Source organism: Aquirufa ecclesiirivi (assembly GCF_011250515.1).
GTDB classification, from domain to species: domain Bacteria; phylum Bacteroidota; class Bacteroidia; order Cytophagales; family Spirosomataceae; genus Aquirufa; species Aquirufa ecclesiirivi.
Genome location: NZ_JAANOP010000002.1, coordinates 1 through 57,671 on the forward strand (window position 1 = coordinate 1; position 57,671 = coordinate 57,671).

Sequence of the window (57,671 nt, forward strand, 5' to 3'; positions counted from 1 at the left end):
GGCTTTTTTTGCTTTAATTGTTCTGCGGCTTGCTTGACAAAGGCCTCAAAATCAAATTTCTCTTTTTCCATGGATTGTGTCAATTATTAATTAAGTTAGTAATTGACACAGTTTATTAAGCAGACTCGTTTATAATTGCCCCCCTATTTTTAAATAAATTACTAGAATGAAAAATTCTACATTCTACATTCTTCATTGATTACTCCGGATGATACACACTCTTAGCTTGCTCCATTACCACTTTTTTATCCAAAGTCATGGGTTTAACTTGCTGAGCTTGGTATAAGGGTCTCTGATCAGCAAAGTGCGGACTATCTGGATTTGAGCTTGCCCCAAAGGTATTGATAGATTCTATGAAAGGAAGTCCTCCATCTTTGGGGAATCGGACAAATTGGATATAAGCGTCACCACTATTCATTCTTCTTTTTCCACCTTCTATCTCAACGGACATAACAGCGGCTAACACATCCGGCATACCACCTTGAGGCCAATTTTCTTTCCCTCTTACTAGTCTTTGAACTTCACCTAAAGCCAGGTCTGTCCGTTTGAAATGCTGCATCAAGGTTTTTTGAATATATTCAAACACTTGAACAGCTTCCAATGAAGTCAGTTTCTGATCTTGTCGACCAGCCATAATTTTAGGAATGTGGTAATAAGCCATCAAATAAATCAATGCACCCTGACTTTCAGGACAAGCCACATGGTCCCAAGCTTGTAGTTTTTCAATCAAAGGTTGAATATGTGGATATTTCGAAGCATTTATTAAAAACAAAGAGTCTGCCGCATAACCATAAGGAAACAATATTTTCTTAGGCAATTGACGGTCAAATTTTATGCGCTTTAGTTCTTGATAACTGATTTTATCCTCAACTTCCAATAATTCCTTGGCACGGGCACTTCGATTATTGTGATACAACTCATAGCCATCATTAGCATCAAAATCTTTTGGATTCAGGTTTTCTTGGTCAGCCGTAGCTAAAAAGGGAGAATGATTGGTATTGAACAAATATCCACTTGTAGGATTATGGTATTGAGGTAAAGCTGAAAAAGGTTTGAAAGAAGTCCACAAGCTTGCTTTGGTATTTCCTGCCAGGGTAGATGCCCAATTAAATTTTTTATCAGGATTGCGATAGGGCATTTTTCCATTGGAAACATAAAAAATATTACTTTCCTTATCGGCATATAGGATATTAAACATGGCCAAATGATTTTCCTCCAAAGCCTTTTTAAATTCCGAGAAGTTATTGGCCCGATTCATGTGATACCACTGTTCCAATGCTTTGGCATCCATTAAAGAGGGTAATCGCATCGAAAAATAGGCTCCTTGTGGGCCCTTGACGGTAGGGCCATAAATGGAACGATAAGCCATTTTGGAAAGGGATATCGGTAAACCTTTGATCTTTAGCTTGATTTTTCTTTTCTCTAATGGCAACCATTCCCCATCAACTTGATACATTCCTGGGTGTTTGGCATCTGTTTTTAATTGATAGACGTCTATTTTATCTTGAAAGTTAACCGTATGAGCCCAAGCTAGATTAGGACTTGTTCCATGAAAAATTAAAGGTGCACCAGGAAATAAACCACCTAACATATTCCAACCTTCCTCACTTTGAAGATGAGCCTCATAAAATGCCGTAGCGCCTTCAATGGGTTGGTGTGCATTGATTACCAACATGTTTTCTCCGCTTTCAGATTTGGAGGCATGTATGGCAAACGAATTACTTCCTTCACCCGTAAATCCAGGTAAAGTCGCTATGCTTCCATTCAAAAGTTTGGGTAATGTCCTCTCAACTCCACAAAATACAGCAACTGAAAAAACGGTGGTGGATAAATATTCCTCTACACTGATAGGAAAAACATGCTTATTCAGGACTTCTTTTGGATGGGCTTCTGCATAAGCAGTTAAACCTAAAAGATATCCTTTGATCAATAATATGAACTTAGGATCCATGGTACTTATTTGTTCTTCTACTAATTTTTTAGTTTGTAGAAGTCCAAATACATAATCCACTGGGGCACCTTTCTTCCCTAAATAGGTACCTAATTTACCTTTCCCGGTCAGAACTAAGGTTTGAATCGTCTTAAAATCATCTTCGGCATGTGCCCATGCCAAGCCATAAGCTACTTCTGGATCGGTAGGCGCAAAAATATGAGGGACTCCATAGGAATCCCTTGCAATTTGAATTTTTTCTGTTCTAATGATAGGAAATGAATAGGTTTGCGCCGATAAATGGAAGGGTGCTATCACAAATACAAAACAAACTATCCTTAAAATGCTCAATTTCATTTACTATTTGGGTTACTAATTAAATTGGCAAATAAACGATATGCACCCGGTACAGCCGCAGGTAATTCACGGAAGAACACAAGTCCTGTATAAATGAATCGGCCTTTTCCATATTTAGCTACTGCAATATTACCTTTTTCAAGTTTTTCCCCTGGATCAGTAAAACCCAATGGAAATTCGACATGTGGGTCACTGGATTCTCCCAAATAGATGCTGCGTTCTTGTACCCAACCTTGGAAATCGTCTGATGTGATTTTGTTGGGTTGATTCAATACGGCATGACTAGCTAGTAAAAATTCAGGCTGCGCATTTTCACGGGTAATCCTAGAACGACCTACTTGAAATGGATATGGTGACATTTGAGCTTTCATGGGGCCTAAGAAACTAGCTGTATTGTATTGAACCACATAATTGCCTCCATTTTCGATGTATTTCATCAATTCAGGGTGTGCATTACCCAAATAATCCTCTGTATTGTAGGCTCTAATTCCAGTTACGATGGCATCATATTTCTTTAAGGATTCAAATTTCAAGTCACTTTCTTTTAAAAAATCCACTTGATAACCCATTTGCGACAAAGCCTCAGGAACCTTATCCCCCGCTCCACGAATGTAACCAATGCGCTTACCTTTACTCACAATCGGGCTATGAATGAGATCCAATCCTACTCCTGTAAAATATCGTTGAGTAGGAATATGTGCATATTCTATTGAATGAAGCTCCAATGAATCTATCCAATTTCCTCGCTCTGTGGTGTAAGCCAAGGATAACTGATGATGGATCTTACCTGTTTCTTTTAAAGAGGATTCTTGAAATGTGACACTAAATGATCTCTTCTCCCCTTTTTTTAGACCATTTTCCAATGAAATGTTAGCCAAAATTTCGCCTAATTCATTTTTAATTTGAACGCTACCAGGACTTATTGTCGACATGGCTGTAATATTTACCGAGGTACTTTTACTAGCTTTAGAGCCAATGGGTAATAAAAGCACTTGGGAACTTAAAGAGAATACACTTTTTGGCGTAATGGCTATAGGCTGGTAAATTTCCCCTTTGACAGGATCCACAAACATTTGCTGAATTGCTTTTTCAATAGTAAAGGTTTCTCCTTCCAATTGAAAACTCAGCTGAACCTTCACAGCAGGGTCCACATCAGCCTGTCCTATTTTCATGGGATCCTCAACCACAAAATTGCCTAAATTTCTTGCTTTTTGTAACCAATAAGGTTGTGTATATGATTGATTTATAGGTACTTTAGCGTTCCATATGAGTTTTCTAGAGCTGTTAATTTTGCCAGCAAATGTCGTATCTTTTTGAAGCACTTTAACTTGTACATTTTCTAAAGTCAATGGGCTTCTTAAGATAATTTCTGTTTTGAAATTCAAAGTGTCCCCGGTGGCAATGGTACTTTGTTGGGTTGTTCCAGCTACATACAAAGCAGCTGCCTTCAGTATCCAATTTTTCACTTGGATCAATTTCTTTTCTTGATAGGTTGATTTTGGTAAAGCTTCAATGGCTTTTTTCAAAGCAATCATTGCCTTTACACTGGCATAAGGCTTTTCCCATTGATACGAACGAATAATCTCTTTCAATTGAGTTTCTACGGATTCTGATCCTGGAATTCTAGACCAAGATGTAGAAACACCATCCCAAAGCTGTTGCTTGGGAGCCTCTCCTGCCAAGGTTTCAAAATATTCGGTAGTCAATCCTCTATCTGCTGCAAATCCAAAGCCCTGGCATTTATGTTGGCTTCTACTTAAGGCCGCTAGTTCTCCAGTACTTACACCCAAAGCAGGTAAAAAATTACCTATTTGAATTTTAAATTGGTTTTCATTGATGGTATTGTTGGCAGAACCAGGAAAACGAAATGTATTCCATAATAAGCGCTTGGCTTGCCAGGTCTGCACACCCCGACTTAATTGTTCTGGAAAGCGTTTAGGATCAGCCGCAGCCGCATACGCCTCAATGGCTAATGCAGCTGAGGCCGAATGATGTCCATGTCCTGCTCGAGCATCCGGAGGAAATCTTGTGAAAATAATATCAGGTTGTAATTTCCGTATGACCCAAACTAAGTTGGAAAGTACTAATTCATGATTCCATGTACTTAAAGCTTCATCAGTTGATTTAGAGAAACCAAAATCAAGGGCTTGGGAAAAGTATTGATGTGCACCATCAATTTTTCGAGCCGCTAATAGTTCTTGCGTTCTCAATAATCCCAAGGGAACTCCTTGTTCATCTCCGATTAAGTTTTGTCCTCCATCACCACGAGTACAGGAGAAATAATTAGCTTCCCAATGCTGTTCTTGGGCAAACCATGTCAACATGTGCGTACTCTCATCGTCGGGATGAGCTGCCACGTGCAAGACTGTTCCTAATACTTGAATGGATTGTAAATCCTCATATAATTGAGCATTGTTGCTTTGCTGAGCAAAACTAGAAAAACTACTACAGGCTAATACGTAAAGAAATATTTTTTTCATGAATTTAAGGTAGGCTATGGTAAATGGGTTTAGTTATCCCAATGGTCGGTTCTAAAAAGATTAACGGGCAATCCTTCTCGACTGAATAAATTAGGTAGGGCATCATTGCTAAAAGAGTAACGAACGGCAACAGGATTGGGAACTTCAGGAGAAGAAACCAACAGGGTATTACCATCGATTTTGCCTTGTGCTGGATAGAATTTTTGATCTTCTCCGGCGATCATTAAATGGGAAGGATCACCATCTTTAGCGACTAATTTGCCGTTTAATTCTCTAAAATAGATACGGATTTTACCTTTTTCTACCCGATGTCTGTCGTATTTAGGATAAAAGATAGGACCAGCCTCTTGACCATAGTTTTTGACTAATGCCAAACTGGCAAAACGATGCGCTACTTCTATTTTTTTGGTTGGGTGGATGTTGCTTACATCAGGTACCAAATCACTTAAAACCACCATGCCTGTCTTCTCAATGGCTAAATTCATGGTTTGAGCTTCTCGTAATTTAGCTCCAAAATTATTGTCGCCATATTTGGAATACGGGGCTATTTGAGCAAAATAGAAAGAAAAATTATTCTTAAAAGCTGTTCTCCATGAGCCAATCATCGTTTCCATCAGTTCGGCATAGGTTTTGTATTGACCCACATTGCTTTCTCCTTGATACCATAATGCCCCAGCAATGGTATAGGAAGTAATAGGCGCAATCATGGCATTGTAATTTAAGCCCGGATAAACGGACCAAAAGGCATTCGGTCTCAATTGTTTAGCCGCTTCCCACAAATTGCTTTTTTTAGCTAGAACATCTTCTGGAGTCCAAACTTCAGCGGGTGTTCCTCCCCAGTTGGAATTAATTAATCCCATGGGGACCCCCAATTTTTGGTTTAATTCTTTTCCAAAAAAGTAACCAATGGCTGAAAAGGATTTCATAGCTTCTGGATTACATACCACCCAATGCGCTCTTACATCCTCTTGAGGATAAGATGAGGTAGCTTTTGGGATATAAAAAAAGCGAATTTGATTATTGTTGGCATTAGGCATTTCATCCAAGGTTTCTTGAAGATTTTGATCGCCACTCCATTCCATATTACTCTGACCAGAGAAAATCCAAACCTCTCCAAATACTACATCAGAGACTTTTATGGAGTTTTTGTTTCCTTGAAATTCAATCTGATGGCTTCCTCCTGCCGCTGGCGTAGGAATTTGAATACTCCATTTACCTAAAACAGCTTTTGTTTTAAAATGTGTCGTATCCCAATCCACATTGATTTTGACAGTTTCCGTAGGGCTGGTTGTCCAACCCCATAAAGTCACCTTACTTTTTTGTTGCAAGACCATGTGGTCTCCTATGATAGCGGGTAATTGTACGTCTGCACGGGCAATAAATCCTGCGCAAAGTAAAACCAGCGAATAAAATATTCTTTTCATGTAAGTAAAATTATGATTTTAACATGTTTCTATTCCATGGTCCACGATAAGGTCTTGCTAATAAAGCAGTAGCCTGTGGATCATTGACAATGATTTTGGCACTTGGATCATAGATTAAGGGTCTACCTCCTAAGTCCATGGAAACATTGGCTAATAGGCAACTAGCTGTAGAAATATGCCCCTCACTGATGTCGGCAATTGGTTTCGATTTTTTATCTATGGCAGCTAAGAAATCCAACATGTGTAAACGGGTTGCTGGTGCTGCATTTAATTCAATACGCTCTTCCTTCAGATCTTCTGGATATTTTTCTTTCTCATATACGACATCCATGTGTAGACTTTTTTGCTTTGAATCTGTAGGAGTGAAATCATATTTCATGGTGCTAGCACGTAAGGTACCTTTTTCTCCGTAAATGGTTAATCCCCAAGGATATTCGGGATCATTCGGTGTCCCCCAAGTACGATGCTGCCAAACGCAGTTTAATCCATCGTATTCAAATACTGCCGACTGAGTATCTGAAATATTGGATTTACCTTCTTTTTGAACATAAATACCTCCTTGAGAACTGATGCGTTTTGGCCAGCCTAAATCCAACATCCAACGAGCCGTATCAAACATGTGGATACACATATCGCCCATGATTCCATTTCCATATTCCTTGAATGTTCTCCACCAACGGATATGTGGACTTCCATCGTATGGTCTCATAGGCGCAGGTCCTGTCCACATTTCATAATCAAAATAGTCTGGAACCGCCTGAACAGGAGGATTACCATTATTTCTCATGTGATAATAACAGTACATTTCCACATGCGCTACTTTTCCTAAAAGGCCTTTATCAATGATTTCTTTTTTGGCATGAATGAGGTGCGGCGTACTTTTTCTTTGCGTACCCACTTGTACCACTTTACCATATTTTCGGGCAGCAGCTACCATGGCCTCTCCTTCTAACACATCCACCGAAATAGGTTTTTGAACATAGACATTAGCTCCTGCTTTTACAGCTTCAATCATTTGTAATGGATGCCAGTGATCAGGACTACCAATTAATACAATATCCAATTCATTTTCTTTCAAAAGCTGACGATAATCGCCATAAAGACGAGGCACCTTACCCGATTTTTGTCGTTCACTAACCAATTTACCAGCTTGGTTTAATTGGTTTTTATCGACATCACAAAGGGCAATCACCTCGACGGGTACTACTTGGATGAGTCGGAATAGATCACTTTTTCCATACCATCCCGTTCCAATTAAGGCTACACGCAATGGTTTGTCTGGATGTATCAAATCAAGGCCATAAGCACCGAATTGAGACAGGGCTAAACTAGCAGTGGCACCTTTTAAAAAATGTCTTCGATTAATGTTGAATGTTTTCATAGCTTGAATAAAAAAGTTGAAACAGATGAGCCTGGTATGTCCAGTTCAATGGTTTTATGTAGATATTGAATAGGTAATTTTTGTTTTTCAAGACCTTCATTCTGAACCAATAAACAAATTTGGTTATCGGGTCTAAGAAAGGCTACCATGGGTAAATGGGCTGTAGAGTTTAATTTAATACGTTTAGAATCCGCTGGAATAAAGGAGGATGCTTGTGCAATGATGTAATAAGCTACATTTCGCTGTATTCCTTGGCTCAAGGTAATGGCTCCCAAGCATTCGGTACATCCACCTGGACTATGGGGACCTAGGTTTTGATCATTCGCTAGATTCCATTCCAAAGCCGTTTTAGCACCTTGGTTCATGGAACCTATGATGACATTTTTTATATGCCACATAAAATCTCCATAAAAATCGCCCTTCACTCCTGTCCATTGTTCCGTGAAATAGAGATTTTTATCTGGATGCTTTGTCCTTACTTGTGCTAATGCGCTGATGTTTCCTTGATATAAATGAAATGCGGAACCATCGACAAACTTTCTCGCTTCTGGATCATTTAAAATAGTAATGGGGTATTCAGGTTTATCACAATTATGGTCGTAGCAAATGATTTTTGTGGAAATTCGATTTTTTCGAAACTGCGGACCTAAATAATCACGTATAAATACCAATTGTTCTTCCGCTGACATGGATAAACTGGGGTTATTACCCGGATGCAAAGGTTCATTTTGTGGAGTTATGGCATGTATCTTAATCCCCAATTTCTTCATTTCTTGGATATACCGAATGAAATATCGGGCATAAACTTCATAATACTTGGGTAGTAATTTCCCTCCTTTGGTTTCCTGATTATCTTTCATCCAAGTAGGTGGACTCCATGGAGTAGCAAATAATTTAATCCGAGGATTAATCCTCAAAATTTCTTTTACAAGTGGAATTAAAGCTTTTTTGTCTTCATGCATGCTAAAGCTTTGAAGCCTAAGATCTTCCTTTTCCTTGGGTATGTCGTTATACGAAAATACTTTTTCATCCATATCGGATGCCCCTATGCTTATTCTCAATACCGAAATCCCTAATTGATTCGGCTTATTCCCAAACAGTTCTTGTAAAAGAGCTAGTTTTGTTCGAGCATCCAAGGCTTGAATTAAATAGGCACTTCCACCTGTTAAGGTATATCCAAATCCATCAATAGTTTGGTCTAAAGATGTCGGGTTAATGAAGATGTTATTAGATAGAAGCTTACTTTTATCACTGTTCCAGGCAAGATTGGGCATTTTTTGAAACATCTGCTTGTTCTTTGGATAGGAAATCCAGTTTTCAATGGATTGTCCAAATATGCCCAAAGGAATCAACAGCATAAAAAGCATCCAAATCGACTTTGGATTAGCTTTTACTTCATTCATAAACTAGGTATTAGATTGCAAGCTTAAAGATATTCATATTTTGAAATTGTTCAATTCTATCTTACTATTTTTCAATAAAAAAAGCGAACCCTTTTAGGGTTCGCTTGCAAACACGGATTGTTTTGGGTTTTGTTAAAAATAGCGGTTGGAGAATTCCGTATGTGTTTTGGAATTTGGACCCATGAAAATACGGGCGTATATACGCATGATGGAGAGTCCGTCTAATATAAAGCTTAAAGAAACTACCGCCGCTAAAGCAAATTGATCCTCATGAATGTGGGAGAAAATGACATCTTCCCCAATAAATGTAGGTGTGATAGGAAATCCTGTCAAACCTAAACAAGCCAATAGAAAGACTAAAGCAATTTTTGGATGCTCGGCAGAGAGACCATGGAAACGGTTCAACTGTATTTTGCCTTCTAAATGGAATAGTCGCATGATACTCGCATAACCAATTAGTCCAGCCACAAGAATTCCACTTAAATAAATCCATGTTTCTTTAAGTTCGTAATTTTCATTGAAAGAAATGGCTAAAGCGATGGTGATGTGGTTGATGATAACCAAAATCCAGCTTAAACGCAGACTTCTTCTTTGCGTAAATGATTTCAAAACAAAAATTAATCCGATCGATCCAAGAATAAGAGGCATATATAGCGTCCAATCATTGTTAAAGTAGTTTCCCTCTTTCATGATGAAAATACCTACTAATATTGGAACAAAAATGCCAATTAACCTTTTGACAGTCAAGAAATTAAGTTTGTTTCCTGCCCATTTCAATGGGTTCCAAAGATATTGATACATGATGGAGTCTAGGTTCCATTCCTTCAAACAAAGTAGATACAAGGTGTTTTGAATTTTATTTGGGAAGGAATCTTCTACAGTCTTGTCTTTTGGTTCGAAATGATAAAACTGCTCTCGAATTAAATAGCTCACGACCGATGGAGAAACGAGTAATTGGTAGGTTCTCAAAAAGGCATTACCTGCAAAATGAAACAAAGCTAATTTTTCGAATCCCATGGATATTTCAATGAAAATCAGGCCAATTTGTGCGATGGAGGAATATGCAATTTGGCTTTTCACGGAAGATTGCACTCGAGCTATACCAGTAGTAATGATTGCCGTAATCAGTCCCATAGCTGCAATGAGGATACGAATGGATATTTGATGTTCCCAAAATGGAAATGTTCTCAACATTAAAAATACACCAATATGCACCGACAAAGACCCATAAAAAATGGCACTTGATGGTGTTGGACCTTCCATGGCTCTTGGCAGCCAGGAAGAAAAGGGCAATTGGGCTGATTTGGCACTAGCAGAAAGAAGTATCATTAAGGAAATAAATACCCCCATGAAGCTATGTGATTGTAAGTGTTCATGTACTAATTCTGCATTATTCAATTGAGAAAAAGTAATGTTTTGATGCCATAAATGATGGCTGGCCCACATCGCTAAAATGATACCTACATCTCCAATTCGATAGATCGAAAACACTTTTACTGCATTTTTAACTGGTAAATACCGTTCGCGATAAAAGGAGATTAATAAAAAGGATGAAATCCCTAGCATCTCCCAACCTATAAACAGCGTTTCCATATTTCCTGCCAAAATGGTGATACTATATCCCAGATAGAAGAAAAGAGTCGTATTGAAAAAGCGCTTATAACCGGGTTCTCGATGTAAATAATAGCGGGAATACAGAGTAACCAAAAAGGTTAATATAGCTCCAACTAACAGGTACACACTAGTGATATAATCAAATAAAAAATCAAGTTGGAAGACATAATCACTGTTTTTAAACAGGATCCAACTGTTCATTTGCCAATCTGGAGCGCCTAGGCTTATCCAATAGACAACAAATAACACAGCCAGGAGCAATTGAACCCCCAGGGTTCCAAAGGCCGTAAACGATATTTTCCTTTCATCGTTTTTTGCTAAGACTAAGCTTATCAAAAAACCTGCCAGAGGAATTAAAATAAATATGGGAAGGTAATTTTGCATGGTATTAGTCTTGTTGGATTAAATACACGGGAAAATTCTCTTGATTGCTTTCTAAAAGGCTTTCAATTTCACGGACATGTTCCAATGGTTTATTGATTGGACTGTAAGGAGAGAATTCCCCTTTTTCAAATAGTTGAACCTCTCGTGTTTCTGGATGAACAGACACTAAGATCACCCAATCGTTCATGAACCATTCATAGGTTTCAGGTGATTTTTGAATGGTTTTTAACACAACTTCAGGGAAGTGTTCCACTACAAGAAGTAAACGTATCGGATCATGTACCTCCGTCATTTGAGAAGGTAAACCAGGACGTAAATCACCATCGATACCGTTTGCAACTCCGAATAGTCCCATGACATTATGCGGTAATTTGGTTCCCGCACCTAATTTTTCACCATCTACTCGGGAGAAGTAATATTCCAAATTAATACCTCCACATACTGGAGCGGCCGCTTTTAGGATGTTCAATAAATATTCACCCGTTGGATCTACCCGATAATCAAAAGAGTTCAAGAATGACCTTCTATCCAAGAAAATACCTTTAGAAAGCTCTCGACGGCCCACTAAACATAAGGCATTGGTAGCATGGTTTAATTCTGGACGAGGCTCAAAAAGCGATACTGAACGCAAGCGGATTTTTTCATGAATCTCCTTCGGACTTAGTTCGGTATTAATGGATTCAAAACGTCTAGAGCGCTCTTTGGCATTTAAATCTAATGCACGTTCAAAAACTAGAACATGTTCAGCATGTAGCGTCAAATAATGGTTGTCCTTGATTTCATCGGTATAAAAAACGACCTCATCACGTGTGGTATCATGCAAAGCCCCGACAAAAATGGTAGAATCTGGGATTTCAATGCCCCTTTCTCTTAAAATGGCTCTAACCTCCGATTTATTGGCCATTTTGCTCACGACACGGGCATTGACAGAACCTGCTCTACCCGAACAGGCTCCACAGTCATAAGCCGCATAATGCGGATTATTGACCGAACTAGCACCGTGACCAACCACATAAACAATCGGGGCAAAATCTTTGACTAAGCCTATGCTTTTTAGCATGCTTTCTACCCGATTGGCCATTTCATCAATTTTAAAACCAATTTGCAAGCCATTTTCTTGTTGAATCAAGGCATCGTAATCCACTTGCAGTTGGGAGAACTTATCCATATGACGCAAAGAGGAAGCCGTAGCCGGGCTCATACTGGGTTTGAAAATATTGCCAAATAGTTTGAGAGCCGACCAAAACCCTAAGGTTTGGGAAATAATCCAACCTGTATAAAAATTGTGGCTATGTTTGGAGAAATAGAAGTCTTTTTCCCTTTTCTTCTCATCTCCTATTTCTTTAATTAAGAACTTGGGCGTTACAGGTGCAGGACAAAGCTTGGAATAAAACTTACCTCCTATGGGTTGATAAAAGAATTCTACACTGAAGAAACCTGGGGTTCCGTAGGTATCACATTGAGGATCAACGGATTCTAAATATCTTCTAAATGAACATTCCCGATCATCGATACAAAATAATCCTTGAAAGCTTTTAGGACCACCAAAAATAGGATTTCTAGAACTTTGCTGAATACCCGCCAAAACTTGATCGTAATAGGTCCATTCGAATGCTTCTTGCCAAATGGATAAAATATCCATGACCTCTGAATACTCAATAGGGTCTAATAAGGAAGGAAGAGGCTTTTCTAGTGTATTTCCCAATCCAGTCCATCCGTTGGATAGTAGGTAATCAATGGTATCTATTTCCAATAAGCATTCCAACATGATTAAATCATGCAGACTGATTTGCCTACGATCTAGCAGGGTTTGTGGTAAGTCCTCTACGGTAGAGACCATGCCAGACCAACCCTGATGAGCAAATTGCTGATCAAAAAGGTATTGCTCAAACAAATGGGGATGTGAACCTACTAGTATATTTAATACATCTTCCAATGTAGTATGTTCATTGAGCAACAGATTTTTGGCTCTTTTGCCTTTGAACAAACTAATCCAACTCTTTTTTTCGAGCTCTTTGATCGCTTCTAAAAAGCTTTTATTCTCAATAGGAAAATGCCAAATGGAAATTCCTTGATCTAAATAACTGGATATTAATCGGAATAAATTGGGATGCACCATGGAATCCAAATCAATGTTGTACACCTTTTTCCATTGACCACGAAGTGCTCCAATTCTAGGACTAGGAACGTTTTCTACATCTTGATGTAAAAGTTTGTATTTCCACTCAGCGGTTTTTTTCGCGCCTTTTTTCTTTTCAATGACCTGATTTAATATAGTGTCATTGATACGTTTAGTTTGGTATAGCTCTCGAAATTGATCTAAACTTAGGTAAACTTGATACCCCAGACTTGTTTGTGCTTTCCTAAGTGCCTCGTGAAATGGTAAATGTTGAAAAGCATGCAAGGTATTATGATGTACAAAATCCATTAGCGGAGCCTGTGCAGGTAAATAATGTTTCAGTTCATGCAGAACATGCTCTACATGAAACCCTTTATGTGTTGTAGTCATCTTCCTTAGTTTTTTATTCCCATGATAAAAAAATCTATCATGGGAACGTATGAAAAATGTTGGCAGGATGAGATTTGACTCTCAAAATGATTTAAGAAACGATCTATTTCTTTTTTCTAGCTGCCAATTTGTGTTTTGAAAGTAAAATATGTTCGTCAAAGCCAATGATGGTAAAAGTACCTCCAGCGGCATGGTAATCAGCCTCAAAATGGTGCAAATTCTCCATCACGGAGTGATCTACCAAGTGGGTATTACTAAAATCCATGGTAACGTGCATCCCTTGAGGAATCGCGTCCAATTTTGCTTTTAATCCCATATAATTTGTAAATACCGCCGCCTTATTCACTTCAACTAAATATTGATCATCATGAAATGAAACCGTTACATTGGATTTAAAGAAACTGGATATTGGAGCTCCATTAACTATATGAATCAGTATTTTAACTAACATTCCTGCCGCAATACCAATTAATAAATCTTCATACAAGGTAAAGAAAATGGTAACAAGAAAGATGGCTAATTGACCTTTTCCAATCTGGAATATATGTATGAATTCCTTAGGATGGGCTAATTTGATTCCTACAGATACCAACATAGCTGCTAAGGCGGCATTCGGTATCAGTTCAATAACAGGTGCAGCAAATACCACAAACACTAAAATAAAGAAACCGTGGAAGAAGTTTGCCCAACGTGTTTTAGCTCCGTTGTTGACATTCGCCGAACTACGTGCCACTTCTGAAATCATGGGTAAACCACCCAATATTCCAGCCAAAGTATTTCCAATACCTACGGCAATTAAATCTTTATTGGGATTGGATTTGCGCTTATATGGATCTTGCATGTCAATGGCCTTAACAGTCAGTAATGACTCCAATGAACCAACTAAGGCAAACATGACTACATATTTGATAAATACCATTTTTTGGGCAAATCCCCTAAAGTCAACATTAACATGGATATTATCGATCAAGCTTCCAATTTTCACTAAAGCAGACGCAGGTTCTGTGTGCTTAAAATCTAAAAATATCTCCGCAGGAATGGCAATGCACAAAACGATTAAAGCTGCTGGAATTTTACGCAAAAAATTGACAGGAATCTTCTGCCAAGTCATCATGATGATAAAACTTAGCATTCCTACTATGGCTCCATTCCGATCTAAGTTCATCACAAATTGAGGAATCGAAGCTGCTAATTCAAAAGGACTTTTTCCTTTTGCTAATATGGGGTTAACATTCAATAAAACAGGTATTTGCTTGAATATAATGATTAAACCAATGGCAGCTAACATTCCATGAACGGCTGATAAAGGGAAGAAATCAACTAATTTTCCGAGTTTGAAAACTCCAAAAAGTATCTGAACAATACCGGCGGCGACGATAGCCCCTAGGGCATAATGCCAGCCCTGTTCTCCCCCTCCAAAATCAGCTACGGCACCTACAATGATAACAATAAGACCAGCTGCTGGCCCCTTAATAGTCAATTGTGAACCTGAAAATAAACTGACAATAATACCACCAATAATGGCAGTTAATAATCCCATCAAAGGCGGGAATTCAGAAGCTTTGGCAATACCTAAGCTCAAAGGCAAGGCTAATAAAAATACAATAAAACCAGAAACAGCATCGGCACTAAAATTCTCTTTTAAACCAGCTATTCCATCTTTTGGGATTTGAGGCGTTACATTTTTCATATTCATTTTTTCATGTGCGCGTTTATTCCTCTTTTATAGCAAAATTGAGAGCAATTTTTAAAGAAAAATCAACGAGCGGTGGTAAAATTTGGATAGAATCCAATGAGGCGAATTGAATAAAGGATAATCTTTGAGATTAGTCCTACAGCCTGATATTCCTGAAAAGTATGAAAAATGGTGTGGAAGAAGAGCTATTAGCCACCAATGATGGAATAGCTACAGATTTTAATGCCCCAGCATAGGGGTTATTGAATGAAAAATGACTAGGTAAATCATAGAGGGAGATATAAAAATGATGGCTTTCTGCTTCATCCTCCTCTTCAGTATTATCTCGGTCTTCTTCAATCAAAAGGTTAAAAAAACTAAGCTCTTTTTGCTCCGTTTTTTTAACCTTACTATTGTTTTCAATGCTACTTCCTTGACTTAATCCAATCACTTGCTTCATCGAGGCCGTGACCAAGAAGAAGAAAATACTGATGAACAATAAGAAAGGACGATTGAATTTCATATGGACCTATAACGTCACAAATGTATCGTTAATTTTTTAAAGATGATAAAAATTCTACGACATCTCTAATTTCCCTCTTCGACATCAAGCTACCCATTGGTGGCATACTGGAAGGATAATTCTCTCTTGACTTAATCCGAGATATGGCAATTTTCAATGGTTCAGCATCAGAAGTTTTTAGCTGAATCATGCTTTCTGTCTCAGAAATAACGGTTCCACTTACCTCTTGTCCATCGGTTAATTTCAAACTAATGGTACCATACCCTGGGGCAATTCGTGCGCTTGGCTCTATTAAAGCTTGTAAAATTTGCTCTCTGCTTAAGCGAGAACCAATCCCTTTTAAGGATGGTCCTACTATCCCTCCTTCTCCCCCTACATTATGGCAACGAACACATTGAACCGTTTGGTTTCTATTAAAAATGAAATTTCCAGCCTGAATACTTCCTCCAAACAAAGCATCCTTAAATTCATCGGTCAAAGTTCCCTTGGTTTTTAAGGCATCTAATTTGGCGATCAATTTTTGCGAATTGGTCGCTTCTACTGCTTCCACTAAATCCAATCGGATATCATTGGATAATTTATTTCCTATCATTCGTTGGATTAAATCATCCAAAACATCGTCCGTTTTGTCTACAGGCATTTTACCGATACTTTGCAATAATTGTTGCTGTTCAATCACACTACCTTTTTCCATGATGAGGTTCACCACGCTTGGTAATTGCGTTTTCGACATATCTACCTTATCTAAAAATCCTAAAGCAGCCCCACGAACGCTTCGATCCACATCATTCATCCCCTTTTGGACAATCAAGGATAAATGGGCATCCTTTAAAGCCACCAATGAACCCAAATGTGCCGCTCTCACTTTGGCATTAGCATGGTTTAAAAATAGCTGAGTTTGCTCACTCTTAAAATCTGTGATTTTTAATTCAGATAATAATTTGGCTGTGGCTACTAAAACTTCTGGATTATTACTTCTTAAAAAGTTGGCAATCTTAGGATAAATTCGACCCACCACATCAGCTGGATTTCTTTGTAATACACCTCTATGACGGCCATCCACACGATCTAAAACGGATGGATTAGCCCATGAACCTAATGTAGCAATGGCTTCTGCACGAATGACATCAGAAATGTCATTTCGTTCACTGAACTGAATCAAAGCATCAATTTCTTTGTTCGTTCCAACACGTAAAGAAGCGTTGATGGCACGACGAAGCAAAGGCTCCCCTTTCCATGCTTTATTATTCAAAGCGGCTGCTAATGCTGGCAAAGCTGCCGGAATAGACTCATCATCATTGATAGCTCTGGCTGCTTCTGTCGCAATGTATTCATCGGAATCTTGTAAAAATAAAGCAACTTTTGGACTAGATAAACGACGTAATACTAATACTGCTGCTGTTTTTAAGGCAGTATTTGATGAACTTGCCAAGGCCACCAAAGGTTCTTCTTTTCCAATTCTAGCTAATGCTAAAACTGCCGCATGGCGGATATAATGATCTTCGTCGTTATTTTTTTCAATGAGTTTCAATAAGCCTGGAATAGCATTTTCTGATTTTATTCTACCTAAGGCCTGACAAGCAAAGAAACTAATTCGCGGATTTTTGGAATCAATTAATTGAATCAATCGACCTTCATGATCCTTATTAAAAATATCTCCCAATACTTTTGCTGCTTGAGCTACGATCTCCTCATCTTGATCTTGCAATTGTTCACCAATCATAGCGCCTACTTTAGCATCCGTAGCCCCAAGCTGTCCCATTCCCCAAATTGCATGAATACGAGCCAATTGATTGTCTTTTTGTTGAATGGCTTTTTGAAACAAATCCACCGATGCATTCCCTCTTTTAGCCAACTCAAATTGAGCTTTCATGCGAACGCGTAAATCTGTGTAAAATAGTAAATCATACAAACTGTTGGCATTTTGTTTCTCATAATCCAGTTGAATCAATCGTTTCGTTTCAGCTCTTTCTTGTTCTAAATCATTATTTGTAGCATCTACATCAATCTTCCAAACTCGGCCATAATGTTTTACATCCCAACCATTGACCCAGTCAGCAGCATATAAGGCTCCATCTGGACCAAAGCGCATGCCGGTAGGTAAAATTCCACTTACCACATCTTCTTCCGATTTGAAATCAAAGCTGGCACCTTTAGGTTTTAAGTCAAAAGACCAAATGTGCGAAGCATTGGGATTACCCACAAACTCCACTAAAAAGAATTTATTGGTCCATTTCTTTCCTAAAGCAGTTCCTGGGTTAAACAACATACCTGTAGGACCATTGTGGTAGTTTCTGATGGGAGGTATAATGTAAGCTGCTTGTCCTTTCCAACGAGGCACATACAATTTTTCGTCCATCCATACTTTGTACAAATTATTGCCTGGGTCTGTATATTTTCCGTACTGCCAATTGGATCTCCAACCCGCATCAGATCCTTCTACAATATGTACCAAACGCTCGCTTTCGCCTGGATGATCCCCATCATTGTCAGAGCTTATCAAATTCCCATATTGGTCAAAAACAAATTCGTGCGTGTTGCGTAATCCAGAAGCAAAAACCTCAAAATTACTTCCATCCGGATTCGAACGGACAATTACACCTGAGTTTGGGTATTTGTATTGCTTACCATCCAAAGCCGTGATATTGGCTCCAATGTCTCCAATTTGCCAATAAATTTTACCGTCTGGACCTTCTATGACCCCCGACATACCATGTCCACCAAAACCAATGTGAACCGCATAGCCCGTTGAAATGGATACCGGCTCTGTTAAAAGCCCGTTTTTCTTCGTGTTTTTTAAACGCCATAAATCAGGGCCAACGGCTATAAAAGCATCTTTTTTACGTACCAAAATACCTCCAGCTACGTCCGTAAATTCCTCGTGAAATCCGTTGTACACGCGAGTAGCTTGGTCGGCTAAACCATCTCCATTTTTATCTTCAATTTTCCAGATTTCTTCTTTTTCAACTTTTAGGTCATTGACATCATGAATTCCATCTTGATTCAAATCAGGTAACCATTCATTTTTAGCTGAATTTTCTGGAGCAAAAGTTTTATGTAAAAAGGCCTTTCTGTCAGCTACCGACTGAAATCCAATGGACTCTGTCATCCAATCACGATGCCCACGAATATCGAATTCCGAATACTTTCCTCGGTTAGTGCGGGTAATGTACACAGCACCCTGATCGTCCATGTCCATAGATACCGGATCTGGAGCCAATGAATCTGACGCAAAACGAGTAATTTGTAATCCTGGGGCAATTTTGATGGGTAATTTCTCTTTGGCCAATTTAGCCTTTTCAGCTAAATTATCTTGATCTTCCAATATCACTCGATAGGTATCTTTTTCTAAGGAATGACTACAAGAATAGGAAAGTGCGGAAACAAGCCCAAGAGCGTAAAGGAATTTATATTTCATCGTAAAAATGGTTTTTCAAAAGCAAATTTTTCAATCAGAACTACAAACATAAAAAGACAATACCATATAATTTATACCCAGCTAATTTTAAATAATGGAATCTAAATTTGGAATTATTTATCCACCCAGAATTTATAAGCCTGCTAATGAAAAAAATGTATTTTTGTTTTCATCTACATCAACACTATGAAATCTCGCTTCATCTTACCTGCTCTTTGTCTCGTATTCACCTTATTCCTGCTACATCCCTCTCTTGCCAATAGCCCCATTCAAATTAAAGCGTGGAAAGCCCAATCCAAACGGGTAAACATCATTCGAGATGAATATGGAGTTCCACACATTTACGGAAAATCAGATGCAGATGCGGTATTTGGTTTATTATATGCCCAATGTGAGGATGATTTTATGCGGGTAGAAATGAATTACATCGAAAAGCTAGGTCGTAAGGCAGAGGTATTTGGTCCAATGGAATTAGCCAACGATTTATATCTCCGTTTAATTATCAGTCAAGAAGAAGCCAAGCAAGAATATAAAACGAGCCCCCTTTGGCTTAAGAAATTATTACATGCCTATGCTGACGGAATTAATTACTATTTGTACAAACATCCAGAAATTAAACCTGCTTTATTAACGCATTTTGAACCTTGGTACCCCCTATTATGGACAGATGGAAGCATTGGCGCCATTTCTACAGGAAGCGTTAATCAATCCGAAGTAGCCAAATTTTATGGTCTATTGGGAAATAAATTAAGTTATATCAAAAAGAATCCCTTGGATCCTGAGGCTGATTTATCGGGTTCTAATGGATTTGCTGTTGGCCCTACAAAATCAAAATCAGGCAATTCGCTTTTTTACATCAATCCTCATGTGACCTTTTATTTTAGGCCAGAAGTACATGTGAATAGTGAAGAAGGATTGAATGCCTATGGTGCAGTTACTTGGGGCCAAATCTTTGTTTATCAAGGATTTAATCCATTCGGAGGATGGATGCATACTTCCAGTCAAGTCGATGTAGCTGATAATTACGCCGAAACGATTCGAGATGGACAAAAGGGAAAAGAGTATTTATTAGATGGCAAATGGCTTCCAATCAAAGAACAATACATCACCTTACGTGCAAAAGGGCAAGCGCCACAAATTGTCCATGTTTATTCCAATCACCGTGGACCCATCATGGCCGAAAGAGACGGCAAGTGGATTTCTGTGAAATCCTATAATCGCTCCATCAAAAGTTTAATTCAAAGTTGGGCTAGAACCAAAACCAGAAGTTTTGAAGAATTTCAAAAGGTCATGGACATGCGCGCAAATACGTCTAATAATACGGTTTATGCTGGTCAACATGGTCGAATTGCCTATTGGCATGGGAATTTTGTTCCTAAGCGACAACCCGAAATAGATTGGTCTTTGGTACAAGATGGGACTAAATCATCTTTGGACTGGAAAGGCTTACATCCTTTGAAAGATATTGTCCAATCCATAGATCCTGCCAGTGCTTGGATACAGAATTGCAATTCAACACCATTTACCGTTTCAGGTATTTCGAGTCCTAAAAGAGCTCAATATCCTGTCTATATGGCTCCAGATGCAGAAAATTTCCGTGATAAAAATGCGTTTCGCTTATTTTCTGAATCGGGTAAATTGGATTTAGATGACCTAATTCGAATCGGATATGACCGTAAATTAATTGCTTTTGAATACTTGATTCCTGCATTAGTGAAGGCTGGAGAGAAAAAAAATGCAGGATCGAATGCTTCATTTAGATTAGCCATAGATACCTTGAAAAAATGGGATTATCATGCCAGAATAAGTTCGGTGGCTCAAACCTTAGCTGTACAATGGGGACAAAAAATGCTTATGAAAATTCCTAGAAAGCACCTGTTTGGAGGTGAAATAGACCTCATTCAGAGTGTTGAAGCCTATCTTGCTTCTGGTAAGGAGGAAGAAATGTGTCAGGTCTTGGAGCTTGTTTTACAAGATTTGGACAAATATTGGGGAACATGGCAAGTGGCTTGGGGAGAGTTAAATCGTTTACAACGTATTGGAAATCAAACAGAATTTTCTTTTGACGATGCACAACCCAGCTTTTCAGTACCATTTGCGTCTTCTACCTGGGGCATGTTACCTTCTTACAACAGCAAAGAATTTCCGAATACTAAAAAATGGTATGGTGTCAATGGGAATAGTTTCATTTGTGCGGTAGAATTTGGCCCAAAAATTAAAGCTAAATCCCTTCTTGCTGGTGGACAAAGTGGAGATATACGTTCACCACATTTTTTTGATCAAGCAAAGAACTATGCCGAAGGAAAATTCAAAGAGGTTCATTTTTATGTTGAGGATGTTTTAAAGCATCAGAAATCAGCTTATCATCCCTAAATGCATTGTTTAAGCAGTCAATTTTTGTAAATTAGAAGGATTAATACCGTTGATATGTCCCTACCTTTAGTTTCCAGATTTCAATACGAAGCCATTTTTAATGAGGCGGCGATTGGCATCTTGGTGACGGATTCTTCGAGTAATGTCATCTTGACAAATAATTTTGCGGATCGACTATTTGGGTATGAAACCAATGAATTAAAAGGTAAAAATATTGATATTTTGATTCCCAATCATTTGCGATCAAGGCACCATGGACATCAGGCAAAATACGCTGAACATCCACAAGATCGCCCTATGGGGGTTGGCTTAGATTTAAAGGCCAAAAGAAAGGATGAATCTTTATTTCCGGTAGAAATCAGTTTGAGCCATTTTAAAGAAAATGACCAGATGTTTTACATTGCTTTCATTAGTGATGTAACCCTGAAACGAAAGGTAGAAATGGAACTGATTTTGAAAAATCAGGAAATTAATCAATTGAATGAAACCCTAGAAGAAGAGGTCAAGGCAAGGACTCAAGCATTGCAGAATACATTAGAGAAGTTAGAAGCCAATACCCAAGAATTGGAAAATGCCTTACAAAAGGAGAAGGAATTGGGGGATTTGAAAACCCGTTTCGTGTCCATGGCTTCTCATGAGTTTAGGACTCCCCTCACCTCTATTTTAAGTTCAGCTACCTTATTGGAAAAGTACCAAAAAGCAGAGGAGCAAGAAAAAAGAGAACAGCATATTCGACGTATAAAGGCTTCCGTGAATCATTTGACCATGATTTTAGAGGAATTTTTATCCGTTGGAAAACTCGAGTCGGGCCATGTCGAGATTCATGCTTCCACCATTGAATTAGAATCATTATTTTTAGAAATTAAGGCGGATTTAATTCCATACAAGAAAGTCAATCAAAAAATCATATTGGATTTTAATGCTTCTGAAACTTGGGTTAGTGATGAATCTGTTTTGAGAAAAATTTTGTTGAATGCCTTGTCGAATGCCTTAAAGTTTTCAAATGAGCATGTTGATTTAATTGTGAAGGAAGAAAACAATATCTTAAAAATTACGATAAGAGATAGGGGTATTGGTATTAGCGATGATGATAAAAAGCATTTATTTGAACGATTTTTTAGGGGTAGCAATGCCACTGTCATACCCGGAACAGGTTTGGGATTGCATTTGATTGACAGATACTTAGAACTAATCAAGGGGCAGCTGAAATTAGAATCGACTTTGAACCAAGGAACCATACTGACTATAGAAATACCGAGATTAAACCATGATGAATAAAATATTACTGATAGAAGATAGTGATGATATCCGTGAAAATACGGCTGAGTTGTTGGAATTATCTGGTTACGTTGTAGAAACAGCAGCAGATGGCATAGAAGGTGTTCGTATGGCTCAGAACAACCTCCCCGATTTAGTGATTTGTGATATCATGATGCCCCATTTAGATGGTTTTGGTGTCTTACAGGTATTTTCCAAACATGAACAATTGTCTCAAGTTCCATTTATTTTCTTAACGGCAAAGACAGATCGGTCAGATATGCGTAAAGGTATGGAAATGGGTGCAGATGATTTTTTAACTAAACCATTCCAAGAGGTAGAATTATTGCGTTCCATTGAAACTCGTTTAAAAAAGAAATCAATGCAACGGACTGAAGGTCAGTTAGATGCGGAATTGCAATCTGAAGTATCTTTGGCTCAAAAAGCACTTGATTTCCTTGATTTTACGCATTTTGATGGAGAAAAAAGAACCCATCATTTGCAGAAAAAACAAAGTATTTATTCTGAAGGAGATAGCCCCTCTCGATTGTATTTCTTAGAAAAAGGTAAAATTAAAACCTTTCACACGAACCGAGAAGGAAAATACTTTATTACGTCCTTTATCAAAGAGGGCGAGTTTTTTGGCTATGTGGACATTTTAGAAAACCAGATATACCGAGAAACTGCTGAAGCCCTAGAGGAGTCCGTCGTTTGGAGTATTTCTTCTAATGAGTTCAAAGACTTACTCAAACAAAATATTCATTTAGAAATCTATTTTAGAAAAGCCTTAACCAGCTACCTCATGAAAAATGAGAAGATATTGGTTTCTATGGCCTATCAATCTTTACGTTTACGTGTGTCAATGGCCTTGGTCGAATTAGCTAAAACCTATGGAAATGATATCAGTGGACCAGTGGTAATCCGACTTTCTCGAGAGGATTTAGCGTCACGAGTTGGAACAGCTACCGAAACAGTTATTAGAACCTTAAGTGATTTTAAAAAGGAAGGTTTATTGGAAATTAGAGGTAGTGAAATGACCCTCTTGGATGTCAATAAACTGGCTAATTTGCGCTATTAGAACTAAATGGGTGACAAATGATGGGGCTGAGTGGAGAGTTTTTCAAATAATTGGAATGGCTCATGCCTATTCCCCAAGCGCCACGGAATAGGAGTAAAAATGCGACGCCCCAACTTATATATTTGACATAGTACATCAAATTACCTTGTTTTTTCTCCAACCACCTAAAACCCAATATGGCTGTTGTGATTGCAGGTAAAGTACTTAGTCCAAAAATAAACATGGTCCAGGCTCCCAGCCAAGGACTGGGTTGAATCAAAGCCAAACTTAATCCACCAATCACCAAGCCACAAGGCAGTAATCCATTACCCATACCCAACAAGAAATGTCCTAAGAGGCCCATTCCCCTCCCCGATTGTTGCAAGGGTTTTCCAAACCAACGATATAAAAAATCAAAGGTACTATCTTTCAATTTTCCTGTGGATAAGAAAAGTAAGACGATGCCAGCAAATAAGTAGTAAAAATGCCACCACGTAGGAAAAATCCAGATGGAGCCCATGCTGGCAACGATTAACCCCAGAATGGAATAGGTTAAAATTCGGCCAATTTGATAAACGAAGGTACTGATATTAGCATGCTGGTTCTTTTGCCTTACATGAAGCATAATGGGGCCACACATGGCTATACAATGCCAACTGCCGGCTAAACCTATTAAAAAGCTGAGATACCAGGTTTGCATTATGGAACTAAAATACGCTGATCATTCAAATAGGTTTTATCGGCTATCATCCATTCTATATTAACTTTCCAAGGACCTTTTGACAAGAATTCACCTGAAATGCTCCATGTGCTATCACTTGGATTTTTTAGAGTAAAAGACTTATCTAGAGCCGCAGAAGATGGACGAAAGAAATTCACTTTGACATCATGCGAACCCGCTGGAATATGCAATTTTACTTCTTTACTTTTAGAATCAAACTGAAGCTCAACCTTTTCTGCCAGTAAGGCGGTTTCTTTTCTTTGATCTATTTTCTTTTGAAATTTCTGCCCATCCTCATAATAATGGTCACCCACTAATTCGATGGTTTCATGTGTCATGTTGACATAAAAATAAGCCATAAATGCGCCAAAAAGTATAAATACTCCAATGATGGCATGACCCCAATTCAACGATTTTTTTACTGTATTACTCATCAGGCTGTATAAATCTAGTTTTGATTGTTTCTATTTCTCCTTCTTTATTCTGGATATGAATTTCTATTTTGTCCTTACTTTTCCATGCACCCATGGGAGCTTTAATGAAAAATTCGGACTTAACCATTTTTCCTGGTTCAATACCCTGCGGCGGTGTTCCTACCCATTGAATACGCATGGGAGCTTCAATTTGGAACTGCAAATTTTGTAAATCCAGTGATTTGTTCAAAATCTCAATGGAATACAAATTACTCACTTCCTTATTTTTCTCGTCCAATTGGAAAGTCATTCCTGGAGTCCTTAATAAGGTGGTTTCCCAAGGACTTCTCGTTAACAAAAGAAAGGCAATAGCACCAATTAACAATAATAAAACGCCGCTATAAGCCCCAATTCTTACATTGAACTTTAATTTCTTTTGTTCATTGATACCATTCACGGAATCATATCGAATCAGGTTTTTAGGCTTATTGACTTTTTCCATTACCTCATCACATGCATCAATACAGGAAGTACAACCGATACATTCCAATTGATTACTTCCATTTCGTATATCAATTCCGGTAGGACAAACTCGTACACACCAATGGCAATCAATGCAATCTCCCTGCTGACTTTGATCTACCCCTTTTTGAATTTTCCCTCTTGGCTCACCTCGTTTGTGATCATAAGAGACAAGAATGGAATTGTTGTCTAACAATACCCCTTGAAGTCGTCCATAGGGACAAACAACGATACAAACCAATTCCCTAAATCGGGCGAAAACAAAGTAAAATGTACCCGTGAATAATAATATAGCAAATAAGCCAGTCAAGTGATCCAATGGAGGTTCTGTGACTAATTTGATCCATTCCTTTTTACCCATGATGTACATCAAAAAAGTATTGGAAATGGCAAAAGACAAAATAATGAAAAGACTATGTTTACTTACTCGTTTGATTATTTTTTGGCTATCCCAAGGTGCGGCATCCAATCTTTTCTGTGCTTTATCATCTCCATCAATCCAATACTCAATCTTACGGAAAAGCATTTCCATAAAGATGGTTTGAGGACATGCCCAACCACACCATACCCGACCAAACAGTACGGTAAATAAGCTGATGAAAATTAAGGAAGCGACTAAGCCTAAAGCTACTAAATGGAAATCTTGAGGGAAAAAAGGTACTCCAAAGAAGATGAATTTTCTTTCAATGACATTGAACAAGAAAACAGGCTCACCTTTTCTTTCTATCCAAGGAAGGCCAAAAAGTAATAACATTAATAAGTAAGAGAAATAGGTTCTAAAGCGATATAATCGACCTATAATTCTACCGGGGTAAATCCAAATACGTTTACCGTCTTTTGTTTGATTATATAGATGATTCCGATAATCATCATTTTCTAAACTAATATTTGACATAAAAAAGAAGGTCCGTTTCCGGACCTTTTTAAATTAAAATGGAGCCTTTTCTCTACAAGTACTTATACCAAATGGTTTATACAAGGGACAAAAACGAACAATGCCGGTTAAGGCAATAATGCCTGCAACTACATAGACTACAATAGATAAATTTTCTGGAATAATACCAGCATAAGTCAGGATGGCTAGTGCTACCGCAGCAGCTAAGCGAGCTATCCGATCTGTGCGTCCTACATTCTGTTTCATATTAGGTGAGTTTAGATGACTATTTTTGCTCTGTTCCTTGTGGTTCTTTCGCCCCTGGAGGATTACTACCTTGTAAGGTTAAAATGTAGGAAGAAACTTGTTGAATCTGAATGGGATTCAACGTTTTATTCCATGCAATCATCCCTTTTTCTGGAACACCATTGGTGATCGTATGAAATAAATCCTTAATTGAGCCTCCATGTATCCAATACACGTCTGTTAAATTTGGACCTACTCCTCCTTGACCTTTATCACCATGACAAGCTACGCAATTTGTCGTATAAATAGTTGATCCCTCTGTTAAATCTTTTGCAGCTGTCATGGCCGTTACATTGTCCTCATTCACCGAATTAGCGAATTTTTTCATGTACTCTTCTCTGGCTTTTTCAGCTACAGCTACTTCTGTCTTGTATTCTGCTTCTTGGATATTGCCATCTTGTGCTACGTGATAATAGAATAAATACACGACACCAAATAAAATGGTTATGTAAAAAAGATACATGAACCAAGGAGGAGTAGGATTATCTAATTCCACAATGCCATCGTACTGATGCTCCATGGCTAGATCTTTTTCCTGTTCTATTGGCTTTAATCCAGTAAATTTCTGCCACCAACTTAAAGAAGCTTCCTCCTCCTGTTTAGTAGGATCTAAGGTTAATTTTTTAAGTGCAGATGAAAGCTGCATGGTTACGATTAATACCAAAATGCTTGTTAAAAGAATCAAGCTGATTAACCAAATTTCTGTGAATGAATTAAACATATTGTTATGAATAAATGTTGTCAATAATCTTTTAGACCTATTCTAGAGGCATTTTTCTCATTTTATCTAGATGTTTTTTATCCATCCAGAATAAATAGACTCCTACCAAAACAAAGAATACTAGGAAGATCAATAAGGAGAATATCATGTAGGAATCTGCTCCTGGTATTGTGGAAATAAATTGCTTAAACATGGTCTTATTTTTTAGAAATGTCGGTACCTAATCTTTGTAAATAAGCGATCAAAGCAATAATTTCTTTGTCAGCACCTACTTTAATTTTCTCTTCAGCTAAACGCGCCTGAATTTCTTTGGATTGAGCTTCCAAGTCCTTCACGGCATTTTTGATTTGAGCATCATCGTATGGAACCCCCAAAGTCTTCATGGCTTGTAATTTAGCTTGAGTTTGAGACGTATTTAAACTTTGATCATACAACCAATCATAAGCTGGCATAATTGATCCTGGAGACATAGAACTTGGTTCACGCATGTGGTGGTAGTGCCATGAATCTGGATATTTTCCTCCCTCGCGATGCAAATCCGGACCAGTTCTTTTAGATCCCCATAAGAAAGGGTGGTCATACACAAATTCCCCTGACTTAGAGAATTCACCATAACGTTCTGTTTCACTACGGAAAGGACGAACCAATTGAGAGTGACAGTTAACGCAACCTTCACGGATGTAAATATCTCGTCCTTCCAATTCCAATGAAGTATAAGGTTGAACTGCTGCTATGGTAGGGACATTGGATTTCACCATGAATGTTGGGATTAATTCGACCAATGAACCGATTAGAATCATAATTAATGATCCTACCAATAATTGAATGGGTCTTCTTTCAATCCAGCTATGCCAGTGCAATCCTTTTACTTCTTTTTCAGAAACAATGACCTCTAATGGTGCAGCTTCAGCAGGTTCATTCGCTAAAAGTGTACCTTGAGCCATGGTCTTAAATAAGTTATATGCCATTAAAATAGCACCCACTAAGTACAAGGTTCCTCCTAAAGCACGCATTTGGTGCATGGGAATAATTTGTAAAGTAGTATCTAAGAAGTTTCCGTATTGTAATGTTCCTTCTGGAGTAAACTGTTTCCACATCATACCTTGCGTGAAACCAGAGATATACATCGGTATAGCATAAAAGGCAATACCTAATGTACCAATCCAGAAGTGCGTTTTAACTAATTTTTCAGAGAATAAAGTTGTTTGGAAAATACGAGGAACCATCCAATACAATATCGCAAATGTCAAGAAACCGTTCCATCCTAATGCTCCCACGTGAACGTGTGCTACGATCCAGTCGGTAAAGTGGGCAATCGCATTCACGTTCTTTAAACTTAACATAGGGCCCTCAAAAGTAGCCATACCATAGGTCGTGATACCTACTACCATGAATTTCAAAATGGTATTCTCACGTACTTGATCCCAAGCACCACGCAAGGTTAATAATCCATTGATCATACCACCCCAAGATGGAGCAATCAACATAATGGAGAAAACAACACCTAAGGATTGTGCCCAGTCTGGTAAACTAGAATAAAGTAAATGGTGTGGACCAGCCCAGATATAGATAAATATCAAAGCCCAGAAGTGTAAAATGGATAAACGATACGAATACACAGGGCGGTTCGCCATTTTAGGCAAGAAATAATACATCAAACCCAAGAATGGAGTCGTTAAGAAAAATGCAACTGCATTATGTCCATACCACCACTGAATCAAAGCATCTTGTACCCCAGCATAAACATAATAACTTTTTAGGAAGGAAATAGGTAACTGAACGGAGTTGGTTAAATGTAATACCGCTACTGTTACGAACGTAGCAATGTAAAACCATATCGCCACATACAGGTGACGCTCTCTACGTTTAATGATAGTACCAAACATATTGATACCAAATGCTACCCATACCAACGTGATAGCAATATCAATTGGCCACTCCAATTCCGCATATTCATGGGAAGTCGTAATACCTAATGGTAACGTAATGGCAGCAGCTACAATGATTAATTGCCAACCCCAAAAGTGGAACGACGAAAGAAAATCACTAAACATACGTGCTTTTAAAAGCCTTTGTAAGGAATAATACACACCAGCAAAGATGGCATTACCCACAAAAGCAAAAATCACTGCGTTGGTGTGCAGCGGACGTATACGACCAAATGTTCCGTATTGAGTGACGTTCATTGCAGGTTCGAATAACTGTGAGGCTATTATAACCCCAACGAGCATTCCAACAATACCCCAGATAATGGTTGCAATGGCGAAATTCCGAACGGTTTTATTATCGTACGAGAATTGATCCAAAGTAGTCGTTTGTGACTTCATAAGCGTTTAAATTGAGATTAATTGATTGTCTTTTTGTCTTCATTAAGTATGCGCATACCTGGAGTAATGAGGTCATCTTGTTGCCCTGAGCGTACAAACCAAATAAACGCAAAGAGAAATCCGATGGCCATAAGTAAACTCAAGAAAATCATTAAGTACATTATTTCCATGGTATTTAATATTTAGAGAACAAGGATTGCAGAAAGAGCTATACTACTCAATACTACGTTGTAAAGTTCTTTTTATATCTGTGTTTAAAATATGATTTTTCTCAGCTATAGGTGAGCTACTATATGATTTCAATTGGTTTTTAAAGTTCTACCATACATATTCATACCCCAAGTTGCGATAATCAGCATACTGATTGAATTAACTGGCATTAAGATCGCTGCGATTAAAGGAGATAAATTACCTTGAACTGCAAAACTTAACCCAATGGCATTGTACACCAAGGATAATAAGAAACTCATTTTGATCAAGGTAATTGCCTTTTTGGAAAATTGCAAATATTCAGGTAAACGTCTAAGAGAACGGCCTTGCAAAATGGCATCACTGGCTGGGGTAAAATGTAGATGGTCATCAGAAACGGCTATGCCTACATGAGCCTGTTGTAATGCGCCTGCATCATTTAATCCATCTCCTACCATCATGACTTTCTTTCCTTGAGATTGTAATTCACGAATAAATTCCATTTTCTCCATTGGGCTGCATTCAAACCTCATGTGGTCCTCTTCTGTAAACCAATCTTTTAAACTTGTAGCATGGCTGGCTTTATCTCCAGAAACCAAGTACACATCGTACTGATGCTGTAATTTTCTTAGCATGAATTCTACCCCTTCTCGATTTTCCCATGGGAAGTCCCAATAACCTAGCGTCTCCTCTCCTATTTGTATAAATAATTGAGATTCAGAAGAATAGAAATCTTGAGGAGAATGATAAGCAATACCTAAAAATTTGGCTGAGCCTAATTTTATAGTCAAATCGCCCCATCTCGCCTCCAATCCTTTACCCGGAATTTCCTTGAATGATGAAATAGGTAACAAATGTCTTGTTCCCAAGCTTTGGGTATAGGAACAAAGTCGACGAGAAAGTGGATGTGTCGACTGAACAGACAAAGAATACAAAAGATCTAATTCTTCGTCGCTGACACTCCGATGTAAATAACTTTTGGGAACTTCAGATTTAGCTAAAGTTAAAGTACCTGTTTTATCAAATACCAAGGTATCTACTTGTGCCATGCGTTCTAAGGCTTGTATATCTTTTACATATAACTGGAATTTGGACAACCACCTAACTCCATGCCCTAGGGCAAATGGATAAGAAATAGCTAAAGCACAAGGACAAGCAATGACCAAAATGCTGACAACCGAATTTTGCCATTTACTGGGGTCAACTTGAATCCAGTAAGCAGCTACAATGGTAGCTAAACTAATTAAACCTATCGTAAAATAAACCCCAACTTGATTGGCAAAATTCTCCCAGTTTTCCATTTTAAAACTAGGGTCCTTGAATGCTTGTTGCTCCCACAATTGGGTCAAATGACTCTGCTGGAGGTCTTTTTTGACTTCTATCTCGATCATTTCCCCATGATGTTTCCCTCCAGCATAGATTAAATTTCCAGATTGTATAGGAACCCATTCGCTTTCTCCCGTTACAAAACTATAATCCATGTTACTTTGACCTTTCATCAAAATCGAGTCAGCAGGAATGATTTCTTCATTCCTTATGCGCAAACGGTCACCTACTTTGATGTCACTTAATGGAGCCGTTTCTTCACTACCATGAATGATTTTAGTAATTACCAATGGGAAATAGGAAGTGTATTTTCTTTCAAAGGATAGAAAATCAAAGGATTTTTGTTGAAACCATTTACCCACCAATAAGAAAAACAAAAGACCGGACACAGAATCCATATACCCTGCTCCTGTATGACTCAATATTTCATAAACACTTCGGGAATAACCGACCATAACACCTAAAAGTATAGGCATTTCGATCGTGATTTTTTTCAATTTTAAGTGAGCCCAAATGTTTTTGAAATAATCTGAACCCGAATAAAATAAGGCCACAGAGCCCAGCACTAAGTTTAAATAGCCAAAAAGGTTTTTTAAACTACCATCCTCAATACCTAAATATTCAGGAAAACTAAATAGCATGATGTTGCCGGCGCAAAAGCCAGCAACACCTAGTTTGATGAAGAGTTGTGTTTGTTGTGTATGTCTTTTTTTCTTTTCTTTTCCCTCAGATTCATCTGATAACAAGGGTTCATATCCAATTTTTGCCAACAAGGAGGCTAATTCCCCTAAGCTAATTTCTTTTTCTTTGAACCAAATACTCAAATCTTTTTTACCAAAATTCAATTGAGTTTTAACGATTCCAGCATGTAGTTTATGTAGATTTTCTAATAAATATAAACATGACCTACAGTGAATACTAGGTAAGTTAAAACTGACTTTAGAAATTTCTTGATTGGAGAATTGTATTAATTTATCTCGAAAAGCGGGTTTATTTAAATAATCAAAGTTTTGATGACTAGGTGAAATACCTGGATTAACATCACAGGTATAATAAGTGCCTAATTCATGGTCATTTAACAGCTCATAAACGTTTTTACATCCTTGGCAGCAAAATTCCTTTTCCTGAAATTGAATGACTTCATCAACAAAAGGCTCACCGCAGTGAAAGCAGCTAGTTTTTGTTAGGGTGGTATGGACTGTTTGTTCCATCATAAACTCAATCTTTTCTCAAAGTTCCCATGAAATAGTTGCCCTGATAATGATAAAAAGCAGGACAAAACATGAGCATTGTCATGAAATTAATTCAGGAGTAAATCTACTTTCGTAAACAAATTTTTTAATAAGTATGGATCAGATGATCGAGACAGAACGTAAAGTACTAGCTAGCGGGATAGAAATCAACTATTTAGCTAACGAATTTTTGTTCCGTCAAGGTCAAAAAGCGGAGTTTGTATTTTATTTTCAAGGAGGTGAAATTGCTTTAAAGTCATTCAATACCCCAGAAGGTATCATCTATCAGGCCAATCCAATTTTTTTAGGTATTAGTGAAGTGCTAGAAGGGAAAAAACATACCTTTTCTGCTGAAACTCTTCAGACTTCTAAGTTTTTGGTTTTTGAGAAAAACTATTTTTTGATGCTCATGCAAGAGTTTGATTTTGCAGCGTCCTATTTTGAACAAAAAAGTAAGGAATTTGATGCCGTATTTACGGAATTAGTTCCGCATTAATGGTGATTTTAATTAAGAGGTTAGCCTCTAAAAAAAATAGAGTGGTAAGTTAAAAGGGTTGTACTGCCCTGCTTGACAATGTCGGGCAGGGCTTTTAAATTTTAGAATGTAGAATGTAGAATTAAAATGTAAAATGTAGAATCACTGGTTATTTCAACGCCTATTAATTGATAATTCTAAAGCTATTAATTGATAATTCTACATTGTACATTCTTCATTATTTCAACGGGCTATCCTTCTCCTTTTTCAAGGTATTATACACCAGCCTATCCATGAAACCGTTCAGCCATTTGTTTAAAAAGACGGTCAATTTTCCCTGAAAGGTCAAAACCAAGGTTTTTTTCTTTTGTTCAAAGGCTTGATATATGCGCTGAGCTACTTCCTCAGCCGACATCATTTTTTCTTCATCTCGCATGGTATCTCCGGTAATTTTACCTTCGGAATTCAAGGACGCATTCCTTATGTTGGATGCCGTAAATCCTGGACAAGCCGTCAAGACATGTACGCCTGTTTCCAATAGTTCTGTTCTCAATGCCTCTAAAAAACCATTCATCGCAAATTTAGATGCAGAATACCCTGTTCGTACGGGTAATCCTCTATATCCTGCGATGGATGAAATGCCAATAATGCCCCCTTTACTCTCTTTTAAATAAGGCAAAGCGGCATGTGTGGCATAAACTGTTCCCCAAAAATTGATGTCCATGACTTGCTTCAAAACTTTCAAATCTACATTTTCAAACATAGAACGCATGGAAATTCCTGCATTGTTGATCAGTAAGTCGATCCCCCCATATTCTTGAACTACCTGAGCAATCATGGCTCTTGTTTGTTCTTCAGAACTACTATCACAAACAATGGCTTGGCAAGTAATATTGGCAGCGACTAATTCTGTCTTCGCTTCTTCAAGTTTTGCTTCATTTCTTCCCGTAATAATTACTTGAGCTCCATGCTTACCATATTCCAATGCCAAGGCTTTACCGATTCCGGAAGATGCCCCTGTGATAATGACGACTTTGTTTTTCATATGTAAAATTTGATCTCAAAGTTAAGCTTTTATCCCATAATTGATTGACTAGCCAAATGAAAGCCCTATTTTTGTGCTAGAATTTACCTTATGAACGCCAGAAAATACAAAATCCCCCAAGTGTTAGAACAAATTTCCATCCTTGATTTCGCAGCGGAAGCAAAGTGCATAGCGAAGGTAAATGATGAAGTGATATTTGTTCAAGGTACAGTAGCCCCTGGTGATATTGCTGATTTGCGCATTCTTAAGTCTAAAAAGAAATTCAAACAAGCTCAGGCGATCAACATTCAAGCTCTCTCTCCTTTTAGAACAGAAGCTCCTTGTGATCATTTCGGGGTTTGTGGTGGATGTAAATGGCAGCACGTTTCCTATGAGGCTCAATTGGCGTTTAAACAGCGACAGGTGAAAGACAATTTAGAGCGAATTGCCAAAATTAAATTACCTGAATTTCAACCCATTTTAGGTTCTGATGAAGCCTATTATTACCGTAATAAATTGGAATTCACCTTTTCTTCTGCTCGCTGGTTGACCAACGAAGAGATTGGAAAAGAAGATCTAGGTTCCATGAACGCCTTAGGTTTTCACGTACCAGGTCGTTTCGATAAAATATTACCTGTCGATCATTGTTATTTACAACCTGATCCTTCGAATGCAATTCGAAATGGAGTTCGTGATTTTGCCGAAGCAAACGGAATTTCTTTCTATGAATTGAAAAATCAAAAAGAAGGCGCTTTACGTAATTTGATCATACGAAATGCAAGTTCAGGTGAATGGATGGTGGTGGTTCAGTTTGCCTATGCTACAGAGGAAGAAATTAGCTTGGTCATGAATTACCTCCAAAGCAATTTTCCGATGATTAGCTCATTAAATTATGTGGTCAATCAAAAAGGGAATGATACTTTCCACGATTTGGAAGTTATATGTTTTCATGGTAAGCCATTTATCGAAGAACAAATGGAAGATTTGCGTTTCCAGATTGGTCCCAAATCCTTTTTCCAAACCAATGCCAAGCAAGCTTTGCGATTATATCAATTAGTAAGAGAATATGCTGATTTACAGGGAGATGAGTTGGTGTATGATTTATACACAGGCACAGGAACTATCGCTTTATTTTTGGCGAAATATGCGGCCAAAGTAGTTGGGCTAGAATATGTTGAAATGGCAGTAGAAGATGCTAAAATGAATGCGATTCATAATAACATTGACACGGCATCTTTCTTTGCCGGAGACATGAAAAAGCTTTTAACAGAAGAATTTATAGCCCTTCATGGAAAGCCTCAAGTGGTCATTACAGATCCACCTAGAGCGGGCATGGATGAGGATGTGGTTCGACAATTATTGCAAGTTCGTCCAGAAAAAATAGTCTATGTAAGTTGTAATCCAGCTACCCAAGCTCGTGATTTAGCTTGGTTAGATGAGGCATATCAGGTAGATGTAGTTCATCCAGTAGATATGTTTCCACAAACGCATCACGTGGAAAATATCGTTCGCTTACGACTAAGAAAAAACTAGAAAGGTTCGTTCAATGGATCAAAATCCGCAGGAGGTAAATTCATTTTACTTCCTTTAAAGACAGAGTCGCTGTTTCCTTGCTCAAATTGAGATGCTGTATCTCCTAATTCACTGAGGTTAAAAACGCCGTTTCCATTCCCATCCGCAAAAGGTTGGAAATCCAAATCACAATATTTGGTGAATTTACCGATGAACTTCAGCCATACATTTTCTAAGGATCCAGAACGGTTTTTGGCCATGATAATCTCTCCCATTCCTGCAATGGAATTACCTTGTTCGTCCGTGGTAATGCCATAGTATTCAGGGCGATAGATGAACATAACTTGGTCAGCATCTTGCTCAATGGCTCCCGATTCACGAAGGTCAGAAAGTTGAGGTTTTTTATTTCCCCCACGAGTTTCCGTCGAACGATTTAATTGAGAAAGTGCAATCACAGGTACATCCAGTTCTTTCGCCAGTTGCTTTAATGCACGGGATATTTGAGCAATTTCTTGTTCACGGTTTCCACTCGCTCCTTTTCCAGATGTATCCCCAGTCATTAATTGCAAGTAGTCAATAACAATCAGCTCAATGTTCTTTTGAGCCTTCAAACGACGACATTTTGCCCTTAATTCCAAAATGGATAATGCGGGTGTATCGTCAATGTAGATGGGGGCTTGGAATAATTTATCAATCTTGGTGTGTAATTGTTGCCATTCGTGTGGCTCCAATTTCCCTTTTCGTATTTTTTCAGCCTCAATTTCTGCTTCTGCAGAAACAATACGATTCACCAATTGAATGGAACTCATTTCTAGGGAAAATAAGGCTACCGCATGACCAAAGTCTAAGGCGGCATTTCGACAAGCAGAAACAACAAAGGCCGTTTTACCCATACCCGGACGAGCGGCAATGATGATTAATTCTTGTTTTTGCCAGCCAGAAGTATGGCGATCTAATTCGGTAAAGCCAGAAGGAATACCCGTAAGGCCACTTTTTTGCTTTTGTTTCTTCTCTAATTCATCAATAGCCTTTTTCAAAATGTCCGACATACTTTCGTAATTCTTTCGGATGTTTGATTCTGCAATGGAAAACAATTCTTGTTCCATCCGATCCAAAATTTGAAATACGTCGGTCGTATCTTCATATGCCAAACGCTGAATTTCAGAAGAAACATGAATCAACTGGCGCTTGATGAATTGCTCAATGATAATCCTAGCGTGAAACTCCACGTTTGAAGTCGAACTTACCCTTGAAGTTAATTGAGCTAAATAACTCGTCCCTCCTGCTTTTTCTAAATCCCCATTAACTTTTAAGTAATTGTTTACCGTTAATAAGTCGACAGGTTGAGAGGCTTGGAACAATCCCTGAATGGCTAGAAAGATCTTCTGATGTGCTTCTTTGTAAAAAGTCTCAGGCTTCAGTAATTCAATGACATTGGCTAAAGGTTCCTTTTCCAACATCAAAGCCCCCAATAATGCTTCTTCTAACTCAGGAGCCTGTGGAGGAAGCTTTCCTAAGCCTAAATCACTTAATCGTGTAGGTTGATTGGAACGATTATAGCTAGAATTTGCTTTTTTAGAAATTGATGAGGGATTGTTTGATTCCATAGACTACAATTTTACAATATTTTGATAAAAATATCATTCTAATCATCCGATTAAATTTCAATTATTCTCTATTTTAGTAAATATTTTTCACCTTAACTTTTTCATACTTGTTAGAAAAAATTATTGCCTTAACAGATGTGTCTCTGGTTGATTTTCTCGGAGTCTCAAATTCCAACTTAACTCTATTGACGGAAGCTTTTCCTCAGACCAAAATCATTGCTCGTGGTGATCAAATTACAGTTCGAGGTTCCGATGATCAAATTTCTTTGGTGGAAGCCATCGTCAATCAATGTATCAAGCATTTAGAAAAACATAGTTCTTTGTCGGCCAACCACATGAAAGCCTACATCGATTTGATCTTAAACCCAACAGGAGAAGAAAATGAAACTCCTTGGGTGGAAGATAAGGACGTTTTACTTTTTGGAACCAAGGGTTTGGTGATCAAAGTGAAAACACCCAATCAACGAAAATTAGTGGAAGCAGCTAGTAAAAACGATATCGTTTTTGCCATTGGGCCCGCTGGTACTGGCAAGACTTATACGGCGGTAGCTTTAGCCGTTAAAGCACTTAAAAATAAGGAAGTCAAAAAGATTATTATCACACGACCTGCTGTAGAGGCAGGGGAAAACTTGGGTTTTTTACCTGGTGATTTAAAAGAGAAAATAGATCCTTACTTACGTCCTATTTATGATGCTTTGGAAGATATGATTCCAGCGGAAAAATTGAAATTCTACCTCGAAAATAGAACCATCGAAATTGCTCCTTTGGCCTACATGCGCGGTCGTACATTAAATAAGGCATTTATTTTATTGGATGAAGCCCAAAATACCACTTCCATGCAAATGAAGATGTTTTTGACGCGTATGGGTATTCAGTCTAAAACCATTATCACGGGTGATAAGTCTCAAGTAGATTTACCTAAAAATCAAGTATCTGGATTAGGAGAAGCGGCTCATATACTGAAAGGTATCACAGGCATTGCTTTTGTGGAATTGGATGGCTCCGATGTGGTTCGTCACCGCCTTGTTCGTGAAATCATTGAAGCTTACGGAAAACAAGAGAAATAAGATGGTCAAAATCATTCAAGCCAAATCGCTGGAAGAAATTCATGAGGTTTTTGAGATTAGAATCGAGGTATTTGTCGTAGAACAAGCTTGCTTGCCCTCAGAAGAGTTTGATGAATTAGATGCGCAAGCGAAGCATTATTTATTATTGGAAGATGGAAAGCCGGTGGCAACTGGTCGTTATCGCAAAACAGATAAAGGAATTAAGATTGAGCGAATTGCGACACTAGCTTCAGCCAGAGGAAAGGGATATGCCAGTCAGATTGTTCAACATATCATTCAAGAAGCTCGGACAGCTTATCCAGATGCTACTTACTTCTACTTACATTCTCAGCAAACAGTCATGCCACTCTATGCCAGTTTAGGATTTATTCCTTTTGGTGAAACTTTTATTGAGGCAGATATTGTTCATCAAGCAATGTCACTCATAATTAGTGATTAGTTATTTGTGATGAGTGTTGGTGATTTCGGAGATTTACTCCATTAACAATTGATGATTATGACAAAGAAAGTCGAGTTAGTATATCCTCCTGGTGAGGTACATTTTGTTGGAGATGGGTTTAGAGTACATAATTTTATTCCTAGTCGATATGGTTTAGACATGCAACGCATGAGTCCATTTATTATGTTGGATTATGGTTCAAAGCATTACTTTTCCCCTTCTACACATGCCAGAGGTGTAGGTGTTCACCCTCACCGGGGCTTTGAGACGGTTACCATTGCTTATAAAGGTCGAGTGGCACATCATGATAGTAGTGGTGGTGGTGGAATTATTGGTGAGGGAGATGTACAATGGATGACGGCTGCCTCAGGGGTTTTACATAAAGAATACCATGAAGAATCTTTCAGTGCAGAAGGGGGTGATTTTCAAATGGTTCAATTGTGGGTTAATTTGCCTGCTAAGGATAAAATGTCGACACCTAAGTATCAAGCCATATCAAACCAACAAATCACTCAAGTTGATCTTGGAGATTCAGGTTTTATAGAAGTGATTGCAGGAGAATATCAAGGACAAAAAGGCCCTGCTTCTACTTTCACTCCCGTGAATATGCTGAATGCCAAATTGAAAAGCGGAGCAAAAGCTAGTTTTTCCTTTCCTGCATCTTATAATACCTGTTTATTGGTTATTGAAGGAAGTGTAATAGTGAACGGAACAGAAGATGTAGCCTTAGACAATTTAGCTTTGCTGGAAAACGAAGGAGAGGAATTTTCAATAGAGGCTAAAGAAGATAGCGTGGTATTAATTCTGAGTGGTGAGCCAATAAATGAGCCCATTGCGGCACATGGTCCCTTTGTGATGAATACCCGTCAAGAAATCATGCAAGCTTTTGAAGATTTTAATGCTGGGAAATTCGGGTATCTTTCCTAGAGCCCTTTCATGGCACGAAGAGTCCTTGCAAGGCAAGGGCCTAGAACCACAGAATCTCAAAAAAAAGCCCTTGCATTGCAAGGGCTTTTTTTTGGACTCATACATTATCCTTAAAAGGGAAGATCATCACCCGATTCAGCTTCTAACGGAGGGAACTGATATCCACCACCTGCTGAAGGAGCTACATTCGGAGGAACAGATGGCGCTGCACCTGAACGATCTAATCGATATGCTCTAATTTCGGTATACCAGCGATCATTATATTCCCTTGATTCGACATTGAATTGTACTTTTACTATTTCACCTTCTTGTACAGGAGCTAAATCTTGAGTCTTGTCACCCCAGACCGACATACACACTTTTTTAGGGTATTGGTCTTGAGTTTCAATCACAAATTCTTGCTTGATCCAATTGGTCCCATTACGTCCGGTACCGGTTACTTCAGGAAGTTTTTTTACTAATTTTCCGCTGATTTCTAAAGCCATTCTGTTTATTCAGATTTGATGAAAACTTGATTTCCTTGCAAGTAAGCAAATATTTGGTAATTTTGCTAACCATATTGGCGATGTGGTGAAATTGGTAGACACGCTACCTTGAGGTGGTAGTGCCGTTTTAGGTATGGGAGTTCGAATCTCCCCATCGTCACTTATTTTTTATTATTAATCTGTAAATCATGTTGAAGATGAAACCTTACAGTGTGTTGCTTTACTATAACTACACCCCTGTGCCAGATCCCGAGGCTTATCGGGAAAAACACCACCTTTTTTGTATTGAAAACAATATCTTGGGGCGCATCATTGTGGCGTCAGAAGGATTGAATGGGGCCGTTTCTGGACTCAAAGAAGATTGCGATAAATACATGCATTGGTTGGAAAGTGATCCCATATTTCAGGGAACTGACTTTGACTTTAAAATTGAAGAATTTGACAAACACACTTTCAATAAATTGCATGTGCGTGTTAAAAATGAAATAGTCCATTCCGACTTACCTGTGAATCCTTTGGAGCGAACAGGTAAGCATTTGAAGCCTAAAGAATTTAAAGAATTATTGAAAAATGATCCAGACGTAGTCTTGGTAGATATGCGTTCTAATTATGAACATGAATTAGGACGTTTTAAAGGGGCATATACCTTCGACATGGAAAATTTACGGGATTTACCAGACCATGTGCACGAAATTGACCATTTGAAAAATAAAAAAGTTATCACCTACTGCACAGGTGGTATCAAATGTGAAAAGGCTTCTGCTTATTTACTTGAGAAGGGTTTTACGGATGTGTATCAATTGCATGGTGGTATCATCAAATACGGATTGGAAGAAGGAGGAGAAGATTTTGACGGATCTTGTTATGTGTTTGATAGTCGTGTAGCAACGCCCGTTAATAGCGTAAACCCGGTCGTTGTTTCAAAATGCCATGTTTGCCAAGAGCCATCAGACCACATGGTCAATTGTGCTAATCCGGAATGTAACGAGCATTTGGCTATTTGTCCAAGCTGTTTAAAAGAAATGGATGGCGCTTGTTCTCCTGCTTGTAAAGATCATCCGAGAAAGCGCCCATACAATGAAAAAGGATATTATTCCAAACAATCCGTGGGCTACTCTCCTATTTTAGGATTTAAGTCCTTTAGCAGAAATGCGAAGATTGAAGAAAAACAAAAAAAGGCTCATTGAGCCTTTTTTATTTCAATTAAATGGAATTCTTGAATCAGGGCTGGATTTTCTGGGCTTAAAGTAAAGCTTACTTCTAAATCGCCTTTTTCTCCCTCTATGCTAAATTTACCACGTAATTGATTTTCTGGAATCATGTCATGTACCTTTTTGATAGCCCCAACTTTCGAGAATAAGGATTCTGCCTCGCTCTTCAATACAGGTGTAAAATATTCGGAGAAAAAATTGATGGCAAAAATCCCACTGCTCTCTGCTTGGTTCCAATGTGGTAATATCTTCATCAATTCGCTTTGTCTTTGTTTCAGAATGTCAGAAACAGCTAAAGTACGTTTAGGTAAAGCTGTAGTATGTAGCAAGGAATCAATGACCAACATATTGATGCTCCCCATATTGGCATAGGTTAAATTACTAAAAGATATAATTCCGATATTATAATCTGGAAATATCCGCCAATTACTCCCAAATCCTGGTAAACCTCCTGAATGTGAAATGGAAGTTCTGTTGGCATAATCTTTCTTAAAACTCAATCCATAAGCATAAGCGTTAAAACTTTGCCCCACCTGGCCATTGGGATATTTTTGTTTAGGATTCACATCAATGAAATTCCATGGGAATTGCATTTCTCTGACAGAAGCGCGTTTTATCGGACCAGATTCTGGATCATCTCTTTCTGGCCAAGCGGATAAATGAAAAGCGACATAATGACTGAAATCCTCCATGGTAGTTATTAAACCACCCATAGCACCATAAGCTCCATCATGTTCCAAGGGCTGCTCCACCCAATTTTGATTGATCCAGCGGTAGCCTAGGGCTAATTGGTTTTTGGGAACATCCATATATTCCCAATAGGTATGGGTCATACCTAAGGGTTTTAAAATTTTCTCTGTAATGTAAGCTTGATAAGACTGTCCACTTACTTTTTTGATAATGCTTCCCAAAAGCGCAAACCCCATATTACTATATTCAAAGCTTACGCCAGGGTTGTTAGAAAATGAAATACCCTTATTTAACATCTCTGAGAAGGCCTTTTCCGAAATACCCAGTTGTCGATCCCCCCAAGGATTATCTTCTGGAAAACCTGCCGCATGGGTCATTAAATGCCTAATGGTAATCTCAGGAGCATCTTTCGTCACATATCGTTGATTTTTTAATTCTGGAATATAATGGTGAGCGGGTTCATCCAATTGCAATTTCCCCTCATCGCGCAATTTTAAAATGGTCATAGTGGTGAAACTTTTGGTCATGGAAGCTATGCGATAATCCACTTGCGAACTGGCAGGAATTTGTTGTTTGATATTTGCCAAACCAATGGATTGTGTGTGTACCAATTTTCCTTGATAGACCAATCCATAGACAACACTAGGTAGTTTTTCTTTCTCAACAAACTGTTTAAAAAGTTGATCTATTTGCGGTATAAATGCCTTGATTTTCTCTTCAGCACTTTGGCCAAATGCCGATTGCACACATATTACAATCAAGAGTAGATGTACTATTTTTTTCATTTTTTTCGATTAATAAATGCCCTGTATATGAATTTTTTGATCTCTCAAAAGGATGAACTCGCCTACTTTCTTTCCTAAAAACAAGCTTCCAATGGGTGATTCAGGTGAAATAGCAAAATAGTCTTTTTGATCTAAGCTGATTTTTCCTAGGCCTACCAACATATAATACATTCCTTTGTCTGTTATGATAAGGGCCCCTTTTTCGACGCTCTCATAGGTTCTATGGATGGGTACGTGCTGGATGATTTGCAAGGAATGCTTGTTTTGATCCATCAAAGCAGAGCATTTATCCATTTCTCTTTGCATCATTTCTCGGCCTGTTTCGTATTTATCCCCTGCGGAGCTCTTGGTGTCTGAATCTCTTGATTCTTTCGCCTGAACATATGCTATTTGTGCCTCTTGGATGTTTTGCTCCAAGCGCTGTAAAATTTCCTGATAAATTTGAGATTTAATATGGGGCCAATCGCTCATGTCCGACAAGTTCAAATGATTCTTTTGGGAAATTATCAATAAATTTGTTCATGACCTATTTCTCACCGACCGACTTGATTATAAACCCTGATGGAAGTTCCTATCATTTGAACATTCGTCCTGAGCAATTATGTGATACTATTTTCATGGTTGGTGACCCTGAACGTGTCGAAAAAGTTTCCTGCCATTTTGACCGTATTTATTACAAAATCCATAAAAGGGAGTTTGTAAGCCATTTTGGAGAACTGGCAGGAAAGCCTATTGGAGTGCTTTCTAGTGGCATTGGGGCCGATAATGTTGAAATTGTCATGAATGAATTGGATGCGCTAGCCAATATTGATTTTGAAACAAGAATAGAAAAAAGTCAAAAGCGTTCCTTGAATCTCATACGAATGGGTACCTCTGGCTCCATTCAAGAAGATATTCTTGTTGATTCAATTCTGATATCTGAGGCTGCCATAGGTTTTGATAATTTGGCTCAATTTTATGATTTTTCTTCGGATAAAAGCCTTCCTCAAAAGGATTTGGATCAATTTTGCGAACAAATCGGCTACCCATTACCTATCTATGGTGCTAAAGCTTCTAATCAATTAGTTCGTCTGTTCTCACAAGATGCCCATTTTCAGGATGCTTTTTTGGGAACAACGTTAACAGCACCTGGCTTTTATGCTCCTCAAGGTCGGACCGTGAGAATGAATTCGGTCTTACCCGATTTTTTAAAAGACTGTTCGGCCACTCTCGTGGGAAAATCAAAAATTACCAATATTGAGATGGAAACCTCTGCTTATTATGCTTTTTCTGGAGTTTTAGGCCACGAAATGATTTCATTGAATGCCATTTTGGCTAATCGGAAAACCCTTCAGTTTTCGACGAATCCAGAGAAACAAATTAGTCAATTGATCCAGAAGGCTATAGCTCTCTTTTCATGATGTAATCATTCATGTAGTAACCCTCTCCCACATGTAAATCCAGTTCTTGGTCGATTTGAAACCCTCTTTTTAAATAAAACTGAACAGCAGAATTATGTCGGTTGACATTTAAAAAGATGGCTTTTTGTCCATTTTCTTGAGCAAATTTTGCAACATACTCCAATAAAAATGTTCCTGCACCTTGGCTCTTTTGTAGTGGTCTCAAATAGATTTTATGGAGCTTTCCTTGCATGTCATCCATCGCTTCGTAGGCAGCAAAACCAATGGCCCCTTCCTCTGATTCCAACATGAAAAAGTACACATTTTCATCGAATTGCTTCTTTAATACATCAGTTCGATACATTATGTCCAACATGTAGACACATTGCTCCTCACTCAGGATTTCACCATAGGTAGGACGCCAAGCTTGCTCAGCTATCGCTTGTATGGTAGGAATATCATTTATTTCAGCTTTTCGGATTTGCATCTTGCAAAATTAAGTAAGCAAATTTGTAATTTCGTTAAAATTAAGAAAATATGAGTCAAGAGAAACCGCTTATTCTTATTGCTAATGACGATTCCATTCATTCCAAAGGAATTAGAGTATTAACTGAGATCATGTCAGAAATTGGAGAGGTCGTAGTAGTGGCCCCAGATAGCCACCAATCGGGTATGGGACATGCCATCACCATGGGGACTCCTATTCGTGTGACTAAAACGGAAACTTTCGGACCCAATATTCAATCTTATAAATGTTCAGGTACTCCTGCCGACTGTGTTAAATTTGGCAAACACTATATTTTAAAAGGTCGCAAGATTGATTTGATGGTATCAGGGATCAATCACGGATCTAATGCATCCATTTCAGTTTTGTATTCAGGTACGATGTCTGCCGCTATCGAGGCTGCCATGGAAGGAATACCAGCCATAGGGTTTTCCTTATGTGACTATGCCAATGATGCCGATTTTAGTCATTGCCATGATTTAATCATTAAAATAGCCCAACAAGTATTAGAGCATGGTTTGCATGAAGGATTAACACTCAATGTGAATTTTCCTGCTAAATCAGAAGCTCCTATTCAAGGTATTCGGGTAGCCCGACAAGCCAAAGCGGTTTATCGAGAGTTTTTTGAAGAAAGAAAAGACCCTTACGGACAACCCTATTTTTGGATGGATGGTTTTTTACATAATGAAGACCTAAACAATGGGACAGATTTGGATTGGTTAACAGAAAATTACGCCACAGTAGTTCCGGTAAAATACGACTTAACGGATTATCAAGCTTTGGAAGAAATGAAGCATTGGGATTTTACGATATAAGAGATTTGACCTTTAAAATGGTCAATAAACTTAAAGCATCTTGTATTTCCCCATTTTCTGCCATGTTGAACACTTCTTGTATGGGTATTTTCCTGACTACCAAAGACTCTGTTTCTTCAGGAGCAGCGATTCCTTGTTGAAGGTTTTTGGCCAAAAACATATGAGCTTTTTCATCGGTCACAGAATTGGACAAATAACAAGTTCCTAGGCTAATCCATTCTTGGGCTTGTAAACCCGTTTCTTCTTTCAATTCTCTTTTAGCTGCTTCCAAAGGGCTTTCCTGATCTTGAATCAAGCATCCTCCTTCAGGTAATTCCCAGGAATAAGCATCCAAGGTATATCGATGCTGTCCCACTAAATAAGTATTTCCTTCTTCGTCCAGAGGAAAAATGGAAACAGCTGTATTTTTAAAGTGAACCAAACCATAAATACCTTCATTCTGATTCGGATTAATGACCTCATGATGCTCAATGCGTATCCAAGGATTTTCATATACCGTATTTTTGGATAACGTTATCCAAGGCTTATCTTGTTCTTTCATCCCATAAAAATAAAAGGAATTGATGTATCTTTGTGCATAAATTTTTCCCATGAAACAGCGTCTGCTGCTTGTTACTTTCTTGGTCAGTGTCTTGATTTTAAATGGGAAATTTTATGCCTATTACTTAAGCGGTTCTACCACTTTATTGACTGATGCCCTAGAATCCATCATCAACGTGGTGGCTGGCGCATTTGCCTTTTATTCAGTGTATTTGGCTTCATTACCCAAAGATTTGAATCACCCTTATGGGCATGGGAAAATTGAGTTTTTCGCTTCTGGTTTAGAAGGAGTTTTGATTTTGTTGGCAGCTGCCTACATCTTTTTACATGCTTCTCAGCATTTGTGGACCAATCAAGAACTCAAGAGTTTGGATATGGGTATGGCCATTTCTTTGGGATCCTCCGCATTGAATGGTATCATGGGGTATTTATTGATTCAAATGGGTAAAAAGGAGCACTCTCCAACCATGGTGGCAGATGGGAAACACTTACGTTTAGACGCCTATAATAGTTTATTGGTCGTATTGGCCTTAGCAATCACCTATTTTACCAATTGGTTATGGGTTGACTCTGCCGCATCTCTCCTATTTGCTTTTTTTATGTTTTGGCAAGGTATTCGTCTAATTCGTACTTCGGTGGCAGCTCTAATGGATGAAACCAATCCTAAAGTTTTTCGAATGGTCATTGAATGGATTACCAAAAACCAAAGAGATGAATGGATTGATTTACATAATTTACGGGTTCAACAATATGGGGGTGATTTACATATCGACTGCCATTTAACACTTCCTCGCTATTGGGATTTAAACCATGTTCATGAGGAAATTCACGACTTTGAAGGTACTTTATCTCAAGTTTTACCTACCCACATTGAGATATTTGTTCATGCAGACCCTTGTTTGGATGAATGCTGTGCCCATTGTCAAGTGGCCAACTGCCCTATCCGTTCACAAGCATTTGTCGATAAAATTGAATGGAATAACGTGAATTTAGCTTTAAACCAAAAGCACTTTCTGGAACAATTAAACCGTTCTTAGACTTCCAATTCCTCCATCTACTCCAATCACTTGTCCCGTTATCCATGAATTTTCAGGCTTCAGTAAGAAGGCGGCTAAATTGGCTACGTCTTCAGCTTGTCCCACACGTCCTAGTGGATGACGCTTTCCTCCAGCTTCTACTTTTTCAGGAGTGCTTAATAGATTTTGCGCTAAAGGTGTTTGAGTTAAGGAAGGAGCAATAGCATTTACTCGAATTTTGAAACTACTCAATTCAGCCGCTAATGATCGGGTTAAACCTTCAATGGCACCTTTGGAACTAGCTATAGATGCATGGAATCCCATGCCTGTTTGTACTGCTACGGTGCTAAATAGGACAATGGATGAACTATTGGATTGTTTTAAGGAAGCTAATAAAGCTTGAATCACGCGAACCGCTCCCAAAACATTGATTTTAAAATCTAGTTCAAAATCAGTGGTAGTTAACCGATGAAATGGTTTTAATACGATGCTGCCTGGGCAATAAGCAATACCATCTACAGAACCTTGAATGGATGAAAATATGCTATCTTCCTCTTGAAGGGCATCCCAGGTATAGTTTTCAATACCCGCCAAATCAGCTGCTTTTCTTGAAAAATTTAAAACACGATGTCCAGCGGCTATTAATTGCTCAGCTATGGAGTAGCCAATCCCTTGGCTAGCTCCAACAATCACATATACTCCCATTAAACCGACTGAATACCGCCTAAAAATTCTTTTTTAGTTGCTTCTTCTTGGAATTTACCTCCATAAAAGGAAGTAATAGTGGATGTAGCATCATCTTTAACCCCACGAGAGGAAACACACAAATGTTTGGCATCGATATAAATAGCCACATGTTCTGTTTCAAGTACTCGCTGTAAATGTTTGGCAATTTGCATCGTCAAACGTTCCTGAACCTGAGGTCTTTTGGCATAATACTGTACAATTCGGTTCAATTTCGATAAACCAATTACTTTACCTGAAGAAATGTAAGCAATATGCGTTTTACCGACGATGGGTACAAAATGATGCTCGCAATTGGAGTAAAAACTGATATTTTTCTCAATTAGCATTTCATTATAGCCAAATTTATTTTCAAATAAGGCTACCTGAGGCTCATTTTTTGGATTTAATCCACTAAATATCTCTTCAATGTACATTTTGGCTACACGTTTTGGCGTACCCTTTAGTGAATCATCTGTCAAGTCTAACCCTAGAGTTAACATGATTTCTCTAAAATGCCCCTCGATTTTTTTGATTTTATCTGCATCAGAAAGATCGAATGCATCTGAACGCATAGGCGTTTCTATCGAAGTCGCTATGTGATTATCTCCAATCTCATCATCCGTGAAATGGAAATTTTCCGTATCAATGAGCAGGGAATTCAACAAAATTTCTTTCTGTTTCATATAATCTAATTTTTAAATCAAGGTTGGTGGCAAGTGCTGCTCTAATTTTTTGATAAATAACCAAGGCAATGTTTTCAGCCGTCGGATTCAATTGAGCAAATTCGGGCACATCTAAATTTAGATTTTTATGATCGAATTTTTTAATGATTTCCTTTTGAATCAGTTGGGAAACTTCCTTCATATCTATCACATAACCCGTTTCTGGATTAATTGTTCCAGTAATTTGCACAATTAATTCATAATTGTGACCATGGAAATTGGGATTATTGCATAATCCAAACACTTCTTGGTTCTTTTCATCTGACCAATTGGCATTATACAATCGATGAGCAGCATTAAAATGCTCTTTCCTAAATACACTTACACGGGGAAGCTCTATCATTTTTTTAAATTGGATATAAATTTACAGCCATAATTTGATTAAATTTCAATTTCATTATCTAAAACCAGTTTAACTATTTATGAAAAGGCGAAACTTTATTTCAAAATCGCTGCTATATACGTCGTCTGCTGCTCTATTTCCGACTATTTTAAAAGGCATAACTCCAGAACAAACAAAAGTGCGTTTAGGTTTCATTGGTGTTGGACTTCGTGGAAGAAATCACCTGGAAATGGCGATGTATCGTCCCGATGTAGAAATTGTAGCAATTTGTGATATTGATCCAAAAGCTATTCAGATTTCTCAAAAAATGATTCGAGATAAAGGCCGTAAAGAAGCGGTGGTATATCAAAATGGGGATCATGACTTTGAAAACTTAGTTAAACGAAACGACATTGATGGCGTGATTATCGCTACCCCTTGGGAATGGCATGTGCCTATGGCCTTGGCTTCCATGAAAGAAGGAAAATATACCGGTGTAGAAGTCTCTGCTACCGTGACATTGAAAGAATCATGGGATTTGGTGAATATGTATGAAAAAACAGGTTCACATTGCATGATTTTGGAAAATGTCTGCTACCGTCGTGATGTCTTGGCTGTATTAAACATGGTTCGTCAAGGTATGTTTGGCTCATTAACGCATGTGCAATGTGGGTACCAACATGATTTACGCGAAGTGAAATTCAATGATGGGGTTAAGCCATATGGTGGAGGAGTAGAATTTGGTGCCAAAGGATTTTCTGAGGCAAAATGGAGAACACAACACTCCATAGACCGTAATGGAGATATTTATCCAACCCATGGTTTAGGCCCTGTGGCTGAAATGCTCAATATCAACCGTGGAAATCAGTTTTTATATGTAACATCCATGGCTAGTCCAGCCCTGGGTTTGCAAAAATACATCGTAGATAAAGGGGGAAAAGATCATCCCAATGCCAAAACCAAGTTTAAATTGGGCGATGTCGTAACTACCTTAATCAAATGTGCCAATGGGGAAACCATCATGGTTTCTCATGATACCAACTCTCCTAGGCCATATTCCTTAGGTTTCCGAGTGCAAGGAACCAATGGTTTATGGATGGATGATAATAAATCCATTTATTTGGAGGGTGTCTCTCCCAAAGCCCATAGCTGGGAGCCGTTCAAACCTTACCAAGAGAAATACGATCATCCACTATGGAAAGCGCATGCTCAGGATGCTGAAAATGCTGGCCATGGGGGAATTGATTATTTTGTATTAAGAGCCTTTATTGAATCTATTAAAAATAAAGTAGCCCCTCCTATTGATGTATATGATGCAGCAGCGTGGTCAGCTATTTCACCACTATCAGAAGAATCCATTGCTAAAGGATCTGCTCCTATTAAAATTCCAGATTTCACTCGAGGAAAATGGAAAACGAATCAACCTATTTTTGCTTTACATGATAACTATTAAACCTTTATGACAACTACAAACAAACCTACCAACACCTCAGCTGCTCTGTTAATTATCGGAATACTCTTCTTTGTATTTGGATTTGTGACTTGGGTAAACTCCGTATTAATTGCTTTTTTCAAAGCAGCCTTTGCGTTAAATAATTTTGAATCTCTATTAGTAACCTCTGCTTTCTTTATTTCTTACTTTGTCATGGCTATTCCATCTTCTTGGGTCTTAGCGAAAACAGGATTCAAAAACGGAATGTCTCTTGGTCTAATGGTCATGGCCGTAGGAACTGTATTATTTGTACCTGCTGCTCAAATGTCTAATTACCCCATGTTCCTTTTAGGATTATTCGTCATCGGAACAGGATTAGCCCTTTTACAAACAGCTTCTAATCCTTATGTAACCATCTTGGGTTCACCAGATTCAGCAGCTAAGCGCATCTCTGTCATGGGAATTTGCAATAAAGTGGCTGGTATTTTAAGTCAGTTTATTTTTGGCGGCTTATTATTGTCTTCCACCACGGATGCTAAAGATTTAAGCATTGTCGTTAACCCTTATTTAATCATGACTGGGGTTTTAGTGGGATTGGCTTTATTGGTTCGTTTCTCAACTTTACCAGAAGTGGAAGCAGAAGAAAGTGCAGAATCGGCAGCAGAACAACGTTCTAGTGTATGGGCTTATCCGAATTTAGTGTTAGGGCTCGTTGCATTCTTTTTATACGTAGGTGTAGAAGTAATGGCGGGTGATACGATCATTAATTATGGCGTATCTCAAGGTATTGATATGGAAGTAGCCAAAACCTTTACGACTTATACATTGTATGGCATGTTGGCGGGATATGTCGTGGGTATATTATTCATCCCGAAGATTTTATCTCAACAAAAAGCCTTGAATTATTCCGCAATATTAGGGGTAGTATTTTCTCTTGGAACAGTCCTTTTAGACGGATATTATTCAGTGATGTGCTTAGCCTTGTTAGGTCTAGCCAATGCGCTTATGTGGCCAGCTTTATGGCCATTAGCAATCAGTGGTCTAGGTAAATACACGAAATTGGGTTCCGCATTAATTATTATGATGATTTCTGGAGGCGCTTTAATTCCCTTATTGTACGGGGATATTGCCGATCGAATTCAAGATACGCAAATAGCTTATGTCATTATGGTTCCCTGCTATTTGTTTATTTTATTTTACGCAACAATCGGACACAAAAAGAGTTCTTGGTAGTAGCATCATGCAAAAAGAGCCTCATCTTATTTCCATGAGATGAGGCTTTTTGTTTGTATTTCGTACATTTGAATTAAATTTTATACCTATGTCAAGTCTTCAACAATCGTCTTCAGCTCATTTGATCAGCGATGGGAATATGTATGCTCCTACCTTGTTCGGCTATCAGCGGAGAGAAACGATTCCTGTTTCCATTGGCGATTTGATGTTGGGTTCAGATTTTCCCATTCGAATACAATCCATGACAACCGTGGATACCATGGATACTGCAGGATCCATAGAACAGTCCATTCGCATGATTGACGCAGGCTGCGAATTGGTACGGATTACTGCTCCTTCCGTTAAAGAAGCTCAAAATTTAGAAAATATTCGTAAAGGATTACGCGCTAAGGGCTATAAAACACCTTTGGTTGCTGATATACATTTTACCCCCAATGCTGCTGAATTAGCCGCTCGGATAGTGGAAAAAGTACGTATTAATCCAGGAAATTACGCAGACAAAAAGCGTTTTGAAACGATAGAATACAGCGAGAGCTCTTATCAAGCTGAATTAGAGCGTATTCGTGATAAGTTCTTGCCTTTGGTGAAGATTTGCAAAGAATACGGCACAGCGATGCGTATTGGAACTAACCACGGTTCATTATCCGATCGAATTTTAAGTCGATATGGTGATACCCCTTTAGGCATGGTAGAATCTGCTTTGGAGTTTCTTCGAATTTGTGAAGATGAAAAATACTTCAATATTGTACTCTCTATGAAAGCTTCCAATACTCTAGTCATGGTGGAAGCCTACCGTTTATTGAGTAAAAAACTGGCAGATGGCCAATTTAAAGCTTATCCCTTACATTTAGGGGTTACCGAAGCGGGTGAAGGTGAAGATGGTCGAATTAAATCGGCTGTAGGAATCGGTACTTTATTGGAAGATGGATTAGGAGATACGGTACGGGTATCTTTAACCGAAGATCCTGAATTTGAAATTCCAGTAGCCAAAGATTTGGTGAATCGTTATGTAGGTCGAAATCGTCCAAATGCACCCATTCCAAGCCTAAGTAATTTATCTGCGGGATTCGACTCCCCCATCAATCCATTTGCGCATACCAGAAGAAAAAGTGCCGAATTGATGAATTTTGGTGGGCATCAAGTACCCCGTGTTATCGCTGACTATTCACATTTGAAAAGCATCAGCATGGAGGATCTGAAATCCATTGGTCATTTTTATTTGCCAGAACCCGATAAATGGGCCATGAATGATTTGGGGGCTGATTATTTGTTTACCGGGACTTCAGATTTAGATTTCATGCTTCCCAATGGATTGAAACAAATACAATCAGCTACAACTTGGCTGCAATCCAGTCCTTCTGAGCATCAATTTCCATTATTTGAAGTGGAAGATTGGTTAAAGGCAAGCAAGAAACATGCCCAACTTAATTTTGTTCAGGCGGATGCCGAGGAGATTTGGTCTAATGACTTATTCGTCAATGCCCTTAAATTGGCCCAGAATGAGGTATTGGTACTTTCTTCGAGCTTTTCTAATCGAATGGCAGCCATTCGACGAGCCTTTTTTGAATTGGAAATACAAGGAATTCATATTCCTGTAGTAATACGTTTGAACTATCAGGATATTCATGCGGACCAATTTCAACTATTTGCACCAACAGAAGCAGGTGCTTTATTTATTGATGGATTTGGTGATGGATTAATGCTTTCTTTAGCAGGTTTACCTGTTCAATCCTCGCTGGAGAATTCTACCAATTTCGGGATTTTACAGGCCTGTCGAGTACGTATTTCTAAAACAGAGTATATATCTTGCCCATCTTGCGGAAGAACCTTATTTGATCTTCAAGAAACAACTGCCAGAATCCGACAAGTAACAGATCATTTAAAAGGGGTGAAAATAGGAATCATGGGATGCATCGTGAATGGCCCAGGAGAAATGGCCGATGCTGATTATGGTTATGTAGGTATAGGTAAGGACAAAATTGCCTTGTACCGTGGTCAGGAAGTCGTGAAAAAGTCGGTACCAGCAGATTCTGCTGTAGATGAGTTAATACAATTAATCAAGGAAGACGGAATCTGGAAAGATCCGCAAGAAACGAATAACTAAGATGAGCAGACTAAAAGAACAATTCAGAATTGGTGAAGTATTTACTTACTTTATTCGTGTATTTCAAAAGCCAAAACCAGGTGCACCGACGAACTTTAACATTCGTACGATGCACATGATCAATAAAATATCGATTGTGATGTTTTTGTTTTGTGTGGCTGTGATGATTTATCGCGCACTTTTTCGCTAGAATTATTTCATTCCAAATTTACACCAATGTGTTTTGGCATAGGCTAATGCCTTTTTGTCCTTCGTTTTACCATTGACATAATCACACAAGTATTGGTATTCCTTAGGGCCTGGAGCATTGGGAAGTACTGCCAATAATTTTTCAATCACTTGAATGGCCTGAGTAGCTTTCTTTTGTTTAAACAATAAAGAACTTTCAACCATCCACATTCTTCTTTGAATAGAGCCTGGGTCTAAACCAGCTTTAGCCATTTGGGCTTTAATCTTTTGAATATCAGCTACGCTTAATTTATTTGCTTGAGAGCTTGTCAAGACGATTTGAAAGATATTTTCATAACTCATCCTGACAGGATTAGCTTCATAAATTCTTTCATAAGCGGGAATGTGGTTGATGAAATAATCAAAAAGTACATTGTTATTATTCATCATCACCATTTGAATGGCATTGAAGGTACTTTGTGAGGTATATTGGCTAGGATTTATGGTCTTAGCAAACACATTGAAAGCGGCAATATTGGAAGTTGTATCACCCACTATTCGAGCATACTCAGCATAGTTTAATAAGAACTGCGGGTTTTTATCTCCTGCTTTCAATCGTTTGGCATAATTCTGCGCATGTTCAGCTGGATTAATTGCTTTTTGAGCTATTGAATTCACATTAATGACAGAATTATCTCTTTCCCCAAATATCTTAGCCCCAACGATTTGTAAACTAGTGGGATCCATGAATATAAAGGTAGGTGTGGCATTAATCGTGATTTTCAGCTTTTTTAAGAGCTTTTGATTCTCAGGATTACGAATGTCCAACTGGAAATTGATAAATTTAGCATTGTACAAAGCCCCCACTTGGGGTTGAGCAAAAGTTCCTTTAAAAGCATTACAAATATGACAATCTGGTGCATATACTTCCATAAACAAAAGTTTATTTTGTTGTTTAGCAGTTGCCACAGCCGTATTAAAATTGCCCGTTTTAATGAAGTTGATGCCCTTTTGTGCCAAACTAGGCACAGAAATAAGCAGTATGATGGCGATGAATAAATGGGATACTTTCATGTATATTTTGCTTATTGACCCTTTTCAGCCGCGATGATTTCTTTCTTTAAATGACTCGATAAAGTCATACAAACTTGTTCGATTTCCTGAGAAAAGTAACTATCACCAGTAGCTTGCAAGGAAGCTTCCGAAACTGTTCCTAAAATTTCAATAAAAAAGCGTTTCATATCCAAAACCTCCATGTCTTTCGTCCATAAGGGTAAAGTCAAAGTACCTTTGTGGTAAGGATCCCAGGTTGCAACTAATATCGCTTTTGTTTCCTCTATTCCTTCATTGGGATTATCTGTGGCGGACCAAGAAATTTGTTCAGGAATGTTATTTTCGTCTAAACTTATTTTGAAATTTATCTCTGATTGTTTCATTGCTTAATTTGAATTGTTTTTCGATTCAGGGATTAAATTCTATCCCAAATAAATCGTATTTTCGTACAAAAGTAAGAAAACTTAATGGTTCGAGCAGAAATTATTACAATTGGGGATGAGATTCTTTATGGGCAAATATTGGATACCAATACCCAGTGGATTAGCCTGGAATTAGACAAAATAGGAATTAAAACCATCAGAAAGTCGTCCGTAGGCGACCAGGAAAGTGAAATTTTAAACATACTTGAAGAAGCTCAACACCGGGCTGATATCGTATTTATAACAGGTGGATTAGGTCCAACCAAAGACGATTTAACGAAAAAAGTTCTAGCGAATTTCTTTGGTTGCGATATGGCATATCATCCGCAAGCATTAGAAGACGTGCGTGTGTTCTTTGAAAAAAGAGGGCGTGAATTAAGTGATTTGAACCGTGATCAAGCCTTATTGCCTACTAAAGCACAATATGTTCAAAATAAGCAAGGAACAGCGCCTGGGATGTGGTTTGAGGAAAAAGAAACGGTGTGGGTTTCCATGGCCGGAGTACCTTTTGAAATGAAAGCCATGATGGAAGATTTGGTTTTACCACGCGTAGCCCAACATTTCAAAACACCCACCATTGTTCATAAAATTGTTAAAGTAGTAGGTATCGGTGAATCTTATTTGTCGGATATGATTCAGGATTGGGAATTGTCTTTGCCCAAACATATTAAATTAGCCTATTTACCTTCTTTGGGAATCGTTAAATTGCGTTTGACGGGCTTTGGAGACAGTGTTACTCAATTGAATCAAGATATTCAACATGAAATTACTCGGGTCATGCCCCTCATTAAACCTTATGTGTTTGGATATGAACAGGATGAATTAGCCCAAGTGATTGGTCAATTATTGGTTGAAAAAGGCGCTAGTATTTCAGTGGCAGAAAGTTGTACGGGTGGGTATTTATCTCATTTATTTACAGAAATTGCAGGAAGTTCCGCCTATTTTAAAGGAGGCGTTATTTCCTATGCAAATGAAGTGAAAATAAATAGTTTGGGTGTTTCTCCTACCCTTTTGGAACATGAAGGTGCAGTCAGTGAAGCATGTATCATTTCCATGGCCAATGGAGTAAGAGAGAAACTACATAGTACTTTATCTTTAGCCACTTCTGGTATTGCAGGTCCCGATGGAGGTACGGAGGAGAAGCCTGTTGGTACAGTTTGGATTGCTTTATCTCATGAAGGTGGTGTTATAACTCGCAAATTGCAATTAGCTGGAACTAGGAAGCAAATAATACACATGACGGCCCTGAACTGTCTGAATTTAGTTAGGAAATTTTTGTTAAACGAATTGACTCAATAGTTATGGCCATCATGGAAGTCATTATGCCTAAAATGGGTGAAAGCATCATGGAAGCAACCGTATTAAACTGGTTGAAAAATCCTGGTGATTATGTGGAAGCTGATGAATTTATTTTAGAAGTTGCTACTGATAAGATCGATACCGAAGTACCGAGTCCAGTTTCAGGATATTTACAAAAGATCATCGTTCCTGTTGGGGAAATTGCTACCATTGGTAAGGCTATATGTGTGATTGATTCCATAGAAAACTCAGCTGATACGACTCCAAGCGCATCCGTAGCCAATATGTTTCCAGAGCACGAAGCATTAGCTTTATTGACAGACGTTAGTTTAGGGATTTTAGGTCAAAATGAAGAAAAATCAAATCCTTGGATTTCTCCTTTGATCAAACAAATTTGCCTGCAAGAAAATGTAACACAACGAGAACTTAGTACCATTAAGGGTTCGGGTTTGGACCAGCGAGTTACTAAGAAAGATGTATTGAATTATATCGCTGTCCGTAATTCCAAACGGATGATAGCTTCAGGTACGCTAAGTCAAGGCCCAGGCTTACGCTTACCGGGTGATGTGGTAATCGAAATGGACCGTATGCGTAAGATGATTTCTGAGCGTATGGTGGATTCTAAGCGTATTGCCCCTCACGTTACGTCGTTTCTAGAAGCGGATATGACAGCCATGGTAACGTGGCGTGAAACGGAAAAAGCCAACTTTTTAGCCAAATACAAAGAGCCAATAACCTACACACCATTATTGATCATGGCTACGGCCAAAGCACTTAAGGATTTTCCCGGCATGAATATTTCTGTTGAAGGAAATTACCTAGTACAGCATGAGCAAATCAATATAGGCATGGCGGTAGCCTTACCCAATGGTAATTTAATCGTTCCGGTTATTCATGAAGTGGATAAATTATCTTTATTGGAATTAACTAAAAAAGTTAATGATTTGTCGAACCGGGCTAGGTTGAATAAATTGACTCCCTCTGATTTAGAAGGAGGCACTTATTCCATCTCCAATATTGGTTCTTTTGGTAATTTAATGGGTACTCCCATCATTGTCCAGCCTCAGGTCGGAATATTGGCATTTGGAGTCATTGAGAAGAAACCTGCGGTCATATCTGGTCCTCAAGGAGACCAGATTGCCATTCGTCAAAAGATGTTCATTTCCCATTCCTATGATCACCGTGTGATTGATGGTTCTTTGGGCGGAGGTTTCTTGAAACGAGTTTCGGATTATTTAGAGAAATTCAATATTTCAGATCACGAATTGTAGTCAGATCTTTATTTTACATGAGGCTC

General features: G+C 38.3%; 49 protein-coding genes and 1 tRNA gene. 19 read left to right on the plus strand and 31 right to left on the minus strand.

The features are described 5' to 3' along the window. Positions 1 to 199: 199 nt before the first annotated feature. The 10 genes from G9H65_RS03305 to G9H65_RS03350 form a co-directional block, all read right to left on the minus strand. Entirely contained in the window at positions 200 to 2,287 is a 2,088-nt protein-coding gene (locus tag G9H65_RS03305; protein ID WP_166373934.1) for a penicillin acylase family protein, read from the minus strand. Next, positions 2,284 to 4,767, minus strand: a complete 2,484-nt coding sequence (locus G9H65_RS03310; RefSeq protein ID WP_166373935.1) for a PIG-L family deacetylase — start codon at positions 4,765 to 4,767, stop codon at positions 2,284 to 2,286. The genes G9H65_RS03305 and G9H65_RS03310 overlap by 4 nt, the downstream gene beginning before the upstream one ends. Positions 4,768 to 4,796: 29 nt before the next feature. Then, entirely contained in the window at positions 4,797 to 6,191 is a 1,395-nt protein-coding gene (locus G9H65_RS03315; RefSeq protein WP_166373936.1) for a sialate O-acetylesterase, read from the minus strand. A 10-nt stretch (positions 6,192 to 6,201) separates the two neighbouring features. Continuing rightward, positions 6,202 to 7,572: a Gfo/Idh/MocA family protein gene (locus G9H65_RS03320; protein WP_166373937.1), complete on the minus strand. Its 1,371-nt coding sequence runs from the start codon at positions 7,570 to 7,572 to the stop codon at positions 6,202 to 6,204. After that, complete coding sequence (locus G9H65_RS03325) at positions 7,569 to 8,975, minus strand: glycoside hydrolase family 30 protein (RefSeq protein ID WP_166373938.1); 1,407 nt, start codon at positions 8,973 to 8,975, stop codon at positions 7,569 to 7,571. The genes G9H65_RS03320 and G9H65_RS03325 overlap by 4 nt, the downstream gene beginning before the upstream one ends. A 132-nt stretch (positions 8,976 to 9,107) precedes the next feature. Then, complete coding sequence (locus tag G9H65_RS03330; protein ID WP_166373939.1) at positions 9,108 to 10,973, minus strand: proton-conducting transporter transmembrane domain-containing protein; 1,866 nt, start codon at positions 10,971 to 10,973, stop codon at positions 9,108 to 9,110. 4 nt (positions 10,974 to 10,977) lie between these two features. After that, the gene (locus G9H65_RS03335) at positions 10,978 to 13,482 is read right to left on the minus strand and encodes a YbcC family protein (protein ID WP_166373940.1); all 2,505 of its coding nucleotides are present in this window, start codon (positions 13,480 to 13,482) and stop codon (positions 10,978 to 10,980) included. A gap of 103 nt (positions 13,483 to 13,585) precedes the next feature. After that, positions 13,586 to 15,172, minus strand: a complete 1,587-nt coding sequence (locus tag G9H65_RS03340) for a SulP family inorganic anion transporter (RefSeq protein ID WP_166373941.1) — start codon at positions 15,170 to 15,172, stop codon at positions 13,586 to 13,588. Positions 15,173 to 15,314: 142 nt separating this feature from the next. Continuing rightward, the gene (locus tag G9H65_RS03345) at positions 15,315 to 15,680 is read right to left on the minus strand and encodes a hypothetical protein (protein ID WP_166373942.1); all 366 of its coding nucleotides are present in this window, start codon (positions 15,678 to 15,680) and stop codon (positions 15,315 to 15,317) included. A gap of 28 nt (positions 15,681 to 15,708) precedes the next feature. After that, complete coding sequence (locus G9H65_RS03350) at positions 15,709 to 19,098, minus strand: HEAT repeat domain-containing protein (protein ID WP_166373943.1); 3,390 nt, start codon at positions 19,096 to 19,098, stop codon at positions 15,709 to 15,711. Positions 19,099 to 19,284: 186 nt separating this feature from the next. Between G9H65_RS03350 and G9H65_RS03355 the strand changes: the two genes are divergently transcribed. Genes G9H65_RS03355 through G9H65_RS03365 form a run of 3 tightly spaced genes read left to right on the plus strand, consistent with a single transcriptional unit; the run spans position 19,285 to position 23,806 of the window. After that, the gene (locus G9H65_RS03355) at positions 19,285 to 21,471 is read left to right on the plus strand and encodes a penicillin acylase family protein (protein WP_166373944.1); all 2,187 of its coding nucleotides are present in this window, start codon (positions 19,285 to 19,287) and stop codon (positions 21,469 to 21,471) included. Positions 21,472 to 21,525: 54 nt separating this feature from the next. Beyond that, a complete protein-coding gene (locus tag G9H65_RS03360; RefSeq protein ID WP_166373945.1) occupies positions 21,526 to 22,749 on the plus strand; it encodes a PAS domain-containing sensor histidine kinase in 1,224 nt (407 codons plus the stop codon). Next, the gene (locus G9H65_RS03365) at positions 22,739 to 23,806 is read left to right on the plus strand and encodes a response regulator (protein ID WP_235927461.1); all 1,068 of its coding nucleotides are present in this window, start codon (positions 22,739 to 22,741) and stop codon (positions 23,804 to 23,806) included. Before G9H65_RS03360 ends, G9H65_RS03365 begins: the two co-directional genes overlap by 11 nt. Here G9H65_RS03365 and G9H65_RS03370 read toward each other — a convergent pair. The 9 genes from G9H65_RS03370 to G9H65_RS03410 all read right to left on the minus strand — a co-directional run bounded on the left by G9H65_RS03370 (position 23,790) and on the right by G9H65_RS03410 (position 32,398). Beyond that, positions 23,790 to 24,485 carry a sulfite exporter TauE/SafE family protein gene (locus G9H65_RS03370; protein WP_166373946.1) on the minus strand — a complete coding sequence of 232 codons (696 nt, stop codon included), beginning with the start codon at positions 24,483 to 24,485 and terminating at the stop codon, positions 23,790 to 23,792. The genes G9H65_RS03365 and G9H65_RS03370 overlap by 17 nt on opposite strands. Continuing rightward, positions 24,485 to 24,940: a FixH family protein gene (locus G9H65_RS03375; RefSeq protein ID WP_166373947.1), complete on the minus strand. Its 456-nt coding sequence runs from the start codon at positions 24,938 to 24,940 to the stop codon at positions 24,485 to 24,487. The genes G9H65_RS03370 and G9H65_RS03375 overlap by 1 nt, the downstream gene beginning before the upstream one ends. After that, positions 24,933 to 26,336, minus strand: coding sequence for a cytochrome c oxidase accessory protein CcoG (gene ccoG / locus G9H65_RS03380; protein ID WP_166373948.1), 1,404 nt, complete (start codon positions 26,334 to 26,336; stop codon positions 24,933 to 24,935). The genes G9H65_RS03375 and ccoG overlap by 8 nt, the downstream gene beginning before the upstream one ends. Positions 26,337 to 26,369: 33 nt before the next feature. Continuing rightward, positions 26,370 to 26,582: a YgaP family membrane protein gene (locus tag G9H65_RS03385; protein ID WP_166373949.1), complete on the minus strand. Its 213-nt coding sequence runs from the start codon at positions 26,580 to 26,582 to the stop codon at positions 26,370 to 26,372. Positions 26,583 to 26,601: 19 nt separating this feature from the next. Beyond that, on the minus strand, positions 26,602 to 27,342 hold the full coding sequence (locus G9H65_RS03390; protein WP_166373950.1) for a cbb3-type cytochrome c oxidase N-terminal domain-containing protein: 741 nt from the start codon (positions 27,340 to 27,342) through the stop codon (positions 26,602 to 26,604). A gap of 37 nt (positions 27,343 to 27,379) precedes the next feature. After that, the gene (locus G9H65_RS03395) at positions 27,380 to 27,535 is read right to left on the minus strand and encodes a CcoQ/FixQ family Cbb3-type cytochrome c oxidase assembly chaperone (RefSeq protein ID WP_166373951.1); all 156 of its coding nucleotides are present in this window, start codon (positions 27,533 to 27,535) and stop codon (positions 27,380 to 27,382) included. Positions 27,536 to 27,539: 4 nt separating this feature from the next. Continuing rightward, the gene (gene ccoN / locus G9H65_RS03400; RefSeq protein ID WP_166373952.1) at positions 27,540 to 29,669 is read right to left on the minus strand and encodes a cytochrome-c oxidase, cbb3-type subunit I; all 2,130 of its coding nucleotides are present in this window, start codon (positions 29,667 to 29,669) and stop codon (positions 27,540 to 27,542) included. A gap of 17 nt (positions 29,670 to 29,686) precedes the next feature. Further along, entirely contained in the window at positions 29,687 to 29,839 is a 153-nt protein-coding gene (gene ccoS / locus G9H65_RS03405; RefSeq protein ID WP_166373953.1) for a cbb3-type cytochrome oxidase assembly protein CcoS, read from the minus strand. A gap of 129 nt (positions 29,840 to 29,968) precedes the next feature. Beyond that, positions 29,969 to 32,398: a heavy metal translocating P-type ATPase gene (locus tag G9H65_RS03410; RefSeq protein WP_166373954.1), complete on the minus strand. Its 2,430-nt coding sequence runs from the start codon at positions 32,396 to 32,398 to the stop codon at positions 29,969 to 29,971. A 133-nt stretch (positions 32,399 to 32,531) separates the two neighbouring features. Between G9H65_RS03410 and G9H65_RS03415 the strand changes: the two genes are divergently transcribed. Next, the gene (locus G9H65_RS03415; RefSeq protein WP_166373955.1) at positions 32,532 to 32,912 is read left to right on the plus strand and encodes a cyclic nucleotide-binding domain-containing protein; all 381 of its coding nucleotides are present in this window, start codon (positions 32,532 to 32,534) and stop codon (positions 32,910 to 32,912) included. Between the two features lie 217 nt (positions 32,913 to 33,129). Here G9H65_RS03415 and G9H65_RS03420 read toward each other — a convergent pair whose 3' ends face one another. Further along, positions 33,130 to 33,936 (minus strand): SDR family oxidoreductase, encoded by an 807-nt coding sequence (locus G9H65_RS03420; protein ID WP_166373956.1) that lies wholly within the window; start codon positions 33,934 to 33,936, stop codon positions 33,130 to 33,132. 90 nt (positions 33,937 to 34,026) lie between these two features. Here G9H65_RS03420 and rlmD point away from each other — a divergent pair, with 90 nt between their 5' ends. After that, the gene (gene rlmD, locus G9H65_RS03425) at positions 34,027 to 35,448 is read left to right on the plus strand and encodes a 23S rRNA (uracil(1939)-C(5))-methyltransferase RlmD (RefSeq protein ID WP_166373957.1); all 1,422 of its coding nucleotides are present in this window, start codon (positions 34,027 to 34,029) and stop codon (positions 35,446 to 35,448) included. On the opposite strand, the gene dnaB is transcribed toward rlmD, so the two are convergent. Next, positions 35,445 to 37,034: a replicative DNA helicase gene (gene dnaB / locus G9H65_RS03430; protein WP_166373958.1), complete on the minus strand. Its 1,590-nt coding sequence runs from the start codon at positions 37,032 to 37,034 to the stop codon at positions 35,445 to 35,447. The genes rlmD and dnaB overlap by 4 nt on opposite strands. 107 nt (positions 37,035 to 37,141) lie before the next feature. Here dnaB and G9H65_RS03435 point away from each other — a divergent pair, with 107 nt between their 5' ends. From G9H65_RS03435 to G9H65_RS03445, 3 genes are read left to right on the plus strand one after another with little or no spacing between them, the layout of a single operon-like run. Then, entirely contained in the window at positions 37,142 to 38,101 is a 960-nt protein-coding gene (locus tag G9H65_RS03435) for a PhoH family protein (protein ID WP_166373959.1), read from the plus strand. A gap of 1 nt (position 38,102) precedes the next feature. Continuing rightward, positions 38,103 to 38,540 (plus strand): GNAT family N-acetyltransferase, encoded by a 438-nt coding sequence (locus G9H65_RS03440; RefSeq protein WP_166373960.1) that lies wholly within the window; start codon positions 38,103 to 38,105, stop codon positions 38,538 to 38,540. A gap of 57 nt (positions 38,541 to 38,597) precedes the next feature. After that, positions 38,598 to 39,467, plus strand: a complete 870-nt coding sequence (locus tag G9H65_RS03445; RefSeq protein ID WP_235927462.1) for a pirin family protein — start codon at positions 38,598 to 38,600, stop codon at positions 39,465 to 39,467. A 110-nt stretch (positions 39,468 to 39,577) separates the two neighbouring features. On the opposite strand, the gene G9H65_RS03450 is transcribed toward G9H65_RS03445, so the two are convergent. Next, on the minus strand, positions 39,578 to 39,952 hold the full coding sequence (locus tag G9H65_RS03450; protein WP_166373961.1) for a DUF3127 domain-containing protein: 375 nt from the start codon (positions 39,950 to 39,952) through the stop codon (positions 39,578 to 39,580). 76 nt (positions 39,953 to 40,028) lie between these two features. Between G9H65_RS03450 and G9H65_RS03455 the strand changes: the two genes are divergently transcribed. Further along, a tRNA-Leu gene (locus G9H65_RS03455) sits at positions 40,029 to 40,112 on the plus strand. Between the two features lie 37 nt (positions 40,113 to 40,149). Further along, positions 40,150 to 41,139 (plus strand): oxygen-dependent tRNA uridine(34) hydroxylase TrhO, encoded by a 990-nt coding sequence (gene trhO, locus G9H65_RS03460; RefSeq protein ID WP_166374298.1) that lies wholly within the window; start codon positions 40,150 to 40,152, stop codon positions 41,137 to 41,139. Here the strand turns inward: trhO and G9H65_RS03465 are convergent. Both G9H65_RS03465 and G9H65_RS03470 read right to left on the minus strand, forming a co-directional pair. After that, the gene (locus G9H65_RS03465; protein WP_166373962.1) at positions 41,133 to 42,638 is read right to left on the minus strand and encodes a serine hydrolase domain-containing protein; all 1,506 of its coding nucleotides are present in this window, start codon (positions 42,636 to 42,638) and stop codon (positions 41,133 to 41,135) included. The genes trhO and G9H65_RS03465 overlap by 7 nt on opposite strands. Before the next feature lie 9 nt (positions 42,639 to 42,647). Beyond that, a complete protein-coding gene (locus G9H65_RS03470) occupies positions 42,648 to 43,109 on the minus strand; it encodes a GreA/GreB family elongation factor (protein WP_166373963.1) in 462 nt (153 codons plus the stop codon). Between the two features lie 50 nt (positions 43,110 to 43,159). Here G9H65_RS03470 and G9H65_RS03475 point away from each other — a divergent pair, with 50 nt between their 5' ends. Continuing rightward, positions 43,160 to 44,038: a nucleoside phosphorylase gene (locus G9H65_RS03475; protein ID WP_166373964.1), complete on the plus strand. Its 879-nt coding sequence runs from the start codon at positions 43,160 to 43,162 to the stop codon at positions 44,036 to 44,038. Here G9H65_RS03475 and G9H65_RS03480 read toward each other — a convergent pair. Further along, positions 44,019 to 44,504: a GNAT family N-acetyltransferase gene (locus tag G9H65_RS03480; RefSeq protein ID WP_166373965.1), complete on the minus strand. Its 486-nt coding sequence runs from the start codon at positions 44,502 to 44,504 to the stop codon at positions 44,019 to 44,021. The genes G9H65_RS03475 and G9H65_RS03480 overlap by 20 nt on opposite strands. A gap of 50 nt (positions 44,505 to 44,554) precedes the next feature. Between G9H65_RS03480 and surE the strand changes: the two genes are divergently transcribed. Further along, positions 44,555 to 45,337 carry a 5'/3'-nucleotidase SurE gene (gene surE / locus G9H65_RS03485; RefSeq protein WP_166373966.1) on the plus strand — a complete coding sequence of 261 codons (783 nt, stop codon included), beginning with the start codon at positions 44,555 to 44,557 and terminating at the stop codon, positions 45,335 to 45,337. Here surE and G9H65_RS03490 read toward each other — a convergent pair. Further along, positions 45,327 to 45,929 (minus strand): NUDIX domain-containing protein, encoded by a 603-nt coding sequence (locus G9H65_RS03490; protein WP_235927463.1) that lies wholly within the window; start codon positions 45,927 to 45,929, stop codon positions 45,327 to 45,329. The genes surE and G9H65_RS03490 overlap by 11 nt on opposite strands. Between G9H65_RS03490 and G9H65_RS03495 the strand changes: the two genes are divergently transcribed. After that, a complete protein-coding gene (locus tag G9H65_RS03495; protein ID WP_166373967.1) occupies positions 45,928 to 46,914 on the plus strand; it encodes a cation diffusion facilitator family transporter in 987 nt (328 codons plus the stop codon). The genes G9H65_RS03490 and G9H65_RS03495 overlap by 2 nt on opposite strands. Here the strand turns inward: G9H65_RS03495 and G9H65_RS03500 are convergent. From G9H65_RS03500 to G9H65_RS03510, 3 genes are read right to left on the minus strand one after another with little or no spacing between them, the layout of a single operon-like run. Then, a complete protein-coding gene (locus G9H65_RS03500) occupies positions 46,900 to 47,598 on the minus strand; it encodes an SDR family NAD(P)-dependent oxidoreductase (protein ID WP_166373968.1) in 699 nt (232 codons plus the stop codon). The genes G9H65_RS03495 and G9H65_RS03500 overlap by 15 nt on opposite strands. Continuing rightward, a complete protein-coding gene (gene folE / locus G9H65_RS03505) occupies positions 47,598 to 48,302 on the minus strand; it encodes a GTP cyclohydrolase I FolE (protein ID WP_166373969.1) in 705 nt (234 codons plus the stop codon). Before folE ends, G9H65_RS03500 begins: the two co-directional genes overlap by 1 nt. Continuing rightward, positions 48,262 to 48,684, minus strand: coding sequence for a 6-pyruvoyl trahydropterin synthase family protein (locus G9H65_RS03510; RefSeq protein ID WP_166373970.1), 423 nt, complete (start codon positions 48,682 to 48,684; stop codon positions 48,262 to 48,264). The genes folE and G9H65_RS03510 overlap by 41 nt, the downstream gene beginning before the upstream one ends. Before the next feature lie 79 nt (positions 48,685 to 48,763). Between G9H65_RS03510 and G9H65_RS03515 the strand changes: the two genes are divergently transcribed. The 4 genes from G9H65_RS03515 to G9H65_RS03530 all read left to right on the plus strand — a co-directional run bounded on the left by G9H65_RS03515 (position 48,764) and on the right by G9H65_RS03530 (position 53,622). Beyond that, positions 48,764 to 50,116 (plus strand): Gfo/Idh/MocA family protein, encoded by a 1,353-nt coding sequence (locus tag G9H65_RS03515; RefSeq protein ID WP_166373971.1) that lies wholly within the window; start codon positions 48,764 to 48,766, stop codon positions 50,114 to 50,116. A gap of 6 nt (positions 50,117 to 50,122) precedes the next feature. Beyond that, on the plus strand, positions 50,123 to 51,328 hold the full coding sequence (locus tag G9H65_RS03520; RefSeq protein ID WP_166373972.1) for a sugar MFS transporter: 1,206 nt from the start codon (positions 50,123 to 50,125) through the stop codon (positions 51,326 to 51,328). Positions 51,329 to 51,416: 88 nt separating this feature from the next. Beyond that, positions 51,417 to 53,432 (plus strand): (E)-4-hydroxy-3-methylbut-2-enyl-diphosphate synthase, encoded by a 2,016-nt coding sequence (ispG, locus tag G9H65_RS03525; protein WP_205753236.1) that lies wholly within the window; start codon positions 51,417 to 51,419, stop codon positions 53,430 to 53,432. A gap of 1 nt (position 53,433) precedes the next feature. Next, on the plus strand, positions 53,434 to 53,622 hold the full coding sequence (locus tag G9H65_RS03530) for a DUF6728 family protein (RefSeq protein WP_166373973.1): 189 nt from the start codon (positions 53,434 to 53,436) through the stop codon (positions 53,620 to 53,622). A gap of 2 nt (positions 53,623 to 53,624) precedes the next feature. On the opposite strand, the gene G9H65_RS03535 is transcribed toward G9H65_RS03530, so the two are convergent. Further along, entirely contained in the window at positions 53,625 to 54,674 is a 1,050-nt protein-coding gene (locus G9H65_RS03535; protein WP_166373974.1) for a thioredoxin family protein, read from the minus strand. Positions 54,675 to 54,685: 11 nt separating this feature from the next. Continuing rightward, positions 54,686 to 55,036: a gliding motility protein GldC gene (gene gldC / locus G9H65_RS03540; RefSeq protein ID WP_166373975.1), complete on the minus strand. Its 351-nt coding sequence runs from the start codon at positions 55,034 to 55,036 to the stop codon at positions 54,686 to 54,688. An 84-nt stretch (positions 55,037 to 55,120) separates the two neighbouring features. Between gldC and G9H65_RS03545 the strand changes: the two genes are divergently transcribed. Both G9H65_RS03545 and G9H65_RS03550 read left to right on the plus strand, forming a co-directional pair. Further along, positions 55,121 to 56,374: a competence/damage-inducible protein A gene (locus tag G9H65_RS03545; RefSeq protein WP_166373976.1), complete on the plus strand. Its 1,254-nt coding sequence runs from the start codon at positions 55,121 to 55,123 to the stop codon at positions 56,372 to 56,374. 2 nt (positions 56,375 to 56,376) lie between these two features. After that, on the plus strand, positions 56,377 to 57,645 hold the full coding sequence (locus tag G9H65_RS03550; RefSeq protein ID WP_166373977.1) for a dihydrolipoamide acetyltransferase family protein: 1,269 nt from the start codon (positions 56,377 to 56,379) through the stop codon (positions 57,643 to 57,645). The last annotated feature ends 26 nt before the right edge of the window (positions 57,646 to 57,671 follow it).

What these genes read in the sequence shown, in the direction of transcription:
- G9H65_RS03305 (WP_166373934.1), bottom strand. Translation starts at nt 2,287, where the DNA reads ATGAAATTGAGCATTTTAAGGATAGTTTGTTTTGTATTTGTGATAGCA.
- G9H65_RS03310 (WP_166373935.1), bottom strand. Translation starts at nt 4,767, where the DNA reads ATGAAAAAAATATTTCTTTACGTATTAGCCTGTAGTAGTTTTTCTAGT.
- G9H65_RS03315 (WP_166373936.1), bottom strand. Translation starts at nt 6,191, where the DNA reads ATGAAAAGAATATTTTATTCGCTGGTTTTACTTTGCGCAGGATTTATT.
- G9H65_RS03320 (WP_166373937.1), bottom strand. Translation starts at nt 7,572, where the DNA reads ATGAAAACATTCAACATTAATCGAAGACATTTTTTAAAAGGTGCCACT.
- G9H65_RS03325 (WP_166373938.1), bottom strand. Translation starts at nt 8,975, where the DNA reads ATGAATGAAGTAAAAGCTAATCCAAAGTCGATTTGGATGCTTTTTATG.
- G9H65_RS03330 (WP_166373939.1), bottom strand. Translation starts at nt 10,973, where the DNA reads ATGCAAAATTACCTTCCCATATTTATTTTAATTCCTCTGGCAGGTTTT.
- G9H65_RS03335 (WP_166373940.1), bottom strand. Translation starts at nt 13,482, where the DNA reads ATGACTACAACACATAAAGGGTTTCATGTAGAGCATGTTCTGCATGAA.
- G9H65_RS03340 (WP_166373941.1), bottom strand. Translation starts at nt 15,172, where the DNA reads ATGAAAAATGTAACGCCTCAAATCCCAAAAGATGGAATAGCTGGTTTA.
- G9H65_RS03345 (WP_166373942.1), bottom strand. Translation starts at nt 15,680, where the DNA reads ATGAAATTCAATCGTCCTTTCTTATTGTTCATCAGTATTTTCTTCTTC.
- G9H65_RS03350 (WP_166373943.1), bottom strand. Translation starts at nt 19,098, where the DNA reads ATGAAATATAAATTCCTTTACGCTCTTGGGCTTGTTTCCGCACTTTCC.
- G9H65_RS03355 (WP_166373944.1), top strand. Translation starts at nt 19,285, where the DNA reads ATGAAATCTCGCTTCATCTTACCTGCTCTTTGTCTCGTATTCACCTTA.
- G9H65_RS03360 (WP_166373945.1), top strand. Translation starts at nt 21,526, where the DNA reads ATGTCCCTACCTTTAGTTTCCAGATTTCAATACGAAGCCATTTTTAAT.
- G9H65_RS03365 (WP_235927461.1), top strand. Translation starts at nt 22,739, where the DNA reads ATGATGAATAAAATATTACTGATAGAAGATAGTGATGATATCCGTGAA.
- G9H65_RS03370 (WP_166373946.1), bottom strand. Translation starts at nt 24,485, where the DNA reads ATGCAAACCTGGTATCTCAGCTTTTTAATAGGTTTAGCCGGCAGTTGG.
- G9H65_RS03375 (WP_166373947.1), bottom strand. Translation starts at nt 24,940, where the DNA reads ATGAGTAATACAGTAAAAAAATCGTTGAATTGGGGTCATGCCATCATT.
- ccoG (WP_166373948.1), bottom strand. Translation starts at nt 26,336, where the DNA reads ATGTCAAATATTAGTTTAGAAAATGATGATTATCGGAATCATCTATAT.
- G9H65_RS03385 (WP_166373949.1), bottom strand. Translation starts at nt 26,582, where the DNA reads ATGAAACAGAATGTAGGACGCACAGATCGGATAGCTCGCTTAGCTGCT.
- G9H65_RS03390 (WP_166373950.1), bottom strand. Translation starts at nt 27,342, where the DNA reads ATGTTTAATTCATTCACAGAAATTTGGTTAATCAGCTTGATTCTTTTA.
- G9H65_RS03395 (WP_166373951.1), bottom strand. Translation starts at nt 27,535, where the DNA reads ATGTTTAAGCAATTTATTTCCACAATACCAGGAGCAGATTCCTACATG.
- ccoN (WP_166373952.1), bottom strand. Translation starts at nt 29,669, where the DNA reads ATGAAGTCACAAACGACTACTTTGGATCAATTCTCGTACGATAATAAA.
- ccoS (WP_166373953.1), bottom strand. Translation starts at nt 29,839, where the DNA reads ATGGAAATAATGTACTTAATGATTTTCTTGAGTTTACTTATGGCCATC.
- G9H65_RS03410 (WP_166373954.1), bottom strand. Translation starts at nt 32,398, where the DNA reads ATGATGGAACAAACAGTCCATACCACCCTAACAAAAACTAGCTGCTTT.
- G9H65_RS03415 (WP_166373955.1), top strand. Translation starts at nt 32,532, where the DNA reads ATGGATCAGATGATCGAGACAGAACGTAAAGTACTAGCTAGCGGGATA.
- G9H65_RS03420 (WP_166373956.1), bottom strand. Translation starts at nt 33,936, where the DNA reads ATGAAAAACAAAGTCGTCATTATCACAGGGGCATCTTCCGGAATCGGT.
- rlmD (WP_166373957.1), top strand. Translation starts at nt 34,027, where the DNA reads ATGAACGCCAGAAAATACAAAATCCCCCAAGTGTTAGAACAAATTTCC.
- dnaB (WP_166373958.1), bottom strand. Translation starts at nt 37,034, where the DNA reads ATGGAATCAAACAATCCCTCATCAATTTCTAAAAAAGCAAATTCTAGC.
- G9H65_RS03440 (WP_166373960.1), top strand. Translation starts at nt 38,103, where the DNA reads ATGGTCAAAATCATTCAAGCCAAATCGCTGGAAGAAATTCATGAGGTT.
- G9H65_RS03445 (WP_235927462.1), top strand. Translation starts at nt 38,598, where the DNA reads ATGACAAAGAAAGTCGAGTTAGTATATCCTCCTGGTGAGGTACATTTT.
- G9H65_RS03450 (WP_166373961.1), bottom strand. Translation starts at nt 39,952, where the DNA reads ATGGCTTTAGAAATCAGCGGAAAATTAGTAAAAAAACTTCCTGAAGTA.
- trhO (WP_166374298.1), top strand. Translation starts at nt 40,150, where the DNA reads ATGAAACCTTACAGTGTGTTGCTTTACTATAACTACACCCCTGTGCCA.
- G9H65_RS03465 (WP_166373962.1), bottom strand. Translation starts at nt 42,638, where the DNA reads ATGAAAAAAATAGTACATCTACTCTTGATTGTAATATGTGTGCAATCG.
- G9H65_RS03470 (WP_166373963.1), bottom strand. Translation starts at nt 43,109, where the DNA reads ATGAGCGATTGGCCCCATATTAAATCTCAAATTTATCAGGAAATTTTA.
- G9H65_RS03475 (WP_166373964.1), top strand. Translation starts at nt 43,160, where the DNA reads ATGACCTATTTCTCACCGACCGACTTGATTATAAACCCTGATGGAAGT.
- G9H65_RS03480 (WP_166373965.1), bottom strand. Translation starts at nt 44,504, where the DNA reads ATGCAAATCCGAAAAGCTGAAATAAATGATATTCCTACCATACAAGCG.
- surE (WP_166373966.1), top strand. Translation starts at nt 44,555, where the DNA reads ATGAGTCAAGAGAAACCGCTTATTCTTATTGCTAATGACGATTCCATT.
- G9H65_RS03495 (WP_166373967.1), top strand. Translation starts at nt 45,928, where the DNA reads ATGAAACAGCGTCTGCTGCTTGTTACTTTCTTGGTCAGTGTCTTGATT.
- G9H65_RS03490 (WP_235927463.1), bottom strand. Translation starts at nt 45,929, where the DNA reads ATGGGAAAAATTTATGCACAAAGATACATCAATTCCTTTTATTTTTAT.
- G9H65_RS03500 (WP_166373968.1), bottom strand. Translation starts at nt 47,598, where the DNA reads ATGGGAGTATATGTGATTGTTGGAGCTAGCCAAGGGATTGGCTACTCC.
- folE (WP_166373969.1), bottom strand. Translation starts at nt 48,302, where the DNA reads ATGAAACAGAAAGAAATTTTGTTGAATTCCCTGCTCATTGATACGGAA.
- G9H65_RS03510 (WP_166373970.1), bottom strand. Translation starts at nt 48,684, where the DNA reads ATGATAGAGCTTCCCCGTGTAAGTGTATTTAGGAAAGAGCATTTTAAT.
- G9H65_RS03515 (WP_166373971.1), top strand. Translation starts at nt 48,764, where the DNA reads ATGAAAAGGCGAAACTTTATTTCAAAATCGCTGCTATATACGTCGTCT.
- G9H65_RS03520 (WP_166373972.1), top strand. Translation starts at nt 50,123, where the DNA reads ATGACAACTACAAACAAACCTACCAACACCTCAGCTGCTCTGTTAATT.
- ispG (WP_205753236.1), top strand. Translation starts at nt 51,417, where the DNA reads ATGTCAAGTCTTCAACAATCGTCTTCAGCTCATTTGATCAGCGATGGG.
- G9H65_RS03530 (WP_166373973.1), top strand. Translation starts at nt 53,434, where the DNA reads ATGAGCAGACTAAAAGAACAATTCAGAATTGGTGAAGTATTTACTTAC.
- G9H65_RS03535 (WP_166373974.1), bottom strand. Translation starts at nt 54,674, where the DNA reads ATGAAAGTATCCCATTTATTCATCGCCATCATACTGCTTATTTCTGTG.
- gldC (WP_166373975.1), bottom strand. Translation starts at nt 55,036, where the DNA reads ATGAAACAATCAGAGATAAATTTCAAAATAAGTTTAGACGAAAATAAC.
- G9H65_RS03545 (WP_166373976.1), top strand. Translation starts at nt 55,121, where the DNA reads ATGGTTCGAGCAGAAATTATTACAATTGGGGATGAGATTCTTTATGGG.
- G9H65_RS03550 (WP_166373977.1), top strand. Translation starts at nt 56,377, where the DNA reads ATGGCCATCATGGAAGTCATTATGCCTAAAATGGGTGAAAGCATCATG.